Annotated in this window: 43 protein-coding genes; 37 read left to right on the forward strand and 6 right to left on the reverse strand. The window is 73.8% G+C overall.

Features of this window, described 5'->3' with window-relative positions:
• The 5 genes from C5507_RS18425 to C5507_RS18445 form a co-directional block, all read left to right on the forward strand.
• Nucleotides 1–334: alanine racemase (locus C5507_RS18425; protein ID WP_211295534.1), on the forward strand; the 334-nt coding region annotated here is incomplete at its 5' end.
• 25 nt (nucleotides 335–359) lie between these two features.
• Nucleotides 360–1,073, forward strand: a complete 714-nt coding sequence (locus C5507_RS23370; protein WP_104529969.1) for a cell division protein SepF — start codon at nucleotides 360–362, stop codon at nucleotides 1,071–1,073.
• 63 nt (nucleotides 1,074–1,136) lie between these two features.
• Entirely contained in the window at nucleotides 1,137–1,430 is a 294-nt protein-coding gene (locus tag C5507_RS18435) for a YggT family protein (protein WP_104529970.1), read from the forward strand.
• A 97-nt stretch (nucleotides 1,431–1,527) separates the two neighbouring features.
• Nucleotides 1,528–2,259 (forward strand): DivIVA-like cell division protein Wag31, encoded by a 732-nt coding sequence (gene wag31 / locus C5507_RS18440; protein ID WP_104529971.1) that lies wholly within the window; start codon nucleotides 1,528–1,530, stop codon nucleotides 2,257–2,259.
• A 145-nt stretch (nucleotides 2,260–2,404) separates the two neighbouring features.
• On the forward strand, nucleotides 2,405–2,986 hold the full coding sequence (locus C5507_RS18445; protein ID WP_104529972.1) for a hypothetical protein: 582 nt from the start codon (nucleotides 2,405–2,407) through the stop codon (nucleotides 2,984–2,986).
• Here C5507_RS18445 and ileS read toward each other — a convergent pair.
• A complete protein-coding gene (ileS, locus tag C5507_RS18450; RefSeq protein ID WP_165400429.1) occupies nucleotides 2,983–6,159 on the reverse strand; it encodes an isoleucine--tRNA ligase in 3,177 nt (1,058 codons plus the stop codon). The two genes, C5507_RS18445 and ileS, sit on opposite strands and share 4 nt — an antisense overlap.
• Before the next feature lie 87 nt (nucleotides 6,160–6,246).
• Between ileS and C5507_RS18455 the strand changes: the two genes are divergently transcribed.
• From C5507_RS18455 to C5507_RS18510, 12 genes are all read left to right on the forward strand, one after another.
• The gene (locus C5507_RS18455) at nucleotides 6,247–7,758 is read left to right on the forward strand and encodes a potassium/proton antiporter (RefSeq protein WP_104529974.1); all 1,512 of its coding nucleotides are present in this window, start codon (nucleotides 6,247–6,249) and stop codon (nucleotides 7,756–7,758) included.
• Between the two features lie 260 nt (nucleotides 7,759–8,018).
• Nucleotides 8,019–9,248: a DUF4032 domain-containing protein gene (locus tag C5507_RS18460; RefSeq protein ID WP_104529975.1), complete on the forward strand. Its 1,230-nt coding sequence runs from the start codon at nucleotides 8,019–8,021 to the stop codon at nucleotides 9,246–9,248.
• Nucleotides 9,249–9,418: 170 nt separating this feature from the next.
• A complete protein-coding gene (locus tag C5507_RS18465) occupies nucleotides 9,419–10,780 on the forward strand; it encodes an extracellular solute-binding protein (RefSeq protein ID WP_242610989.1) in 1,362 nt (453 codons plus the stop codon).
• Nucleotides 10,777–11,736 (forward strand): carbohydrate ABC transporter permease, encoded by a 960-nt coding sequence (locus tag C5507_RS18470; RefSeq protein ID WP_104529976.1) that lies wholly within the window; start codon nucleotides 10,777–10,779, stop codon nucleotides 11,734–11,736. The genes C5507_RS18465 and C5507_RS18470 overlap by 4 nt, the downstream gene beginning before the upstream one ends.
• Nucleotides 11,737–11,739: 3 nt before the next feature.
• Nucleotides 11,740–12,573, forward strand: a complete 834-nt coding sequence (locus tag C5507_RS18475) for a carbohydrate ABC transporter permease (protein ID WP_104529977.1) — start codon at nucleotides 11,740–11,742, stop codon at nucleotides 12,571–12,573.
• Between the two features lie 55 nt (nucleotides 12,574–12,628).
• Nucleotides 12,629–13,906: an ABC transporter ATP-binding protein gene (locus C5507_RS18480; RefSeq protein ID WP_104529978.1), complete on the forward strand. Its 1,278-nt coding sequence runs from the start codon at nucleotides 12,629–12,631 to the stop codon at nucleotides 13,904–13,906.
• A 103-nt stretch (nucleotides 13,907–14,009) separates the two neighbouring features.
• Nucleotides 14,010–14,579: a signal peptidase II gene (gene lspA / locus C5507_RS18485; RefSeq protein ID WP_104529979.1), complete on the forward strand. Its 570-nt coding sequence runs from the start codon at nucleotides 14,010–14,012 to the stop codon at nucleotides 14,577–14,579.
• Between the two features lie 38 nt (nucleotides 14,580–14,617).
• A complete protein-coding gene (locus C5507_RS18490) occupies nucleotides 14,618–15,565 on the forward strand; it encodes an RluA family pseudouridine synthase (RefSeq protein WP_104529980.1) in 948 nt (315 codons plus the stop codon).
• A gap of 10 nt (nucleotides 15,566–15,575) precedes the next feature.
• A complete protein-coding gene (locus C5507_RS18495) occupies nucleotides 15,576–16,379 on the forward strand; it encodes a CPBP family intramembrane glutamic endopeptidase (protein ID WP_104529981.1) in 804 nt (267 codons plus the stop codon).
• A 26-nt stretch (nucleotides 16,380–16,405) separates the two neighbouring features.
• A complete protein-coding gene (locus tag C5507_RS18500; RefSeq protein WP_104529982.1) occupies nucleotides 16,406–16,837 on the forward strand; it encodes a GNAT family N-acetyltransferase in 432 nt (143 codons plus the stop codon).
• 325 nt (nucleotides 16,838–17,162) lie between these two features.
• Nucleotides 17,163–20,729, forward strand: coding sequence for a DNA polymerase III subunit alpha (dnaE, locus tag C5507_RS18505; protein ID WP_242610990.1), 3,567 nt, complete (start codon nucleotides 17,163–17,165; stop codon nucleotides 20,727–20,729).
• Nucleotides 20,730–20,805: 76 nt separating this feature from the next.
• A complete protein-coding gene (locus C5507_RS18510; RefSeq protein ID WP_104529983.1) occupies nucleotides 20,806–21,390 on the forward strand; it encodes a hypothetical protein in 585 nt (194 codons plus the stop codon).
• Between the two features lie 10 nt (nucleotides 21,391–21,400).
• On the opposite strand, the gene C5507_RS18515 is transcribed toward C5507_RS18510, so the two are convergent.
• Complete coding sequence (locus C5507_RS18515; RefSeq protein WP_104529984.1) at nucleotides 21,401–22,201, reverse strand: LON peptidase substrate-binding domain-containing protein; 801 nt, start codon at nucleotides 22,199–22,201, stop codon at nucleotides 21,401–21,403.
• 129 nt (nucleotides 22,202–22,330) lie between these two features.
• On the opposite strand from C5507_RS18515, the gene hisD reads away from it, so the two are divergent.
• From hisD to C5507_RS18535, 5 genes are read left to right on the forward strand one after another with little or no spacing between them, the layout of a single operon-like run.
• On the forward strand, nucleotides 22,331–23,635 hold the full coding sequence (hisD, locus tag C5507_RS18520; protein ID WP_104529985.1) for a histidinol dehydrogenase: 1,305 nt from the start codon (nucleotides 22,331–22,333) through the stop codon (nucleotides 23,633–23,635).
• Nucleotides 23,632–24,744 (forward strand): histidinol-phosphate transaminase, encoded by a 1,113-nt coding sequence (locus tag C5507_RS18525; protein WP_104529986.1) that lies wholly within the window; start codon nucleotides 23,632–23,634, stop codon nucleotides 24,742–24,744. Before hisD ends, C5507_RS18525 begins: the two co-directional genes overlap by 4 nt.
• Nucleotides 24,745–24,749: 5 nt before the next feature.
• Entirely contained in the window at nucleotides 24,750–25,346 is a 597-nt protein-coding gene (gene hisB / locus C5507_RS18530) for an imidazoleglycerol-phosphate dehydratase HisB (RefSeq protein ID WP_104529987.1), read from the forward strand.
• A gap of 3 nt (nucleotides 25,347–25,349) precedes the next feature.
• Nucleotides 25,350–25,526: a hypothetical protein gene (locus C5507_RS22730; RefSeq protein WP_165400430.1), complete on the forward strand. Its 177-nt coding sequence runs from the start codon at nucleotides 25,350–25,352 to the stop codon at nucleotides 25,524–25,526.
• The gene (locus C5507_RS18535; protein WP_104529988.1) at nucleotides 25,523–26,110 is read left to right on the forward strand and encodes a nucleotidyltransferase family protein; all 588 of its coding nucleotides are present in this window, start codon (nucleotides 25,523–25,525) and stop codon (nucleotides 26,108–26,110) included. Before C5507_RS22730 ends, C5507_RS18535 begins: the two co-directional genes overlap by 4 nt.
• On the opposite strand, the gene C5507_RS18540 is transcribed toward C5507_RS18535, so the two are convergent.
• Nucleotides 26,032–27,378 carry a DUF222 domain-containing protein gene (locus C5507_RS18540; protein WP_346193788.1) on the reverse strand — a complete coding sequence of 449 codons (1,347 nt, stop codon included), beginning with the start codon at nucleotides 27,376–27,378 and terminating at the stop codon, nucleotides 26,032–26,034. The genes C5507_RS18535 and C5507_RS18540 overlap by 79 nt on opposite strands.
• A gap of 203 nt (nucleotides 27,379–27,581) precedes the next feature.
• Here C5507_RS18540 and hisH point away from each other — a divergent pair, with 203 nt between their 5' ends.
• The gene (hisH, locus tag C5507_RS18545) at nucleotides 27,582–28,220 is read left to right on the forward strand and encodes an imidazole glycerol phosphate synthase subunit HisH (protein ID WP_104530004.1); all 639 of its coding nucleotides are present in this window, start codon (nucleotides 27,582–27,584) and stop codon (nucleotides 28,218–28,220) included.
• An 82-nt stretch (nucleotides 28,221–28,302) separates the two neighbouring features.
• Entirely contained in the window at nucleotides 28,303–30,708 is a 2,406-nt protein-coding gene (locus C5507_RS18550) for a M20/M25/M40 family metallo-hydrolase (RefSeq protein WP_242610991.1), read from the forward strand.
• 10 nt (nucleotides 30,709–30,718) lie between these two features.
• Here C5507_RS18550 and C5507_RS18555 read toward each other — a convergent pair whose 3' ends face one another.
• A complete protein-coding gene (locus C5507_RS18555) occupies nucleotides 30,719–31,318 on the reverse strand; it encodes a nitroreductase family protein (RefSeq protein WP_104529989.1) in 600 nt (199 codons plus the stop codon).
• Nucleotides 31,319–31,431: 113 nt separating this feature from the next.
• Here C5507_RS18555 and priA point away from each other — a divergent pair, with 113 nt between their 5' ends.
• From priA to hisF, 3 genes are read left to right on the forward strand one after another with little or no spacing between them, the layout of a single operon-like run.
• Nucleotides 31,432–32,163, forward strand: a complete 732-nt coding sequence (gene priA / locus C5507_RS18560) for a bifunctional 1-(5-phosphoribosyl)-5-((5-phosphoribosylamino)methylideneamino)imidazole-4-carboxamide isomerase/phosphoribosylanthranilate isomerase PriA (protein ID WP_104529990.1) — start codon at nucleotides 31,432–31,434, stop codon at nucleotides 32,161–32,163.
• On the forward strand, nucleotides 32,160–32,552 hold the full coding sequence (locus C5507_RS18565; RefSeq protein ID WP_104529991.1) for a RidA family protein: 393 nt from the start codon (nucleotides 32,160–32,162) through the stop codon (nucleotides 32,550–32,552). Before priA ends, C5507_RS18565 begins: the two co-directional genes overlap by 4 nt.
• Complete coding sequence (gene hisF, locus C5507_RS18570; RefSeq protein ID WP_104529992.1) at nucleotides 32,549–33,343, forward strand: imidazole glycerol phosphate synthase subunit HisF; 795 nt, start codon at nucleotides 32,549–32,551, stop codon at nucleotides 33,341–33,343. Before C5507_RS18565 ends, hisF begins: the two co-directional genes overlap by 4 nt.
• Here the strand turns inward: hisF and C5507_RS18575 are convergent.
• Together C5507_RS18575 and C5507_RS18580 are read right to left on the reverse strand one after the other, a co-directional pair.
• Entirely contained in the window at nucleotides 33,336–33,953 is a 618-nt protein-coding gene (locus C5507_RS18575; RefSeq protein WP_104529993.1) for a TIGR03085 family metal-binding protein, read from the reverse strand. The genes hisF and C5507_RS18575 overlap by 8 nt on opposite strands.
• Before the next feature lie 46 nt (nucleotides 33,954–33,999).
• Nucleotides 34,000–36,348: a hypothetical protein gene (locus tag C5507_RS18580; protein ID WP_130504178.1), complete on the reverse strand. Its 2,349-nt coding sequence runs from the start codon at nucleotides 36,346–36,348 to the stop codon at nucleotides 34,000–34,002.
• Nucleotides 36,349–36,508: 160 nt separating this feature from the next.
• Here C5507_RS18580 and C5507_RS18585 point away from each other — a divergent pair, with 160 nt between their 5' ends.
• The 10 genes from C5507_RS18585 to C5507_RS22475 all read left to right on the forward strand — a co-directional run bounded on the left by C5507_RS18585 (nucleotide 36,509) and on the right by C5507_RS22475 (nucleotide 46,869).
• Nucleotides 36,509–38,287, forward strand: coding sequence for an ABC transporter ATP-binding protein (locus tag C5507_RS18585; RefSeq protein ID WP_207225680.1), 1,779 nt, complete (start codon nucleotides 36,509–36,511; stop codon nucleotides 38,285–38,287).
• Nucleotides 38,284–40,110 carry an ABC transporter ATP-binding protein gene (locus C5507_RS18590; protein ID WP_242610992.1) on the forward strand — a complete coding sequence of 609 codons (1,827 nt, stop codon included), beginning with the start codon at nucleotides 38,284–38,286 and terminating at the stop codon, nucleotides 40,108–40,110. The genes C5507_RS18585 and C5507_RS18590 overlap by 4 nt, the downstream gene beginning before the upstream one ends.
• Before the next feature lie 23 nt (nucleotides 40,111–40,133).
• Nucleotides 40,134–40,547 carry a hypothetical protein gene (locus C5507_RS18595; protein ID WP_130504179.1) on the forward strand — a complete coding sequence of 138 codons (414 nt, stop codon included), beginning with the start codon at nucleotides 40,134–40,136 and terminating at the stop codon, nucleotides 40,545–40,547.
• 76 nt (nucleotides 40,548–40,623) lie between these two features.
• Complete coding sequence (locus C5507_RS18600) at nucleotides 40,624–42,294, forward strand: FAD-binding dehydrogenase (RefSeq protein ID WP_104529996.1); 1,671 nt, start codon at nucleotides 40,624–40,626, stop codon at nucleotides 42,292–42,294.
• Nucleotides 42,291–42,995, forward strand: a complete 705-nt coding sequence (locus C5507_RS18605) for a hypothetical protein (RefSeq protein ID WP_104529997.1) — start codon at nucleotides 42,291–42,293, stop codon at nucleotides 42,993–42,995. Before C5507_RS18600 ends, C5507_RS18605 begins: the two co-directional genes overlap by 4 nt.
• Nucleotides 42,996–43,020: 25 nt before the next feature.
• A complete protein-coding gene (gene hisI, locus C5507_RS18610; protein WP_104529998.1) occupies nucleotides 43,021–43,398 on the forward strand; it encodes a phosphoribosyl-AMP cyclohydrolase in 378 nt (125 codons plus the stop codon).
• Nucleotides 43,395–44,897 (forward strand): anthranilate synthase component I, encoded by a 1,503-nt coding sequence (locus C5507_RS18615; RefSeq protein WP_104529999.1) that lies wholly within the window; start codon nucleotides 43,395–43,397, stop codon nucleotides 44,895–44,897. Before hisI ends, C5507_RS18615 begins: the two co-directional genes overlap by 4 nt.
• Complete coding sequence (locus C5507_RS18620) at nucleotides 44,894–45,523, forward strand: Trp biosynthesis-associated membrane protein (protein ID WP_104530000.1); 630 nt, start codon at nucleotides 44,894–44,896, stop codon at nucleotides 45,521–45,523. The genes C5507_RS18615 and C5507_RS18620 overlap by 4 nt, the downstream gene beginning before the upstream one ends.
• A 158-nt stretch (nucleotides 45,524–45,681) precedes the next feature.
• Nucleotides 45,682–46,491 (forward strand): indole-3-glycerol phosphate synthase TrpC, encoded by an 810-nt coding sequence (trpC, locus tag C5507_RS18625; protein WP_104530001.1) that lies wholly within the window; start codon nucleotides 45,682–45,684, stop codon nucleotides 46,489–46,491.
• 237 nt (nucleotides 46,492–46,728) lie between these two features.
• A complete protein-coding gene (locus C5507_RS22475; protein ID WP_158657644.1) occupies nucleotides 46,729–46,869 on the forward strand; it encodes a hypothetical protein in 141 nt (46 codons plus the stop codon).
• Nucleotides 46,870–47,131: the final 262 nt, after the last annotated feature.

Here is a 47,131-nt window from a genome sequence, read left to right on the forward strand (position 1 = left end):
GGCCGGCCTGCGGCTGCGCGGGCTCATGGCGGTGGCGCCCCGCGACGGTGACCCCGCGCCCGCCTTCGCCCGGCTCGCGGCGCTCGCCGAGCGGGTGCGCGCCGACCACCCGGAGGCCGACGCGCTGTCCGCGGGCATGAGCGGCGACCTCGAGGCGGCCGTCGCCGCCGGCGCCACGCTGGTGCGTGTCGGTACCGCGTTGTTCGGTTCGCGCCCCCTACCCTGCGGTGAGTTCGAGGAACACCAGCCACGCGAGTCACAGCAGTCACACGGGGCGCATCCGAACCGGACCACCGGGGACGATGCGACGACCACGGTGCCGACGCGACGCTGAGGACGCCAGTAGAAGGGGAGGTCCGATGGCTGGAGCCATGCGGAGGATGGGGATCTACCTGGGGCTCGTCGAGGACGACGACACCCGGGCCTACGGCCGGTACGACTCCCGGGCGTCCGACGAGCTCGACGACCGCCGGTACGGCCGGTACGCCGACGAGCGCTACGACGACGCCTACAGCGACCGGCCCTACGCCGACGACGACTACCCTCGCGGCGGCTACGCCGAGGAGGAGCTCGCCCCGGCCGAGCCGGCCGTGCGCGACCCCGAGCCGCTCGCGGTGCGCCGGGTCGCCCCGCGCACCCTGGGACTGGCTCCCAGCGGTGCGTCGTCGGGCCCGGTCGGTGGCCGCGTGGGCAGCCTGAGCAGCGGCCCGGTGGCCGCGGCCGGTCTGGCCATGCGCGAGCCGGTGGCCGAGCCGGAGCCCGCGCCCGCCCCGGCGGCCGCGCCGGCGGCGAAGAACTACCGGATCACCACGCTGAACCCGCGCACCTACAACGAGGCGCGGACCATCGGTGAGCGGTTCCGGGACGGCATGCCGGTCATCATGAACCTGACCGAGATGGACGACGCCGACGCCAAGCGGCTCGTCGACTTCGCCGCCGGTCTGAGCTTCGGCCTGCGCGGTAGTATCGAGCGCGTCACGGCCAAGGTGTTCCTGCTCAGCCCGCAGGACGTCGCCGTCACCGCCGAGGACAAGGCGAAGATCCGCGAGGGCGGGTTCTCCGACAAGTCCTGATCGGTGGCGGAGTCGTGACACCGGTGGAGGCGGCACCCGAGGTGCCCTGAACGAACGAGGACTGTGGCTCTCTTCTGGCAGATCGTCTCGTCGGTGCTGCTCGTCTTCCTCGTGCTGCTCTTCGCGCGGTTCGTCGTGGACTGGGTGATGGTGCTGGCGCGCAGCTGGCGTCCCTCCGGTCTCGTCGCCGCGGGGCTGGAGGTCGTGTACTCCACGACCGACCCGCCGCTCAAGGCGGTGCGCAAGGTCATCCCGCCGCTGAACCTGGGGTCGATCCGTCTGGACCTCGGGTTTATGGTGCTGCTGATCGCCGTGGTGCTCCTCCGGAGCATCACGACATCGCTGGCCGTCGCGTGATCGCTGAATCCCCCGGGACCCAGGACCGCACGACGCGCGGGGTACGGCCCCGCACGTCCGAGTTCCTTGCTCCCGCCGTCCGACCCGAGGTGACCCGATGCCATTGACGCCTGCCGACGTGCACAACGTCGTGTTCAAGAAGCCGCCGATCGGCAAGCGGGGCTACGACGAGGACGAGGTCGACGCCTTCCTCGACGTCGTGGAGGCCGAGCTGGCCCGCTTGATCGAGGAGAACAACGAGCTGCGCGCCGGCGCCGGCCGGGCCGTTGCCCGCGCCGAGGAGCGGCCTGAGCCGCCTGCTCCCGCGCCCGCCCCCGTCGTCGCCGCGCCGCCACCGGTCCAGCAGCCCCGCGAGGACGACAGCGCCCGCGCCTCCCGGATGCTGGCCCTGGCCACCGAGACGGCCGACCGGTACGTCAACGAGGCCAAGACGCAGGCCGAGCAGATGCTCGGCAGCGCCAAGACCAACAGCGAGCGGCTCATGACCGAGGCGCGCGCCAAGAGCGAGCAGATGGTCACCGAGGCCAAGCACCGCGCGGACTCGATGATCGGTGACGCCCGCACCCGGGCCGAGACGGTGGAGCGCGAGGCCCGGGCCAAGGCCGCGGCTCTCGAGCAGGACGCCGAGCGCCGGCACGGCGAGGTCATGGGCACCCTCGAGGAGAAGCGCAACAGCCTCGACCGCAAGATCGAGGAGCTGCGCACCTTCGAGCGGGAGTACCGCACCCGCCTGCGCTCCTACCTGGAGTCGCACCTGCGCGACCTGGACACCCGCGGCTCCGCCGAGCCGGCCGGCGCGGGCCGGCAGAACCAGCACGCGCCGGCCTGACGCCGGTCGGCAGCTGAGCACGGCCCCCGCCGAAGGGGGATCGAGAGGGTCACCGGAGTCCGCTCCGGTGACCCTCTCGTCGTTCCCGCACCTCGCTGCACCGTCCGACGGGCGACTGCGCCGCCTCGCACCCTAAGGTGCAGGCGTGATCCTCGGCGCCGGTCTGCTCGTGCTCGCGGGTCTCGGCCTGTTCGTGGCCGCACTCCTCACCGGCGTCGACGCGCTCTACTGGGCCTGCATCGCCGCCTGCGTGGCGGCCGCTGCCCTGCTGGTCGTCGCCCGCCGGGAGATCGCGGCGCGCGCCACGCCGTCCGGGTCGGCCGCCCGGGGTGCCGGGGGCCGGGACGACGTCGTGGACCCGGCGAGCCAGGGAGCGACGGTCGCCTCCGCCTCCGCCGCCGGTGCGCGGGGTGCCACGAACGCCGCCGCCGCGGACTCCCGCGCCCCCGAGCCCGCCCATGACCGCGCCGGAGCGGTCGTGCAGGACGAGGCCGATCCGGAGGTCGAGGAGGTGGAGGTCACCGACCTGCTGCTGGTCGTCGACCTCACCGACGAGGTGCTCGTCGTCGACGAGCACCCGCGCTACCACGTGGCGGGGTGCACCTGGGTCGGCCGGCGCGAGACGATCCCGATCCCGGTGGACGAGGCCCGAACGGACGGGTTCACGCCGTGCGCGGTCTGCCGGCCCGATCGGACGCTCGCCGACCGGACCCGCTCCCGCCGTTAGGCCTTCGCCACCCAGAACCGGGAGCCCTCGGGCCCTTCGACGCCGTCGCCGGTGCCCGTGGTGCCCGGGTGCACGGCCACGGCCAGCACCTCACCGGCCAGCTGCTCGGCGTGCTCGTCGAGGGCCTGCGCGAGGCGGCCGTCGGCCGTCCAGCGCAGCTCGATCCGGTCGCTGACCTCCAGGCCGGAGTTCTTGCGCGCCTCCTGCACCAGGCGGACGACCTCGCGCACCAACCCGGCGCGCTCGAGTGCCGGGGTGAGCGTCAGGTCCAGCGCCACGGTGAGACCGCCGGTGCTGGCCACCGTCCACCCCTCGCGCGGCGTCTCGGTCACGATCAGTTCCCCGTCCTCCAGTGCGACCGGCGCGCCGTCGACCTCGACGGTCGCCGTCCCGGCCCGGTAGTCGGCAACGAGGGCCGGGGCGTCGGCGGCCGCGACGGCCTGGGCCACCGCCTGGACCTGCTTGCCCAGCCGGCGGCCGACCGCGCGGAAGTCGATCTTCACGCTGACGTCGACCAGCTCGCCGCCCACGGCGGCCAGCTCCAGGACCTCCGCCACGTTCAGCTCGTCGGCCACCTCGGCGACCAGGTCGCGGGGGAGCGCCGACCAGCCCGGCGCGGCGACGACGGCGCTGGCCAGCGGCTGGCGGGTGCGCACCTTGGCGGAGGTGCGGGCCGAGCGGCCCAGCTCCACCAGCCGGCGGACGAGCGTCATCTGCTCGACCAGCGTGTCGTCCAGGGCATCGGCGTCCACCTCGGGCCAGGAGGCGAGGTGGACGGAGTCGACCGCGTCGGCCCGCCCGGGCACGACGGCGCGCACCCACACCTCGTCGGTGACGAACGGTGTGAACGGCGCCATGAGGCGGGTCAGCCCGTCGAGCACCTCGTGCAGCGTGCCCAGGGCGGCGGGGTCGCCGTCCCAGAAGCGGCGGCGGGAGCGGCGGACGTACCAGTTGGAGAGGTCGTCGACGAACGCGGCGAGCAGCCGGCCGGCGCCCTGGGTGTCGAACTCCTCCAGCGCCGCGGTGACGTCCCGGGTGACCGCGGCCAGCTCGGCCAGCGCCCACCGGTCGAGCAGCGGTCGGTCGGCGCGCGCCGGCGCGGGAGCCGAGGCCGGGTCCCAGCCGTTGGTCTCGGCGTACAGGGTGAAGAAGCTCGCGGTGTTCCAGTAGGTGAGCAACACCTTGCGGACCACCTCGGACAGCGTCTCGTGGCCCACCCTGCGGGCCGACCACGGCGAGCCGCCGGCGAGCATGAACCAGCGGACGGCGTCGGCGCCGTGCCGGTCCATCAGCGGGATGGGCTCCAGGATGTTGCCCAGGTGCTTGCTCATCTTGCGGCCGTCCTCGGCCAGGATGTGGCCCAGGCACAGCACGTTCTCGTAGGAGCTCTGCTCGAACACCAGGGTGCCGACGGCCATGAGCGAGTAGAACCAGCCGCGGGTCTGGTCGATCGCCTCGGCGATGAACTGCGCCGGGTAGGCGGCCTCGAACTGCTCCTGGTTGCGGTAGGGCGCGCCCCACTGGGCGAACGGCATCGAGCCGGAGTCGTACCAGGCGTCGATGACCTGCGGCACGCGCCGGTAGGTGCCGTCGGTGCCGGGCAGCGTGAAGGTGATCTCGTCGATGAACGGCCGGTGCGGGTCGAGGTCGGACAGGTCCCGGCCGGTCAGCTGCGAGAGCTCGGCGAGCGAGCCGACGACGACCATCTGCTTCGGGTCGGCGTCGTTGCGCCACACCGGCAGCGGGGTGCCCCAGTACCGGTCGCGCGACAGCGCCCAGTCGACGTTGTTGTCCAGCCAGTCGCCGTAGCGGCCGGTCTTGATGCTCTCGGGGAACCAGTTCGTCTTCTCGTTCTCCGCGAGCAGCTGGTCCTTGATCGCGCTGGTGCGGATGTACCAGGACGGCTGGGCGTAGTACATGAGCGGCGTGTGGCAGCGCCAGCAATGCGGGTAGCTGTGCTCGTACCGGATCTCGCGGAACAGCACGCCGCGCGCCTTCAGGTCCTCGACCAGCCCGGCGTCGGCGGCCTTGAAGAAATGCCCGCCGACCAGCGGCACCTCGGGCAGGAAGTGGCCGGTCGCGTCGATCGGGTTCACGACGGGCAGGCCGTAGCCCCGGCACACGACGAGGTCGTCGGCGCCGAACGCGGGGGACTGGTGCACCAGGCCGGTGCCGTCGTCGGTCGTGACGTACTCGGCCAGGACGACGAAGTGGGCGTCGACCTGCTGACCGTCGGGGCCCGCGGGGAAGTCGACCAGCTCGAAGGGCCGCTGGTAGTGGGTGCGCTCCCAGTCCCGGCCGGGTGCCCGGCCGAGCACCTCGGCCTCCTCGCCGAGGACGGCGGCCAGCAGCGGCTCGGCGACCACGACGGGTACGTCGTCGGAGCCGGCGGCGCGGGCGACGACGTAGGGCACCTCGGGGTGCACGGCGACGGCGGTGTTGCTGGGCAGCGTCCACGGCGTCGTCGTCCAGACCAGCAGGTCGGCCCTGCCCGCCCACTCGCCGTCGACGATCGGCAGGCGCACGTAGACCGAGGGGTCGGTGATCGTCTCGTACCCCTGGGCGACCTCGTGGTCGGAGAGGCCGGTGCCGCAGCGCGGGCAGTAGGGCGCGACGCGGTGGTCCTCGACCAGCAGGCCCTTGCCGTGCACCTGCTTGAGGGACCACCAGACGCTCTCGATGTAGGACGGGTCCATCGTCCAGTAGGCCTGGGAGAAGTCGACCCAGTAGCCCATCCGGCGGGTGAGGTCGGCGAAGTCGGCGACGTGCTTCTCCACCGACTCGCGGCACCGGGCGTTGAACTCCGCGATGCCGTAGCGCTCGATGTCGGGCTTGCCGGCGAAGCCCAGCTGCTGCTCGACGGCGATCTCGACGGGCAGGCCGTGGCAGTCCCAGCCGGCGCGGCGGGGCACGTGCCAGCCCTGCATCGTCTTGAACCGGGGGAAGACGTCCTTGAACGCCCGGGCCTCGATGTGGTGGGTGCCGGGGCGGCCGTTGGCGGTCGGCGGGCCCTCGTAGACGTTCCACTGCGGCCGGCCCTGCGAGGCCTCCAGCGACCGGTCGAAGACCTTCTCGCTCTCCCAGCGCTCCAGGATGCGGTGCTCGAGTTCGGGGAGGTCGACCTGCGGGGGCAGCGCGGCGAAGGGACCGGTGGGGGCGCTCACGCACGCCATTCTCCCCGAACCGGCAAACGGGTTCGCCGGTGCGTCCCCCTCGGCCCGCGAGCCGGTACGGGAGACTCCCCCCATGGAGGGCGGGCGGTGAACACGACGGTCACGGTCGCCCTCGCCATCGGGGCGGGCGTGGTCCTGCTCGCGGCGATCGCGCTGCGGCTGGCGGACAAGCTCGGCCTGCCCAGCCTCCTGCTCTACCTGGCCATCGGGGTGCTCCTGGGGGAGAGCGGCCTGGGTGTGGAGTTCGAGGACTACTGGCTGGCGCAGACGCTCGGTGTCGCCGCGCTCCTGGTGATCCTCGCCGAGGGTGGGCTCACCACCCGCTGGGCCGACGTCCGCCGCGCACTCGGGCCCGGGCTGAGCCTGGCGACCGTCGGCGTCATGGTCAGCATCGGCGTCACCGGGGCGGTGACCGTCTGGCTGCTGGGCTGGACCTGGGGGTTCGCGCTCCTGGTGGCGGCGGTCATCAGCTCGACCGACGCCGCCGCCGTGTTCGCCACCCTCCGCCGGCTGCCGCTGCCCCGGCGCCTGGCCGCCTCCTTGGAGACCGAGAGCGGCCTGAACGACGCCCCGGTCATCCTGCTCGTCGTCGTGCTCTCCGACGTGCTCACCGGTGAGGCCTCGGGGCCGTACTGGCTCGTGCCCGTGGTGGTCGTGGCCGAGCTGGTCGGGGGAGCGGCGCTGGGTCTGGCAGTCGGCTTCGGTGGCGCGGAGCTGCTCCGCCGGGTCGCGCTGCCGCTGTCGGGCTTCTACCCGCTGGCCACCCTGGCGCTGTGCGTGCTGGCCTTCGCCGGCGCCGACCTGCTGCACGCCTCCGGTTTCGTGGCCGTCTACCTGTGCGGGCTGGTGCTCGGCAACGCCACGCTGCCGCACCGCTCGGCCAGCATCGGGTTCGCCGAGGGCATGGCCTCGCTCGCCCAGATCGGTCTGTTCGTGATGCTGGGGCTGCTGGTGTCGCCGTCCCGGCTGCCCGACGCCGTCGGCCCGGCGCTGGTGGTGGGCGGTGCGCTGCTGCTGCTGGCCCGGCCGCTGTCGGTGCTGGCCAGCCTCGTGTGGTTCCGCTTCCCGGCCCGCCAGCAGGCGTTCATCGCCTGGGCCGGGCTGCGCGGCGCCGTCCCGATCGTCGTCGCCACCTTTCCGCTGACCGCCCGGGTCCCCGGTGCCACGACGGTGTTCGACACGGTGTTCGTGCTGGTGCTCGTCTTCACGCTGGTGCAGGGCTGGTCGCTGCCCTGGGTGGCCCGGCGGCTGGGCATCGCCGCGCCGCTGGCCCCGCGGGAGATCCAGGTGGAGGCCGCGCCGCTGGAGGAGCTGGACGCCGAGCTCATGCAGATGACCGTGCCGGCCGGATCACGGCTGCACGGCGTCTACCTCCCCGAGCTGCGGCTGCCCGAGGACGCCGCGGTCGTGCTGATCGTGCGCGACGGCCGGTCCTTCGTGCCCGACGAGACGACGCGGCTCATGCGCGGGGACCAGGCGCTGCTGGTGTCGGCCCGGCGCTCCCGCCCCGAGGCCGAGCGCCGGCTGCGCGCCGTCAGCCGCGCCGGCCGACTGGCCATGTGGCGCGGCGAGACCGGCCGCCCCGACGACGAGGACTAGCTCCCGCGCGACGTGTCCTGGCTGCCCTCGGACTGGTACGGCGATCCGGACTCCGTCCCGTACTGAGACAGGGGGCGGGCGCTGTCCCGGAACCCGACATTCCCCGGTCGCGGCTGTCCGCTGGAGGGGTAACGCCTCCGCCCGCAGGCGGTCGGGCGCCGCGACGACGCGCCCTGCAGGCGGCGGCGCTCGTCCCGTGGCATCGTGACCACACCGGCACCGGGCGGCGGTCGCCGTGCCGGGACCCATGGAGCGACACCATGCGCTACCTCTTCCGGCCACCGGCCGCGGACGCGACGGGCCTTCTGCTGCTGCCGTGGGACCAGCCGCTGGAGGAGTGGGACCACGACCTCTTGCTCGACGTGCCCTCGCGCGGCATCTCCCGGCACGTCGTCCGGTTCGTCGCCGTCGAGGACCGGGTCTACGCGCTCAAGGAGATCGACGAGCGGCTGGCACGGCACGAGTACGCGCTGCTGGCCCAGTTCGAGGGCGAGGGCCTGCCCGCGGTGTCGGTGCTCGGCATCTGCGTCGACCGGCCGGACGAGCAGCCCGCCGTGCTGGTCACCCGCTACCTCGAGTACTCGATGTCCTACCGGTGGCTGTTCTCCCGCCCGCGCGGCGAGCGCTCGGCGGAGCAGTTGCTGGACACGATGGTCGTGCTGCTCGTGCGGCTGCACCTGGCGGGGGTCTTCTGGGGTGACTGCTCGCTGTCCAACACCCTCTTCCGGCTCGACGCCGGCACCTTCGCCGCGTACCTGGTCGACGCCGAGACGGTCGAGCGCCACCCGAGCCTGTCGCCGGGCCAGCGGGCCTACGACGTCGACCTCGCGCGCGAGCGGGTCGGCGCCGAGCTGCTGGACCTGCAGTTCGGCGGTCTGCTGCCCGCCGACATCGACCCGATCGAGGTGGCCGACAGCCTCCCGCCGCGCTACGAGTCGCTGTGGGAGGAGGTCACGCGCGAGGAGGTATTCCGCACCGACGAGCAGCGCTACCGCGTCGCCGAGCGGCTCCAGCGGCTCAACGACCTCGGCTTCGACGTCGGCGAGGTGGAGCTGAAGACCACCGACGGGGGCACCCGGCTGCGGGTGGAGACCCGGGTGGCCGGACCGGGGCACAACCGGCACGAGCTGTTCCGCCTCGCCGGCCTGGAGGTGCAGGAGCGGCAGGCCCAGCGGCTGCTCAACGACGTCCGGGCCTTCCGCGCCTACCTGGAGCAGAAGTCGGGCAGCCCGGTTCCGGAGACGATCGCCGGGCACCGCTGGCTCGCCGAGGTCTACCAGCCCGTCGTCGACGCGATCCCCGAGGACCTGCGCGGCCGGCTGGAGCCGGCCGAGGTGTTCCACGAGGTGCTCGAGCACCGGTGGTTCCTGTCGGAGCAGGCCGGCCGGGACGTCGGGACGACGAAGGCGGCGCGGTCCTACTTCGACACCGTGCTGCCGCGCACGCCGCAGGAGCTGACGACGCCGTCGGTCATCGCCGGCCGCGGCTGAGACCGCATCAGGAAGCCGGCCGGCACCACCCCGGCGCCCGTGGCACGTCTCGGTCCGGACGCGATCCGCGGTCCGGCGCCGGTTCGAATTGACACCCTTTGTGAGCTGCACCACGCTCCGAAGATCACGGCGACCAACCGTCGCCGTCGCGCCAACGGAGGCGATGCACCGTGCCCTACGCGGCTGGCAGACCAGGGCCCGAGAAGCGGGCGACCACGATCCGACCGGCCGCGCGGAGGACACGGGGCAGACCCGTCGCCGCGGCCGCCTCCCTCCTGGTCACGGCCGGGACGCTCGTCGCCTGCGGCGGTGACAGCGGAGGCGCCTCCTCCCTCACCTGGTACATCAACCCCGACGCCGGCGGGCAGGCCGAGATCGCCGCCCGGTGCACCGAGGCGTCCGAGGGCCGCTACACGATCGAGACGGCGCTGCTGCCGCGCGACGCGGCGTCCCAGCGCGAGCAGCTGATCCGGCGCCTCGCGGCCAACGACGACTCCATCGACCTGATGAGCCTGGACCCCCCGTTCATCCCCGAGTTCGCGCAGGCCGGCTTCCTGGCCCCCGTGCCCGAGGACGTCGCCCAGCGGGTCACCGAGGACGTCGTCGAGAGCGCCGTCGAGGGATCGACCTGGGACGACGAGCTCGTCGCGATCCCGTTCTGGGCCAACACCCAGGTGCTCTGGTACCGCAAGTCCGTCGCCGAGGCGGCGGGGCTGGACATGGAGGAGCCGGTGACCTGGGAGCAGATCGTCCAGGCCGCCGAGGAGACCGGCACGCTGGTCGGTGCCCAGGGCGCCCGGGCCGAGTCGCTCACCGTCTGGTTCAACGCCCTCATCGAGTCCGCCGGCGGCTCGATCATCACCGACGCCTCACCGGAGGACCCCGCGCAGATCGAACTGGGACTCGACACCGAGGCGGGCCAGCGGGCCACCGAGGTGATGAAGATGGTGGCCGAGTCCGAGGCGGCCGGGGCGGCGTTCTCCACGTCCAACGAGGACTCCAGCGCCACCGGGCTGGAGAGCGAGAACGGCGGGTTCAACGTCAACTACCCGTTCGTCTACCCCCGTGCGCTGGGCGCCGTCGAGGCCGGGACGATGGATGCCTCCGTTCCCGAGGACTACGCCGCGGCGATCTACCCCCGGGTGGACGAGGACGAGCCGGCCGCACCGCCCTACGGCGGGATCAACCTCGGGGTGGGTGCCTTCAGCGAGAGCCCCGAGCTGGCCTACGAGGCCGCCGAGTGCATCGTCTCCGACGAGAACCAGGCGTACTACTTCGTGACCAACGGCAACCCGGCGTCGGCCACCTCGGTGTACGACGACCCGGAGGTGCTGGAGGCGTTCCCGATGGCCCCGGTCATCCGGGAGTCCCTGGAGCTGGCCGCCCCCCGGCCGCAGACGCCGTACTACAACGAGATCTCGGTCGGCATCCAGCGCAGCTACCACCCGCCGTCGGGCGTGGACCCGGGCCGGACCGGCGAGAGGGCCACCGAGCTGATCAAGGCGGTTCTGGCGAAGGAGGACCTGCTGTGACGACGACGACGCTCCCGCCGGGCAAGAAGACCGAACCGGTCTCCGCGCCCGACAAGGGGATCACCGACCGGGCACGCAGCGAGCGGAAGCTCGGCTGGCTGCTGGCCGGTCCGGCGTTCGCGGTGATGCTGCTGGTCACCGCCTACCCGATCCTGCAGGCCACCTACGAGTCGCTGTTCGACTACCGGCTCACCGACCCGGAGAACCGCTCCTTCGTCGGGCTGACCAACTACTGGGTCATCCTCACCGACTCGCTCTGGTGGGAGTCGATCGGCGTGACGGCGTTCATCACGCTGGTCACCGTCGCGGTCGAGCTGGTCCTCGGCTTCGGCCTCGCGCTGGTGATGGTCAAGGCACTGCGGGCGCTGCGGCCGGTGCTGCGGGCGGCGATCCTCATCCCGTACGCGGTCATCACCGTGGTGTCGGCCTTCGCCTGGCAGTTCGCCTTCGACATCAACTCCGGCTTCGTGAACTCCTGGTTCACCTGGCTGCCCGGCGTCGCCGCCGACACCGACTGGTTCGGTGACCGGTGGACGGCCATCCTGGTCATCTGCCTCGCCGAGATCTGGAAGACCACCCCGTTCATCTCGCTGCTCCTCCTGGCGGGCCTGGCCCAGGTGCCCGAGGTGCTCCAGGAGGCGGCCAAGGTGGACGGCGCCACGCGGTGGCAGCGGATGTGGCGGGTGACCATCCCGAACATGAAGGCGGCGATCATGGTCGCGCTGCTCTTCCGCACCCTGGACGCATTCCGGGTCTTCGACACCATCTTCATCATGACCAACGGGGCCAACGGCACCGAGTCGGTGTCGTTCCTCGCCTACCGGCAGACCATCGCCCGGTTGGAGATCGGGCTGGGGTCGGCGGTGTCGGTGCTGCTCTTCCTGTGCGTGGTCGCGATCGCCTTCTCCTTCATCAAGCTCTTCAAGGTCGACCTGGCCCAGGCCCGGGGGGAGTAGTCCATGTCCACGCGGAAGAAGCTCGTCTGGGGCCTCGGCGGCGCGCTCATCGTCGTCTACTGCCTGTTCCCGATCGCCTGGATCGTCTCGGTGTCGTTCAAGGCGCCCAGCGACCTCGCCAACGGCAGCTTCCTGCCGACCGAGCTCACCTGGCAGAACTACGACCTGATCCTGTTCGGCGGGGCCAGCGACCTGTTCCTCCCGGCGCTGGTGAACTCCTTCGGCATCTGCCTGATCGCCACGGCGATCTCCTGCCTGCTGGCCATGTTCGCCGCCTACGCGATCGCGCGGCTGGACTTCCCCGGCAAGAAGCTGATCCTGTCCACGGCGCTGGCGGTGGCGATCTTCCCGGTCATCTCGATCGTGACGCCGCTGTTCAACCTGTGGCGCAACATCGGCCTGTACGACACCTGGCCGGGGCTGATCATCCCGTACCTGTCGCTGACGCTGCCGATCTCGATCTGGACCATGTCGGCGTTCTTCCGGGAGATCCCCTGGGAGATGGAGCAGGCGGCCCAGGTGGACGGCGCCACCACGTGGCAGGCGTTCCGCAAGGTGATCGTGCCGCTGGCGGCGCCGGGTGTGTTCACCACGGCGATCATCGCCTTCTTCATCGCCTGGAACGACTTCATCTACGGGATCTCGCTGACCTCCACCGAGGCGGCCCGCCCGGTGCCCGCGGCGCTCGGTCTGTTCACCGGCGCCTCGCAGTTCGAGGAGCCCACCGGCGCCATCTCGGCGGCGGCGGTCATCGTGACGATCCCGGTCGTCGTCCTCGTCCTGCTCTTCCAGCGGCGCATCGTCGCCGGTCTCACCAACGGCGCGGTCAAGGGCTGACCGCCATGACCCCGACCTGCCTTCCCTCATCGACCTCCCGAGAGGACGAACACTGATGGCCTCCATCGAGATGAACAACATCGTCAAGAAGTACGGCGACGGGTTCCCGGCGGTCAACGACGTCAGCCTGGACATCGCCGACGGGGAGTTCATGATCCTCGTCGGGCCCTCCGGCTGCGGTAAGTCGACGCTGCTGCGGATGATCGTCGGGCTGGAGGACATCACCAGCGGCGACATGGTCATCGGTGGCAAGCGGGTCAACGACCTGGCGCCCCGCGACCGCAACCTGTCGATGGTCTTCCAGAACTACGCCCTGTACCCGCACATGACGGTGTACGAGAACATCGCCTTCCCGCTGCGGCTGTCCAAGACCCCCGACGACGAGGTCCGCCGCCGCGTCACCGAGGCCTCCGACGTGCTGGAGCTCGAGGAGCACCTGGAGCGCAAGCCGGCCAACCTCTCCGGTGGTCAGCGCCAGCGGGTCGCCATGGGGCGGGCCATCGTCCGGCAGGCCGATGCGTTCCTCTTCGACGAGCCGCTGTCCAACCTGGACGCCAAGCTGCGCGGCCAGATGCGCACCGAGATCTCCCGGCTGCAGCGCCGGCTGGGGATCACCACCGTCTACGTCACCCACGACCAGACCGAGGCCATGACTCTCGGCGACCGGGTCTGCGTGCTGCGGAAGGGCAAGATCCAGCAGGTCGCCTCCCCGCGGGAGCTCTACGAGCAGCCGGTCAACCTCTTCGTCGCCGGTTTCATCGGCTCCCCGCCGATGAACTTCCTCCCGGCGACGCCGGAGGGCAACCGGCTGCGCACACCGTTCGGCGAGATCGAGCTGGACGAGAAGCGGGCGGCCGCGGTGGCCGGCCACGACCTGCTGCTGGTCGGCATCCGCCCCGAGTACTTCGACGACGCCTCGCTCGTCGACGAGGCGAAGCTGCCGCTCGGCTCGACGTTCCGGGCGAAGGTCGACGTGACCGAGTGGCTGGGCGACTCGCAGTACGCCTACATCCCCTACGACGCCCCCGACTCGATCCGCACGCAGCTGCGCGACCTGTCCAAGGAGCTGGACTCCGAGGAGCTGCGCACCCAGGCGATCGTCTCCATCGACGCCACCAGTCGCATCCGGGAGGGGCGCGAGGCGGAGTTCTGGCTGGACAGTCGGAAGATCCACGTGTTCGACCCGCAGTCGGGGGAGAACCTGACCCGGGACGCGGAAGCCGGCGCGGAGCTGACCCGGCTCGCCACGCAGGACCGGATGGAGCAGGCGGAGGAGGCCCGCGGCCGGGACACCGACGCACGCGGGGGCGCGACGGCCGTGGGCGTCGGCTGACCGGTCCCGCGTCCCGGCGCGGCTATCGTCGTCGGTACCGGGGGCCGTCCGCCCCCGGTGCCGACCGATCGAGGAGACCCCGCTGACCGAGCACGCCGAGCCGGTGGACGAGCCGACGGGTGGCGCCTCCGCCGTGGCCGAGCCGCAACGCGGTCGCTTGCGGACGCGGCTGCTGCTCTCGCTGGCCGCGGTCGTGCTGCTGGCCGACCTGATGACCAAGCTCGTCGTGGTCGCCAGGATCGAGCCGGGCGAGGACATCCGTGTCCTCGGCGGCGCCCTCTACCTCACGAACCTGCGCAACACCGGTGCCGCCTTCTCCTTCGCCGAGGGGTTCACCGTGGTGTTCAGCCTGGTCGCGCTGGTGGTCGTCGTCGTCATCGTGCGGACCGCGCGCCGGCTGTTCTCCACCGGCTGGGCCGTGGCCCTGGGTCTCGTGCTCGGTGGCGCGCTCGGCAACCTGGTCGACCGCGTCTTCCGCCACCCCGGCTTCCTGCGCGGCGGCGTCGTCGACTTCCTGTCCGTGTTCGGCCCCGACGGTCGGATCTGGCCGGTGTTCAACGTGGCTGACTCGGCCATCGTCTGCGGCGGCATCCTGGGGGTGTTCCTGGCGCTGCGCGGCATCGAGTTCGACGGCACCCGGAGCAGTGGCGAGGACCGCGCCGACACCGCCTGACCTCCGGCTGCACCCTCCCGTCCGGCCCGACCCGCACAATGGGTGCCGTGACCAGCACTCCCGGCCTGCACCGGGCCCTTCCGGTGCCCGACGGGCTCGAGGGGCAGCGGGTGGACCAGGCGCTGTCCCGGCTCTTCGGGCTGTCCCGCACGACTGCCGCCGAGGTGGCCGACGCCGGCCTGGTGGTGGTCGACGGCCGCGTCCGCGGCAAGGGCGACCGGCTCACCGGTGGCAGCTGGCTGGAGGTGGAGCTGCCGGCCCCGCCCGGCGAGCCGGCCCCGCCCAAGCCCGTCGAGGGCATGACGATCCTGCACGACGACGACGACCTGGTGGTCGTCGACAAGCCCGTCGGGGTCGCCGCCCACCCCAGCCCCGGCTGGGACGGCCCGACCGTGATCGGCGGGCTGGCCGCGGCCGGCTACCGGATCTCCACGTCGGGGGCGGCCGAGCGGCAGGGCGTGGTCCACCGCCTGGACGCCGCCACCACGGGGGTGATGGTGGTGGCCAAGAGCGAGCGGGCCTACACCGCGCTCAAGGCCGCGTTCAAGGAACGCACGGTCGAGAAGGGGTACAACGCCCTGGTCCAGGGCCACCCCGACCCCTCCCGCGGCACCATCGACGCCCCGATCGACCGGCACCCGAAGCACGACTGGCGGTTCGCGGTGGTCCAGGGCGGTCGCCCCTCGGTCACCCACTACGAGGTCATGGAGGCCTTCGCCGCCGCCAGCCTGGTCGACATCCGGCTCGAGACCGGTCGCACCCACCAGATCCGGGTGCACTTCTCCGCGCTGCGCCACCCCTGCGTCGGCGACACGACCTACGGCGCCGACCCCACGCTGGCCGCGCGGCTGGGGGTGTCGCGCCAGTGGCTGCACGCGGTCCGCCTGGGATTCCCGCACCCGGCCGACGGGAGCTGGGCGGAGTTCACCAGCGAGTACCCGCCCGACCTCGCCGGCGCGCTGGCCGTCCTGCGCGCCGAGGCCTGATCCACCCGCGGTGACCGGTCTGCCGGACTCCCTCGCCGACTTCGGGCCCGCCGCCCTGGCGGCGGTCGTGGTCGCGGCCTACCTGGTCGTGGGAGAGCCGGTGGCCGGGCACGTCCTGCACCGGCGGTTCGAGGGGCGGCTGCGCAGCGACGCCGGGGCGCGGCGCTCGTTCTACCGGCGGCTGCTGGTCCTCGAGTGGGGCCTGGCGGTGCTGGCGTTCATCGTCTGGGCGTTCGCGACCGACGTCTCCGCCGGGGCGGTGGGGCTGCGCTGGCCGCAGAGCTGGCCCGGTCCGTTCACCGCGGTCGTCGTGGTCGTGGTGCTGCTGTTCGTCGTCGCCTCCACCCGGCAGCTGCGCGCGGGGGCGCTGCTGGAGATGACCCGACCCGCCCGCCGGCCGGGCGAGGGCCGGCACACCGAGCCGCCGGGGCAGTCGACGTTGGCGCTGCTCCCGCGCACCGACGACGAGCGGCGGCTGTTCACCGTCGTCGGGATCACCGCCGGCGTCTGCGAGGAGTGGCTCTACCGCGGCTTCTTCCTGGCCGTGGTCGCGGCGGTGCTGGGGGGAGCGACGTCGTTCGTGCTCGTCGTCGTCGCCGCGGTCGCCTTCGGGCTGGCGCACGCCTACCAGGGGCGGGCGGGGATCGTCCTCACCGGCGCGCTCGGCGGGGTGATGGCCGCCCTCTACCTGGACACCGGGTCGCTGCTGTGGCCGGTCCTGCTGCACGCCGTCATCGACCTGCGCTTCCTCCTGGTCCCCGCGAGCGCCCTGCCCGCCTCGTCGCGGGGTGCGCAGGAGCCCCCGGAGGACTGAGCGGTGGGCGCGCGGAGAATGTCTCCGTGCCCAGCCCCACCGCCCGTGTCGCCACCTCCACGGACTGGCCGGAGGTCGCCGCGCTCCGCACGCGGGTGTTCGTCGAGGAGCAGGGCGTGCCGGCCGAGATCGAGCAGGACGCCGCCGACGCGACCGCCGTCCATGTGCTCAGCCGCGACGACGCCGGCCGGGTGGTGGCCACCGGCCGGTTGCTGCTCGACGGGACGACGGCGCGGATCGGCCGGATGGCTGCGGACGCCGAGGTCCGTGGACGGGGGCACGGGGCGGCCGTGCTCGCCGAGCTGCACCGCCAGGCGGTCGCCCGTGGCGCCTCGGAGGTCGAGCTGCACGCCCAGCTGCCGGCCCGCCGCTTCTACGAGCGCGAGGGTTACTCCGCCGTCGGCGACGTGTACGAGGAGGCGGGTATCGCGCACGTGACGATGGTGCGGCGTCTCTGACACGGCCCCCTGCAGGGGCCCGCGGCGAGCGTGCGAGTCGTGGGGGGCAGGGGGTCCTTACTGTGAGCAGACACGTCCTGTCAGACCCTCGGCGTAGAACCCAACCAGTGCGAGGATCGGGGCACCCCCGCAGGACCCGCCCGAGGTGCCCGTCACCCGGTGCTCGCACCACCGGTCTTCCCCGCCGGTCGCCAGCCGCGGTCCTCGCCGGCCGGCACGCACGACCAGTTGAGGAGCACGACCGCACCGTGAGCGAGCTTGCGAGCGAACGCATGAGCAGAGCAGCCCAGCGAACGGGATCGACGAGCGCCAGCGAGGAGAGCCCGTGAGCAGCAGTACGCCGTCCGATTCCTTCGTGCACCTGCACGTGCACACCGAGTACTCGATGCTCGACGGCGCGGCCAAGCTGCCCGAGGTCACCAAGGCCGCCGCCGAGCAGGGGATGCCGGCGCTGGCGATGACCGACCACGGCAACGTCTTCGGCGCCTACGACTTCTACAAGCAGGCCAAGAACGCCGGCGTCAAGCCGATCATCGGCATGGAGGGCTACTACACCCCGGGCTCGCGCTTCGACCGTGCGCCGTTCGACTTCGGCGACAACCTCATCGACGAGGAGGGCGACGGCGGCTCCAACCGCGGCAAGGCGGCCTACACGCACATGACGCTGCTGGCCCGCACCACCGAGGGGATGCACAACCTCTTCCGCATCTCCTCGCTGGCCAGCCTCGAGGGCCAGTACCGCAAGCCGCGGTTCGACCGCGACCTGCTGGAGAAGTACGGCAAGGGCCTCATCGCCACCACCGGCTGCCCGTCGGGCGAGGTGAACATGTGGCTGCGCGCCGGCAAGGAGGACAAGGCCCGCCAGGCCGCGGCCGACTTCCAGGACATCTTCGGGCGGGAGAACTTCTACGCCGAGCTGATGGACCACGGGCTCTCGATCGAGAAGAAGACCCGCCCGGCGCTGATGGCCATCGCCAAGGACCTCGGCATCCCGCTGCTGGCCACCAACGACCTGCACTACACGCACAAGGAGGACGCCGACGCCCACGACGCTCTCCTGTGCATCCAGACCGGGTCGCGGCTCAACGAGACCAACCGCTTCCGCTTCAATGGCGACGGCTACTACCTGAAGTCCGCCGCCGAGATGCGGGCGCTGTTCACCGGTGACCTGGCGGTGGCCTGCGACAACACGCTGCTGGTCGCCGAGCAGTGCGCGGTGGAGTTCACCGAGGGCGCGGACCTGATGCCGCGCTTCCCGCTGCCGCCGGGGGAGGACGAGACCTCCTGGTTCATCAAGGAGGTCGAGCGCGGGCTGCACAAGCGGTACCCGAACGGCATCCCCGACCACGTGCGCAAGCAGGCCGACTACGAGACCGGGATCATCTGCCAGATGGGCTTCCCGGGGTACTTCCTCGTGGTCGCCGACTTCATCAACTGGGCCAAGGACAACGGCATCCGCGTCGGTCCGGGCCGTGGCTCGGCCGCCGGCTCGCTGGCCGCCTTCGCCATGGGCATCACCGACCTCGACCCGCTGCAGCACGGCCTGATCTTCGAGCGGTTCCTCAACCCCGAGCGCGTCTCGATGCCCGATGTCGACATCGACTTCGACGACCGCCGCCGCGGCGAGGTCATCCAGTACGTGTCGCAGAAGTACGGCGAGGAGCGGGTCAGCCAGATCGTCACGTACGGCACGATCAAGGCCAAGGCCGCGATCAAGGACGCCGCCCGCGTGCTCGACCGCCCCTACTCGGTGGGCGACGAGCTGACCAAGCTGATGCCGCCGGACGTGATGGGCAAGGGCATCCCGCTGTCCGGGGTGTTCGACCCGGCGCACCCGCGCTACAAGGAGGCCACCGAGTTCCGGGCCCGCTACGAGTCCGACCCGGGCGCGGCGGAGGTCGTCGACCAGGCCCGCAAGCTCGAGGGCCTGAAGCGCCAGTGGGGCGTGCACGCCGCCGGCGTCATCATCGGCCGCTACCCGCTGATCGACTCCATCCCGATCATGCGGCGCGAGGCCGACGGCGCGATCATCACGCAGTTCGACTACCCGACCTGCGAGACGCTCGGGCTGCTCAAGATGGACTTCCTGGGCCTGCGCAACCTCACGGTCATCGACGACGCGCTGCGCAACATCGTGATCAACGGCAAGGAGCCGGTCGACCTCGACGAGATCAGCAAGGACCTCACCGACCCGGCGACCTACGCCTTGCTCTCCCGCGGCGACACCCTGGGCGTGTTCCAGTTCGACGGCGGCCCGATGCGGTCGCTGCTGCGGCTCATGCGGCCGGACAACTTCGAGGACATCTCGGCCGTCGGCGCGCTCTACCGGCCCGGCCCGATGGGTGCCAACTCGCACACCAACTACGCGCTGCGCAAGAACGGCCAGCAGGAGATCACGCCGATCCACCCGGAGCTGGCCGAGCCGCTGGAGGAGATCCTCGGCCAGACCTACGGCCTGATCGTCTACCAGGAGCAGGTCATGGCGATCGCGCAGAAGGTCGCCGGGTACTCGCTCGGCAAGGCCGACCTGCTGCGCCGCGCGATGGGCAAGAAGAAGAAGTCGGTGCTGGACGCCGAGTTCGTCGGCTTCGAGGCCGGCATGAAGGCCAACGGCTTCTCCGCGGCCGCGATCAAGACGCTGTGGGACATCCTCGTCCCGTTCGCCGACTACGCGTTCAACAAGGCACACTCGGCCGCCTACGGGCTGGTGTCATACTGGACCGCCTACCTCAAGGCCAACTACCCGGCCGAGTACATGGCCGGGCTGCTGACCAGCGTCCAGGACGACAAGGACCGCCGGCCGATCTACCTGGCCGAGTGCCGCCGCATGGGCATCAAGGTGCTCCCGCCGGACGTCAACGAGTCCTCCTGGGACTTCACCGCCGTCGGCACCGACATCCGCTTCGGGCTGGCATCGGTGCGCAACGTCGGCACCAACGTCGTGGAGTCGATCGTCAAGGCGCGCGAGGAGAAGGGCGCCTTCAAGGACTTCGCCGACTTCATGCGCAAGATCGACACGGTGGCCTGCAACAAAAAGGTCATCGAGTCCCTCGCCAAGGCCGGCGCGTTCGACTCCCTGGGGCACTCCCGGCAGGGCATCGTCGCCATCCACGCCCAGGCCGTCGACTCCGCGATGGGCCTCAAGCGCAAGGAGGCCGAGGGCCAGTTCGACCTCTTCGGCAGCTTCGGGGGCGAGGCGGCGGCCGACGACCCGTTCGCCGGCGCCCTCGACATCGCCATCCCCACCGCGGACTGGTCGAAGAGCGAGCGGCTGATGTTCGAGCGCGACATGCTCGGGCTCTACGTCTCCGACCACCCGCTGCACGGGGTCGAGCACGTGCTGACCTCGCACGCCGACACCCCGATCGCCGAGATCAACGCCGGAGGGGTCGAGGACGGCGCCAACGTCACGATCGCCGGCATCCTCACGTCGGTCTCCCCGCGCACCAACAAGCAGGGCGCGCCCTGGGCGATCGCCACCGTGGAGGACCTCGAGTCCGGCATCGAGGTGCTGTTCTTCCCCAAGACCTGGATCGAGGTCTCGGAGAAGGTGGTCCGCGACCAGATCGTCGTGGTCAAGGGGCGGATCAGCCGGCGTGACGACCAGCCCTCGCTGTTCGGTTCCGAGGTCACCATCCCCGAGCTCACCGAGGGCCCGCGCGGGCCGGTGCTGGTGTCGATGGCCGCGGCCCGGTGCACCCCTCCGGTGGTCGAGCGGCTGCGCGAGGTGCTGGGCAGCCACCCCGGCACCACCGAGGTACAGCTGAAGCTGGTCAACGGCAGCCGGGAGACGGTGCTGCGACTGGACCAGGGCCTCCGCGTCCGTCCCAGCACCGCGCTCATGGGTGACATCAAGGCGCTGCTCGGTCCGACCAGCGTGGCGCTGCTCTGATGAAGGACCCCCTGCCCCCCGCCACTCGCGAGCTCGCGGCGGGGCCCTGCAGGGGGCCATGGGGTTCACTGGACCGGTGAGCACACCGCCGATCCCGGCTCCACCCCTGGAGGCCCCGCCGGGTCCCGCACCGCACCGGGACGTCCACTGGCGCGGCTGGCCTGAGGTCCGGCAGGACCTGGGCGGCGGGCTCGGGGTGTTCGCCGCGCTGGCCGTCAGCGGCGTCCCGGCCGGTGTGCTGTGGTGGCTGCTGGCCCCGCGGGCCGACTACCGCGTCACCGCTGACGGTCCGGTGGCCGTCGGCCTGCCCGCTGCCGAGGTGCCCGTCGGCGTCGACTCGGTGCTGCTGCTCGTGCTGCTAGGCCTGGGCGTGCTCGCCGGGGGTCTGGCCTGGCTGCGACGTCGCACCCGCGGCGTCGGGATGCTCGTCGTCCTCACCCTGGGCGCGACCCTGGCGGCCGTCGGCGCCTGGCAGGTCGGCGCGCTGCTGGGGCAGCCGCCCACCGAGGCCGAGCTCACGGCCGTCGGGTCGACGGTGACGACGGGTCTGGGCCTGCGCGCCCTGCCGGTGCTCGCCGGCGCCCCGTTCGCCGCGCTGCTGACCTACCTCGCCTGCGTGCTCGTCACCGCCGACGACGGGCTGGGCCGGGAATCCGGCTGAGCCGCGGCGCTCAGTTGACCGTCATGGGCGAGGTGAACTGCTGCAGCGGCGCCGGCACGGCACCCAGCGTCTGCAGCAGCGTCAGCTCGCGCCGCAGCAGCCGGGACTCGACCGCCAGCCGCCGCCGGGTGGCCGACTCCGCCAGCAGCGCCTGGCGGTCCTCGGTGGTCAGCAGGGCCGACGACGCCACCAGCCAGGACAGCGCGCTCGGGTCGTCGGCGGCCGCCGCCAGCCGCACCGCGGCCTCGGCCTCGTCGCCGGTGGCCCCGGCGCCGAGGTCGGCCACCTCCGCCACGTAGCGGGTGAAGAGGTCGCCCACCCCGCGGGCGAGCACGTCCAGCGAGCCCCGGGCCACCTCGGTGGCGAGGTCGTCGACCGATGGCAGTGCGCCGGCCGACCCGTCGGCGACTGACGCGACGTCCCCCGCGGCCTCCTCGGCCGCCTCCTCCTCGGCCAGCCACTCGACCTCGGCCTGCAGGTAGGGCGGCTCCTCACCGACGACGACGTCGAGCAGCCGGAACCGCTCACCGCCCACGGTGACGACCCGGAAACCACCGTCGGGCTGGGCCTGGACGCGGCGCAGCCGGGCGGTGCAGCCGATGTCGTAGAGCGCCGCGGCGGGGGCCACCCGCTCGACCTCCCAGCCCTGCCGGATCGCGACCACGCCGAAGAACCTGCGGTCGCCGTGCTCGGGCAGCGCCATGAGGTCGCGGATCAGCCGGCGGTACCGCGGCTCGAAGATCTGCAGGGGCAGCACCGCCCCGGGGAACAGCGGCCGGCCCAGCGGGAACAGCGGGATCAGCTCACCCATCCCGGCAAGCGTACGGGCCCCTGCGGCCAGGCCCACCCAGGCGCCCCCGGGGTGACCCGCGCCGCTGGCTACGCTGGGAACCCGCCGCACCGCACCGGTGCCCGTCCCGCCCGCCTCCGGAGGTGGCCCGTGCTCGCCCGCATCGACCTGCGCGGAAACGCGTTGCCCGGCGTCCGGGAGTTGACCGGCCTGCTGCCGCGGGCGGCCACCGACATCGACTCGGTGCTGGCCACGGTCCGCCCGCTGTGCGAGGACGTGCGGGTGCGCGGCGCCCAGGCGGTCCGCGAGATCACAGCCCGGCTCGACGGCGTGGACGCCGAGGACTTCGCCGTGCCGCAGGAGGCGCTCGACCGCGCGCTGGCCGAGTGCGACCCGACACTGCGCGCGGCGCTGGAGGAGGCCATCTCCCGGGTGCAGCGCGTGCACGCCGACCAGCGCCGCACCGACGTCACCACGCAGGTGGTCCGCGGGGGCACCGTCACCGAGCGCTGGCTCCCGGTCCGCCGGGTCGGCCTCTACGTGCCCGGCGGCCTCGCCCCGCTGCTGTCCAGCGTCGTGATGAACGTCGTGCCCGCCCAGATCGCCGGCGTGGAGTCCATCGCCGTGGCCTCCCCGCCGCAGCGCGACCACGGCGGCCTGCCCGACCCCGGCGTGCTCGCCGCGTGCGCGCTGCTCGGCGTCACCGAGGTCTACGCCGTCGGCGGGGCCCAGGCGATCGCCGTCTTCGGCTACGGCGCGGGCTCCTGCGAGCCGGTCGACATGGTCACCGGCCCGGGCAACGTCTACGTCACCGCCGCCAAGCGGCTGCTGCGCGGGATGATCGGCATCGACTCCGAGGCCGGCCCCACCGAGGTCGCGATCCTCGCCGACGACACCGCCGACCCGGCGCACGTCGCCGCCGACCTGATCAGCCAGGCCGAGCACGATCCGCTGGCCGGCGCCGTGCTGGTCACCACCAGCGAGGAGCTCGCCGACGCGGTGCTGGCGCTCGTGCCCGGTCAGGTGGCGGCCACCAAGCACTCCGACCGGATCACCACCGCGCTCGACGGCACCCAGTCCGGCGTCGTGCTCGTCGACGACCTGGAGGACGGGCTGCGCGTCGTCGACGCCTACGCCGCCGAGCACCTGGAGATCCAGACGCGCAACCCGCGCGAGATCGCCGACCGGGTGCGCAACGCCGGCGCGATCTTCGTGGGCGCCTGGTCCCCGGTGTCGCTCGGCGACTACGCCGCCGGGTCCAACCACGTGCTGCCCACCGGCGGCTGCGCCCGTCACCAGAGCGGCCTGTCGGTGCAGTCCTTCCTGCGCGGCATCCACGTGGTCGAGTACGACGAGCAGGCGCTGGCCGAGGTCGCCCCGCACATCGACGCCCTCGCGGGTGCGGAGGACCTGCCGGCGCACGCCGCGGCGGTGCGGATCCGGCAGACGCGATGACGTCGCTGGACGACCTCCCGCTGCGGCCGGAGCTGCGGGGCCGCACGCCCTACGGAGCCCCGCAGGTGCCGGCCGCCCACCGGCTCAACACCAACGAGAACCCGCACCCGCTGCCCGACGAGCTGCTCGCCGACCTCGGCGCCGCGCTCGGCTCCGCGGCGCTGGACCTCAACCGCTACCCCGACCGCGATGCCGTCGCGCTGCGCGCCGACCTGGCCACCTACCTGACCCGCACCGGCGGTCAGCCGATCGAGCCGGGCCAGGTGTGGGCGGGCAACGGCTCCAACGAGGTGCTCCAGCAGATCCTGCAGGCGTTCGGCGGAGCGGGCCGGACCGCGCTGGGCTTCACGCCCTCGTACTCGATGCACCCGATCATCGCCGCGGGTACCGGCACCGGCTGGGTCGACGGCCACCGTGCCGCCGACTTCACCATCGACCCGGGAGCGGCTGTCGCCCAGCTGCGCGAGGCCGCGCCCGACGTCGTCTTCGTGACCAGCCCGAACAACCCGACCGGCACCGCCGTCGACCTGGACACGGTCGCCGCCCTGTACGAGGCGACCCCCGGGGTGCTGGTGGTCGACGAGGCCTACGCCGAATTCGCCCGGACCGGCACCCCCTCGGCGCTCACCCTGCTGCCGGGCCGTCCGCGGCTGGTCGTCAGCCGCACCATGAGCAAGGCGTTCGGCATGGCCGGCCTGCGGCTGGGCTACCTGGCCGCCGACCCGGCCGTCGTGGACGCGATCCAGCTGGTGCGGCTGCCGTACCACCTCGGCTCGCTCACCCAGGCCGCCGCGCGAGCCGCCCTGGCGCACACCGATGCGCTGCTGGCTACCGTCGACGCCGTCAAGGCGCAGCGCGACCGCATCGTCGACGCGCTGCCGTCGATGGGCCTGACCAGCGTGCCGAGCGACGCGAACTTCGTGCTCTTCGGCCACGTCGCCGACGCCTCCGCCGCGTGGCGGGCGCTGCTCGACCGCGGTGTGCTCGTCCGCGACGTCGGGCTGCCCGGCTGGCTCCGGGTGACCGCCGGGACACCGGCGGAGACCGACGCGTTCCTCACCGCGCTGGGTGAGATCGCGCCGGACCACCGCACGACTCTGGGAGACTGACGCACATGACCCGCACCGCACGCGTCGAGCGACAGACCAACGAGACCAAGCTCGTGGTCGAGCTCGACCTCGACGGCACCGGCACCAGCTCGATCAGCACGGGCGTGGGGTTCTACGACCACATGCTCACCGCGCTGAGCAAGCACAGCGGGATCGACCTCACCGTGCAGGCCGACGGTGACCTGCACATCGATGCCCACCACACCGTCGAGGACGTCGCGATCGCGCTCGGGCAGGCCTTCGCCGAGGCGCTGGGTGACAAGCGGGGGATCACCCGCTACGGCGACGCCACCATCCCGATGGACGAGGTGCTCGCGCAGGCCGCCGTCGACCTCTCCGGCCGGCCCTACTTCGTGCACGCCGAGCCCGAGAGCATGACGCCGATGATCGGGCCGGACTACCCGACGAGCCTCACCAAGCACGTGCTGGAGTCCTTCGCGTTCAACGCCCGGATCAGCCTGCACGTGCGGGTGCTGTACGCCGGCCGCGACGCCCACCACATCGTCGAGGGCCAGTTCAAGGCGCTGGCGCGTGCGCTGCGCCAGGCGGTGGCCATCGACCCACGGGTCACCGACGTGCCCTCCACCAAGGGCGCGCTGTAGCCGGTGGACTTCGGTCTGGTCCTGCTCCTGCTGGGCGGTTTCCTCCTCGGCGGCGCCTGGAGCATCTGGCGTGCGGACTCCGACACCGAGGGGCGCACCGGCCCGCAGGTGGTCTTCGCGGTCATCCTGCTGACGGCGGCTCTGCTGGCCAGCGTGTCGGGCATCCTCTACCTCGTGTGAGCGCGGCGGAGGAGGAGCGCTTCCTCGCCCTGGTCACCACCGATCCGACCGTCCGGGCGGTGCTCGAACGGGCACCGGCCCTCGGGCTGCCAGACTCGTGGCTCACCGCCGGGGTGCTCTTCCAGACCGTGTGGAACGAGCTCACCGGTCAACCGGCGGGCACCGGCATCCGCGACGCCGACTTCTTCTACTTCGACGCCGACACCTCCTGGGCGGCGGAGGACGCGGTCATCCGGGCCGGGGCGGTGCTGTTCGCCGACCTGCCGGTGCCGGTGGAGATCCGCAACGAGGCCCGCGTGCACCTCTGGTACGAGCAGCGGTTCGGGGTCCCGGCCGCGCCGTTCCGCGACTGCGCCGACGCCATCGACCATTTCGCCGCAGTCTGCTGCTGCTACGGCGTCCGCGTGGACACCGCCGGCGCGGTCGAGGTCTACGCACCGCACGGCTACGACGACCTGTTCGGGCTCGTGGTGCGTCCCAACCGGCGCCTGGCACCCCGGCACGTCTACGAGGCCAAGACCGCGCGCTGGCAGCAGCAGTGGCCCGAGCTCACCGTCGTGCCGTGGGACGGGCCGACCGACTGAAAGTGCGAGTCAGCCTGCTCGTGACCTCGTGGTCCGGTCGGGGATGCGGGGCAGGACCAGGATCTCGGTGCCGTCGGGGCGCCAGGTGCGCCACCGGCCGTCGGTTTGTCGTTCCACCCGGAAGCCGTGGTGCACCAACGTGCGAGTGGCGTTCGCACAACAGGGCGGAGTTCTCGAGGTTGGTCTGGCCGCCGTCGATCCAGTGCAGGAGGTGGTGGACGTCGCACCAGTGGGCGGGGGCGTCGCAGCCGGTGCTCTGCACACTCAACTACGCCGCAGCCGCGGTCGCGGTAGTCGATGGCGCGGCGCAGCTGGGGCGGGGAGACCCGCTGGCGGCGGCCGTAGTCCAGGATCTGGCCGTCGGGGCCGATGACGATGCGGTTGATGCCGCCGTCGCAGGCCAGCCAGCGGGCCCGGGCGGCGGAGATCAGGGTGCCGAAGCCGGTCTGGGCGGCGCCGGGTCCGGTGGCGGGGTCGACCAGGTCTTGCAGGTCCACGCGGACCACGACGTGGGGTTTCTGGGTGCGCAGGATCGGCAGGTTGCCGGCGGCGAGTGCGTTGTCGCACAGCTGGACGAGGGCGTCGGCGGACTGCTGGGCGCGGGTGCGGGTGTCCCCGGCGGGGCGGGAGGCCTGCAGGATGGATTCCAGCGCGGCCTGGAACTTCTCCCCGCCGACGGCGTCGAGCTCGCCGCGGAAGGACAGGCTGCCGTCGGCGTGCTTGGCCATGGTCAGCGACCGCTGTTCGGTGGGGTCGGGTTCGGGGCCGTCGGGGTCCAGGCGGGTGAGGTAGTGGTTCACGACCTGCCGGAGTTCGGCGTGCGGGCGGGTGGCCGCGACCTCGGCGAGGGTCGCATCGACGCCGGGCAGGTCGACGCCCTGGGCGTGGGCGGCGGCCAGGTTCTCCGGCGCCACGACCGGCGCGATCGCCGACACCGCCTCCGGGCTCACGTCTCCGCGGGCCGCCGCCGAGGCCACGGCCGGCAGCTGGGCGAGGGTGCGGCCGTTGCGGACCAGCTGGTTGGCCGCGGCCGCCGACAGCCGGCCGTGCCCGCGCAGCCAGGAGGCCATCGAGGCCTTGCCGTCGTGCTCGGTGGAGCCGGCCAGCTCGCACTGCCGCACCGTGCGCGCCAGCTCGGCGGCCAGCCGGTTCTGCATCGCCAGCAGCGGGGCCAGGCGTTCCAGCAGCGCCGGGCCGAACAGGCCCTCGATCCGCTCGGCGGCGAGCACGTCGAGTGCTACGTCCAGCTGCTCCACGACACCTCCCACCGGTTCGATCATACGTTCGAATACTACCGCCCGTCGAGCCGTCCGGCAGCACGAAAGCCCAGCTCCAGCTGCCTGTCCACAGATTCGACGGAGGCGTTGACGCCGTCGGCGACGGCCGCTCGAGGGCTGGCGCGGGAGCGACGTCGAGAGGCGGGACGGGAACACAACCGGGCCTTCCCGTGCTGGTCGGTACCGTGGCAGGCGTGAAGAAGGTGGCGGTTCTCGACTACGGGTCGGGCAACCTGCGGTCGGCCGAGCGGGCGCTGTCCCGCGTCGGCGCGGACGTGACGGTGACCTCCGACATGGACGTGGCCCTGGCGGCCGACGGGCTCGTCGTCCCGGGCGTCGGCGCGTTCGCCGCCTGCATGACCGGCCTGGACGCCGTCCAGGGACGGCGCATCATCGGCCGCCGCCTCGCCGGCGGGCGCCCGGTGCTCGGCATCTGCGTCGGCATGCAGATCCTGTTCGAGCGGGGCGTGGAGCACGGCGTGGACGCCGAGGGCTGCGGCGAGTGGCCCGGCGTCGTCGAGCAGCTGAAGGCCCCCGTCCTGCCGCACATGGGGTGGAACACCGTGCAGGCGGCTCCCGGCAGCACGCTGTTCGCCGGGCTCGAGGACCAGCGCTTCTACTTCGTGCACTCCTACGGGGTCCGCGAGTTCCCGCTGGGCTCCGACGGCGGCAGGTCGCCCCTGGCGCCTCCGAAGGTCACCTGGGCCGAGCACGGCGACCGGTTCGTGGCCGGCGTGGAGAACGGCGCGCTGTCGGCCACCCAGTTCCACCCGGAGAAGAGCGGCGACGCCGGCGCGCAGCTGCTCACCAACTGGCTCGGCACTCTCCGCTGACGTCCGGGCCAGCCTGCCCGGCATCGGGATGATGCTCACCTAGGGTCACCGGAACCTGTCCCGGTGTCCCCAGGAGGTCGGTGTGCCCGCCGAGCGTTCCCGCCGGAGCAGCCAGGCCACCCGGACCGGGCAGGCCACCCAGAGCAGTCGGAGCGACCGCACCGACCTGACCGGCCGGCCCGGTCGGCTCGCCGGTCTCGTCGTCGCGGTGCTGCTGCTGGGCCTGGCCGCCTGGACCGTGGTGGGTCTGCAGCCCCCGGACCCGCGCCCCGCTGACGCGCCCGCCGGCGAGTTCAGCGCCGCCCGGGCGTTCGCCCACGTCCAGCGCATCGCGGCCGACGTCCACGTGACCGGCAGCCCCGAGAACGACCGGGTGGTCGAGGATCTGGTCGCCACGCTGACCGGGCTGGGCCTGGACACCCGCGTGCAGAACGCCGTCGGCGTGCGCGAGGGCGGTGCGGGCGAGATCCGCATGGCCCGGGTGCGCAACGTCGTCGGCGTCCTCCCCGGGGCCGACCCCACCGGCCGGCTCTACCTGATGGCGCACCACGACTCCGCCGATGCCGGGCCCGGCGCCGCGGACGACGCCGCCGGCGTCGCCGCGCTCCTGGAGTCGGTGCGGGCCCTGACGGCCGGGCCGCGGCTGAGCAACGACGTCGTCGTCGTCCTCACCGACGCCGAGGAGGCGTGCCTGTGCGGCGCCGAGGCGTTCGCCGCCTCGCACCCGCTGGCCGGCGGGGGAGTGGTGCTGAACTTCGAGGCCCGCGGCACCAGCGGCCCGCCCATCATGTTCGAGACGTCGCCGCGCAACGCCGACCTGGCGGCCGTCTTCGCCGAGGCGGCGCCGCACCCGGTGGCGAGCAGCTTCGCCGTCGAGGTCTACCGGGCGCTGCCGAACGACACCGACTTCAGCGTGCTGCTCGACGACGGCGACTTCGCCGGCATGAACACCGCCTTCATCGACGGCGCCGCCGGCTACCACTCACCGCAGGACACCCCCGAGCGGCTCGACCGGCGCACCCTGCAGGCCCTCGGCGACAACGCCCTCGCCCTGGCCCGGGAGCTGGGCGACCGGGACCTGGCGGCGCTGGCCCGGCCGGCCGCCGAGGACGCCACGTACTTCCCGCTGCCCGGGTCGCTGGTGCGCTATCCCGGCACCGCCGTGTGGCCGCTGGCCGCAGCCGCGCTCGTCGCCGTCGCCGGCCTGGCGCTCACCCTGCGCGCCCGAGGGACCAGCTCGCTGCGCCGGACCGGCGGGGCGGCGCTGCTGGCACTGGTCCCGCTCGCGCTGGCCCCGCTGGCCGCCCAGGGGATGTGGGCGGCGCTCGTCGCGGTGCGCCCCGGGTACGCCGGCATGCTCGACCCGTGGCGCCCGGGCTGGTTCCGGCTGGCCGCCGTCGCGGTCGTGCTCGCCGTCGTCCTGGTCTGGTACGCGCTGCTGCGCCGCCGGGTGGGCCCGGCGCCGCTCGCGGCCGGCGCGCTGGTCTGGCTCGCCGTGCTCGCGGTGGTCCTGGCCGCCGTCGCACCCGGCGGCTCCTACCTGGCGGCGTGGCCGGCGCTGGTCGGGGCGCTCACCGGCATCCTCGCCGCGCTGGCCCGGTCCCGGGCGGTGCAGGTCCTCGCCGCGCTGCTCACCGGCGCCGCGGCGGTGCTCGTCCTCGCGCCCACGGCGGCACTGTTCTTCCCGGCGTTGGGGCTCTCGCAGGCCGCGGCGCCCTCGGTCGTCGTCGTCCTGGCGGCGCTGGCGCTGCTGCCGGCGGCCGAGCTGCTGTTCCCCGACCCCGAGGCGGACCCGTCGCGGCGGACCGCGCCGGCCGCGGTCGCGGTCCCCGCGACGGCGGTCGTCCTGGCCGCGGCCTGCGCGTTCGCCGGGCTGACGGTCGACCGGTTCGACGCCGCCCACCCGGTCCCGTCCCGGCTGGCCTACCTGCTCGACGCCGACCGGGGCGAGGCGCGGTGGGTGAGCACCGAGACGACGCCGGGGGAGTGGACCGGCCGCTTCGTCGACGGGCCCGGGACGCTCGGGTCCGACTACCCGTACCTGGCCGGGCGGGACGTGCTCACCGGACCGGCGGAGGCGGCCGCCCTGCCGGCACCGGAGGTCACCGTGCTCTCCGACGAGGAGCTGGGTGGACGGCGGGAGCTCAGCCTGCGCGTGCGGCCCCGGCGCGAGGACGTCCGGCTGGTCGACCTGACCGTCACCGTCGACGCCGGCACCGTGATGCGCGGCCGCATCGGCGGGCGGGCGCTGCCCGACACGGCCGTGGGCGGCGGCTCGCTGCGGGTCACCTTCCACGCGCCCCCGGCGGACGGGCTGCAGGTGGCCCTGTCGGTGGAGGGCGACGGGCCGGTGCGGCTGCGCGTGACCGATGCCGTCGACGGGCTCACGGGGCTGCCCGGCCACGAGCCGCGCCCCGAGGGCGTCGACGTGGCCGGCGCGCACGGCTCGGACCTGGTGCTGGTCACCGCCACCACCGACCTGGGCTGAGCGCCGCGACTCACCACCGGCCGTGGTGCACGACCTCCTCGACCCCGCGCCGGCCACGGCGCAGCGACGGCGACCGGCGGTCCTCGCCACCCGGGTAGCCGACCGACACGCAGCCCACGGGCCGGTACTCCTCGGGCACGCCGAACGCGGCGCGGAAGGCGGTCACCCGCTCGGCGGGGACGCCGAAGAAGCAGGCGCCCAGCCCCTCGTCGACCGCGGTGAGCAGCACCAGCAGGCTGGCCATGCCCGCGTCGACGTCCCAGTAGGGCACCGGCCAGCGCGCCTCGTCCCGGTCGGTCCAGCCCTTGTCCGGCTCGGCGTAGCGGTCGAGGTAGGCGGACTTGTTGGCCAGCGGCACGACCAGCAGAGGTGCGCGGCGCATGCGGGTCAGCCAGCCGTCGGGGGCGCCGTCGGAGGTCGTGGCCGACCAGAAGCGGTCGCGCTCCTCCGGCGTCTCCAGGACGAGGAACGCCCAGCCCTGGCTGAACCCCGCCGACGGCGCCCGGATGGCGTGCTCCAGCAGGCGCTCGCGCACCTCCGGGGGCACCGGGCGGACGGGGTCGTAGTCGCGCACCATGCGGCGACGGCGGACGACGTCGGCGAACTCCACGCCGCCAGCCTGTCACCCCGCGGGCGGGGTCAGGCGGCCCGGCCCAGCCGGGCCAGCGCACGCGACGGGAGCTGACGCCGGGCACCGCGGAGCCGGTCCCTAGGCTGGACCCCGTGCCGAAGCTGCAGCTGCTCCCCGCCGTCGACGTCGCCGACGGCCAGGCCGTCCGTCTGGTGCAGGGGGAGGCCGGGAGCGAGACCTCCTACGGTGACCCCCTCGAGGCCGCGATGCAGTGGCAGCGCGACGGCGCCGAGTGGGTGCACCTGGTCGACCTCGACGCCGCGTTCGGCCGTGGGACCAACCGCGAGCTGCTGGCCCGCGTCGTCGGTGAGCTGGACGTCGACGTCGAGCTGTCCGGCGGGATCCGGGACGACGAGTCGCTGGCCGCAGCCCTGGCCACCGGCTGCCGCCGGGTGAACCTGGGCACCGCGGCCCTGGAGTCGCCGGAGTGGTGCGCCCGCGCCATCGCCGAGCACGGCGACCGGATCGCCGTCGGGCTGGACGTGCGCGGCACCCGGCTGGCCGCGCGCGGGTGGACCAAGGAGGGCGGGGAGCTCTACGAGACCCTCGCCCGTCTCGACGCCGAGGGCTGCGCCCGCTACGTGGTCACCGACATCACCAAGGACGGCACGCTCCGCGGCCCGAACCTGGATCTGCTGCGCGAGGTCTGCGCCGCCACGCCGCGACCCGTCGTCGCCTCCGGCGGCGTGAGCTCGCTGGACGACATCCGCGCGCTCGCCGGGCTCACCGCCATCGGCGTCGAGGGGGCCATCGTCGGCAAGGCGCTCTACGCCGGTGCCTTCACGCTCCCGGAGGCGCTGAGGATCACGGAGGAGCTCGCATGAGCGTCATCCGGCTGGGCTCGGGGGCCCCGTGGGAGGCGACCGTCGGCTACAGCCGGGTCGTCGTCCGCGGGGAGACCGCCTGGGTCAGCGGGACGACGGCCGTCGTCGACGGAACGGTCGCGCACCCGGGTGACGCCGCCGCCCAGACGCGGCACATCCTGGCGACGATCGAGCGCTCCCTCGAGCGCGCGGGCTTCACCCTGAACGACGTCGTCCGGACCCGGATGTTCGTCACCGACATCTCCCGGTGGGAGGAGGTCGGCCGGGCGCACGGCGAGGTGTTCGGCGACATCCGGCCGGCCACCACGATGGTGCAGGTGTCCGCGCTGATCGACCCGGCGATGCTGGTGGAGATCGAGGCCGACGCGGTCCGCGGGGTGCCGGCGTGAGTCTGGCGGTCCGCGTCATCCCGTGCCTGGACGTCGACGCCGGCCGGGTCGTGAAGGGCGTGAACTTCGTCGACCTGCGCGACGCCGGCGACCCGGTGGAGATGGCCCGGGTCTACGACGCCGAGGGTGCCGACGAGCTGACCTTCCTGGACATCACCGCCAGCTCCGGGAACCGGGAGACGACCTACGACGTCGTCCGCCGCACCGCCGAGAGCGTGTTCATCCCGCTCACCGTCGGCGGGGGCGTGCGCAGCGTCGAGGACGTCGACCGCCTGCTGCGCGCCGGCGCCGACAAGGTCGCGGTCAACACCGCCGCCGTGGCCCGGCCCGAGCTGATCGCCGAGATCGCGCACCGCTTCGGCAACCAGGTGCTGGTGCTGTCGCTGGACGCCCGGCACGTGCGCGCCGGCGCCGTCACCGACTCCGGCTACGAGATCACCACGCACGGCGGCCGCCGGGGCACCGGCCGCGATGCCGTCGAGTGGTGCGTACGGGCCGCCGAGCTCGGGGTCGGGGAGATCCTGCTCAACTCCATGGACGCCGACGGCACCCGCGCCGGCTTCGACACCGACCTCATCCGGATGGCGCGCCGCGCGGTCGACGTGCCGCTGATCGCCAGCGGGGGAGCGGGGGCGGTCGAGCACTTCCCGCCCGCCGTCGAGGCCGGGGCCGACGCCGTGCTGGCCGCCAGCGTCTTCCACTTCGGCCAGCTGCGCGTCGGCGACGTGAAGGCCGGGCTCGCCGCCGCCGGCGTCCCGGTCCGCCACGAGGCGGACACCCCGCTCAGCTGACCGCGACCTCCACGCGGGCGACGTCCCGGCGGCCGGAGACCCACAGCATGAGCTCCAGCGGCTCACCGGTCACCGTGCGACCACCGGCACCCAGGCGCCGCTCGACACCGGCCACGTCGCTGCGGCGCAGCGCGAGGCCACGTCTGCCGGCGGCGCGGCGGGCGTGGAGCGCCATGCCCGACCACAGCTGGTCCTGCTCCTCCCGCGACAGCCGCCGCGGCTCCCAGCCCGGCTGGGCACGGCGGACGTCCTCGTGGTGGATGGCGAACTCGGCCACGTTGAACGCCTTCGCCGCGGCCGGCAGGGCCATCGGGGACCACGACGGCGGCCCCGTGCGCACCTGCCGCACCACCTCGGCGTAGGGGGTGGAGGTGCGCAGCCGGTCCTCCAGGCGGTGCGACCACCCGGCCAGCCGCTGGCCCCCGGGGAGCATCTCCAGCCCGTAGCCGGGCAGGGCGTCGGGCCGGCGGTCCCGGACGGCGAGGTGCGCGGCGAGGTGGGCGGTGGTCCACCCCGCGCAGCACGTGGGTGCGTCGGGCCCCAGCTCGTCCAGCAGGTCGGCCAGCGCCGATCGTTCGCGATCGGGCAGGGACGGCGGCGTGGCGTTCATCGGGCGAAGTTACCGAGGAGCACCACCCGCCGCACCCGGCCGCCGGTCAGCGCCCCGCCGAACCCCCCTGAACGGTGTAGGTGTGCTCGCCGGCCACGACCGGCAGCACGAGCCCGGTGCGGTCCACGATCGCCTCCACCGGGCGGCCGTCGCGCAGCACCCGGGTGCCGTCGGGGAAGTGCCCGGCCAGCCGCACGGTGCCGTCCCGGTCCGCGGTGGTGACGACGGTCAGCTCCCGCTCCGGGTCGAGCCGGGCCCGCGCGAGGTCGATCGACGCGCTCCCGACGTTGGTCAGCCGCAGGTCCAGCCGGTTGGCCACCGGCCTCTCCGGCTCGGGGCCCCACGAGCGGTTGACCTCGGTGTAGGGCAGCGCACCGCCGACGACGCCGGCGCCGGTGCCCGGGGTGCTGGGGGCGTCCCCCCGGCCGAAGCCGTGGCTGAACGCGTCCACCAGCGCCTTGGCCGGCAGGGAGCCGCCGGTCCCGGCACCGGGCGCGGTGGACCCGGGCCGGACCCCGGACACCCAGTAGGCGTGGTCGTGGACCAGGCCGAGCGCGGCGTCGTCGGCGGCCGGCACGTAGCCGAACGAGACGTGGTGCGGATTCCGGTCGACCCTTGACTCGCCGAGGAACTGCGTCGCGATCGGGATGTCGTAGCCGCGCACGGCGAGGGTGAAGTGCTCGGCGGCCGGCACGACGACGAAGCGGTACCGGTAGCCCAGCTGCTCGAAACCGCCCACCCCCACCTCCGGGGCGCCGAGGTTCTGCGCCCGCGGCCCGACGATCGGCACGAGCTCGTCCGCACCCGCCGCCACGTTGAGGTAGGGCAGGTTGCGGGCGTTCTCCAGCCACAGGTTGGACAGCGTCTCGACGCCCCCGGTGGGCGCCGCCGGCGGCACCCAGATCCCGTCACCGGGCGGGCCGACGGCGGTGAACGCGCGGCCGAACAGGTCGGGGTAGAGCGTGCCGAGCCGGTAGGTGGCGTACCCGCCCATGGAGTAGCCGCTGATCGCCGTCCGGTCCCGATCGAGGGAGAAGTGCCGCGCGACGTCGTTCCACATCTCGAAGACGTCGTACTCGGCCTCGTGCTGGTACCAGCCGTCCGGCCCGCGGGACAGCGAGGTGGCCACGATGTCCTGGCGCGCCTCGCCGATCTGCTGGATGCCCGTCGAGCCGTTGTACTGCCAGTGCTGCTGGCCGAGCGAGTGCAGGGCGAGGGTGAAGCCGGCCGGCTGCCCGGGCCGGTAGCCCGACGGCACGTAGAGGCTGTAGGGCTGCAGCTGGCCGTGGTACTGCGGGAAGCCGCCGTCCAGGTCCCGGCCCTCGCCCAGCTGCAGCCGGCTCGGGAAGATCCGGATCGTCGTGCCGGTCGCCGGCACCGTGGTGCGGTCCCGCCGGGCGGCGAGCGCGGCGAAGTCGATGTCCCGGGCGTGGCGCGTGGGCTCGTCCCGGGTCAGTGCCGGGGCCTGCGCGGTGTCCGGCGGGGTGTTCGCCCCGGTCACGGGCTCGTCGAAGCGGAAGCCGAGGTTGAAGATCCCGTTGGGGGCGGGGGCCAGCGGTCCGGCGCCACCGGGGGTGTCGGCCGTGGCCGCGGGCTGCGGACGCAGCCAGCCGCCGGTCGCCCGGTCGTGGAGCCCCGTCGCCAGCGTCGCGCGCCAGGTGCCGGACGGGTCGCTGACGTCGCGCGGCACCGTGACCGTGAGCTGGTTGGCCTCGAGGTCGGTGCGGACCTCCACGGCGCGGGTGGCCCGCAGCGTGCCGTCGGACGCGAAGGAGCTGTGCTCGGCGCCGCTGCCCCAGACCGTGAGCACCTCGTCGGTGCCGGGGAACGGTGCCCCGGGGTCGCGGGGCAGCGTGGCGGTGCCGGTGACGGCGTCCCGGTCGGTGTCGAAGGCGACGGTGAGGATCGTCGAGTCCGCCTGCAGCAGGGTGTTCAGCGTGAACCGGTAGGACACCCGGTCGCGCTCCGGTGCGATCCGGAACTCCACCAGGTCGGCGGCGTTGCCCCCGTAGCGGCCGGCGTCGGTCGGGTAGGTGATGTCACCGGCCCGCTCGGACAGCGAGCTGCCGCCCTGGCCGTCCGTGTCGGCGCCGTAGTCGTCGTAGAGGTGGTCCTGGTAGACGTACTCGCCACCCACGTAGGCCTCGTGCCCGGACACCAGCAACGGCGCGGCACGGAACCGCGGGTCGCGGTTCTCCAGCTGCGGCGCGCGGGGCGGCGGGGCGTACAGGACGTCGGGTCCCGGGCGGGCGCCGCTGGTCACCGACGGCAGCGATGCCGACCCGGCACCCTGCCGCGGCTTCCCGTCGCCGGTCGCGGCCGCGGGCTGGCCGAGCGCGATGGTGGACAGGGCGACCATCGTGGCGCACGCGACGGGGAGTGGCGCTCTGCTCATGTCCCGGTAACGAGCGGACCGGCCGTCGGTTGCGACCTGCGTCACGTCGCCGCGCCCGGGCCAGGAAGAAGACGGCGCCGGGCGGTGTTGGTCCGCAGGCCCGCTCAGCGGTCTGACGACCGACGGTCATGCTGGACGGGCCCCGACCCCGAGGAGTTCCGTGTCCCGCCGCCGAGACGCCGTCGTGCGACGCGGGCTCCGCCACATCGGCCGGGCCGTGCGCGAGCAGCCGGGCATGTTCACTCTCGCCCTGGTGGCCAGCAGCCTCTACGGCGCCATGACCGTCGCCAGCGCCTGGGTCATCGGCGAGATCACCGACCGGGTGCTGCTGCCGTCCTTCGAGGACGGCGTCACGACCGCAGCCGCGCTCACCCTCGCCGCACTGGCCATCCTCGGCGTCGCCGTCCTCAAGATCGTCGGCATCGTCGGACGGCGGTTGTTCGCCGGCGTCATGAGCTTCCGGCTGCAGGCGGAGTACCGCCGCCGCGTCACCGGCCAGTACCTGCGGCTGCCGCTGTCGTGGCACCAGCGGCACCCGACCGGCCAGCTGTTGTCCAACGCGAACTCCGACGTCGAGGCGTCCTGGTTCTTCGTCGCGCCGCTGCCCTTCGCCTGCGGGGCGCTGGTCATGATCGTCATCACCAGCGTCGCGCTGGTGCTCACCGACCCGCTGCTGGCCCTGGTCGGGCTGGTCGTCTTCCCGCTCGTCTTCGTGGCCAACGTCGTGTACTCGCAGGTCATGAGCCCGCGCATGCAGCGGGCCCAGCAGCTGCGCGCCGAGGTCAGCGAGATCGCCCACGAGAGCTTCGACGCCGGGCTGGTGGTGAAGACCCTCGGCCGCGAGGACAGCGAGACCACCCGCTTCGGCGCCCGCGCCGAGGAGCTGCGCGACGGCCTGGTCGCCGTCGGCCGCGTGCGTGGGCTGTTCGACCCGATGATGGAGGCGCTGCCCAACCTGGGCACCCTCGCCGTGCTGCTGATCGGCGCCGGCCGGGTCGCCGACGGCACCACCGACGCCGGCAGCCTCGTCTCCATCGCCTACCTGTTCACCCTGCTCGCGCTGCCCATCCGGGCCATCGGCTGGGTGCTGGCCGACCTGCCCCGGGCGCTGGCCGGTTTCGACCGGGTCACCCCGGTGCTGGAGGCCACCGGCGAGACGCCGCACGGCGCCGACGCCGCGACCGCGCACGCCGGCGGGGCCGGCGTCGCGCTGCGCGAGGTGGGGTTCGCCTTCGACGGCACCGACCGCCCGACCCTGCAGGGGGTCACCTTCGACGTGGCCGCCGGGCGCACCGTCGCGGTCGTCGGCCCGACCGGCTCGGGGAAGTCGACGCTCGCCGGGCTGCTCGTGCGCCTGGTCGACCCGACCGACGGCGAGGTGCTGCTCGACGGCGTCGACGTCCGCCGCCTGCGCGAGGGCGAGGTCAGCGGCCAGGCCGCCTTCGTCGCCCAGAGCGCCTTCCTCTTCGACGACACCGTGCGTGACAACGTCACCCTGGGCGGCCCCTACACCGACGACGAGGTCTGGGCGGCGCTGCGCGTGGCGGCTGCCGACGAGTTCGTCGCCGCCCTGCCCGAGGGGCTGGACACCCAGGTGGGGGAGCGCGGCGCCTCGCTCTCCGGTGGGCAGCGGCAGCGGCTGGCGCTCGCGCGGGCCGTCGTCCGCAAGCCCCGGCTGCTGGTCCTCGACGACGCCACCAGCGCCGTCGACCCCTCGGTCGAGGCCCGCATCCTCGACGCGCTGCGCGGCAGCGAGACGCCGACGACGGTCGTCGTGGTCGCCTACCGCCAGGCGACGATCGCCCTGGCCGACGAGGTGGTGTGGCTGGCCGACGGCCGGGCCGTCGCCCGGGGCAGTCACGACGAGCTGCTCGCCCAGGTGCCCGGGTACACCGCCCTGGTCCGCGCCTACTCACAGGTCGAGGAGGTGCCGGCGTGAGCCTCGCGGCGACCGGGGAGCGCACCGAGGGCAGCATGGCCACGCTGCGCCGCGGGCTGCGCATGATGCCGGAGTTCCGCCGCGGCCTGCCCGCCACCTTCGCCCTCGCCCTGGCCGCCACGGCCGGCCGGGTCGTCGTGCCGATCGCCGTCCAGCAGGTCATCGACCGCGGACTGAGCGACGGCGGCGCCGACCTCGACCTCGTCCGCAACCTCGTCCTGGTCTGCGCGCTCGTCGTCGTGCTCACCGCCGTCGCCGTCTACCGCATGAACGTCCGGCTCTTCCGGACGACGGAGACCGCGCTCGCCGGCCTGCGGGTGCGCGCCTTCCGCCACGTCCACGACCTGTCGGTGCTCCACCAGCAGGGCGAGCGGCGCGGGTCGCTGGTCTCGCGCGTGACCAGCGACGTCGACCAGCTGTCTGTGTTCATGCAGTGGGGCGGCGTGCTCGGCCTGGTGAGCGTCGGTCAGCTCGTCGTCGCCACCGTGGTCATGAGCGTCTACTCCTGGCAGCTGACCCTGCTGGTCCTGGTCTGCTTCGTGCCGCTGGCGATCGCGATCCGGGCCTTCGCGCGGCGGCTGGTCCGCGTCTACGGCGTGGTCCGGGCCCGGGTCGGCGACGTGCTGGCCGCCGTCGCCGAGTCGGTCGTCGGTGCCCCGACGGTGCGCGCCTACGGCGTGCGGGCCCGCACCGCCGCCCGGATCGACGCGGCGATCGACCGGCACTACCGGGCGCAGGTCGACGCGCAGAAGGTCACCGCGGCGATCTTCGTCAGCGGGGAGTTCGTCGCGGCGCTGGCCAACGCCGCCGTGGTCGTGGTCGGCGTCCTGCTCGGTCTGGCCGGCGACATCACCCCGGGCACGCTGGTCGCGTTCCTCTTCCTCGTCACGCTGTTCGTCGCGCCGGTGCAGACCGCCAGCGAGGTGCTCAACGAGGCGCAGAACGCCGTGGCCGGGTTCCGGCGGGTGCTGGACGTGCTGGACACCGAGCCCGACGTCCGCGACCCGGCCGTGGCCACCCCGGGGCGTGCCCGGCAGCTGCCGGACGGTCCGCTGGGCGTCCGGTTCGAGTCGGTCGCCTTCCGCTACGCGCCCGGGGCGCGACCGGCGCTCGACGGCGTCGACCTGACCATCGAGCCGCGCAGCCGGGTGGCGATCGTGGGCGAGACCGGCTCGGGCAAGACGACCCTCGCCAAGCTGGTCACCCGGCTGATGGACCCGGTGGAGGGCCGGGTGCTGCTCGGCTCGGACGCCGCCGGCTGGGTCCCGCTGGCCGACGTCGCCTTCTCGTCGCTGCGGTCGCGGGTGGTCATGGTCCCGCAGGACGGCTTCCTCTTCGACGCCTCGGTGGCCGAGAACGTGCGCTACGGGCGGCCCGGCATGACCGACGCCGAGGTGTCCACCGCGTTCGACGAGCTCGGGCTCACCGACTGGGTGCAGGGCCTGGCGGCCGGGGTGTCGACGCCGGTCGGCCAGCGGGGCGAGTCGCTGTCGGCGGGGGAGCGGCAGCTGGTCGCCGTCGCGCGTGCCTACGTCGCCGACCCCCACCTGCTGGTGCTCGACGAGGCGACCAGCGCGGTCGACCCGGCCACCGAGCAGCGCCTCACCCGCGCGCTGGACACCCTGACCGCCGGCCGGACGACGCTCACCATCGCCCACCGGCTGTCCACCGCCGAGCGGGCCGACGAGGTGCTGGTCGTCGACGCCGGCCACGTGGTGCAGCGGGGCACGCACGCCGAGCTGGTGGACGCCGACGGCCCCTACGCGCGGCTGCACGCCTCGTGGCGCCGGTCCTCAGCGGGCGAGCCGGAGCCGGTGGCCTGACGGCGCGGCCCTACGCTGCGCCCGTGCATCCCACCGAGACGACCCGCCGGACGCCGCCCGGAGCGGCGGTCGCCGCCACCGTGCTGGGGCTGCTCAGCGCCGCGCTGCCCGCGCTCATCGCGCTGCTCGCCCTCGCGTTCTCCGGCGGCCGGTTCGAGGGTGGGGGCTGGGCGGTCGTCCTCGTGCCGGTGGTCCTCGTGGTGGGGCTGGTGGTCGGGGCGGTGCTGCTGCTGATCGGCCGCTCCTGGCTGGTGCTCGCGCTGTTCTCCGGCGTGCTGGCCGCGCTGGCGGGCGTCGGCTACGTCTCGGGTGGCTGGGGCGGTGGCGGCCTCCTCGAGCTGGCGCTCGTGCTGCCGTTGCTCACCCTCGTGCTGGCGGTCCTGCCGGGGGTGCGCCGGTGGGTGGCCGCGCGGCGCGCGGCGCGCGCCGGCCGCTGAGCGCCCGGGTGCCGCCGGGCAACTCGCCCGGCAGGGGGGACGCGCGCCACCCGCCGTGCCCGCTAGCGTCCCTGGTGTGAGCGCGCACCCCGACAGCTTCGAGGCCGACGTCGTCGTGGTGGGGGCCGGCCTGGCAGGCCTGGCCGCCACCGCCGAGCTCGCCGACGCCGGCAAGCGGGTGATCCTGGTCGACCAGGAACCCGAGCAGTCCCTCGGCGGGCAGGCCTGGTGGTCCTTCGGCGGGCTGTTCCTCGTCGACTCCCCGGAGCAGCGCCGGCTGCGGGTGCACGACTCCCTCGAGCTCGCCCGGCAGGACTGGTTCGGCACCGCCGGCTTCGACCGGGACAGCGACCACTGGCCCCGGCAGTGGGCCGAGGCCTACCTGCAGTTCGCCGCAGGGGAGAAGCGTTCCTGGCTCAAGGAGCAGGGCATCGGCTTCTTCCCGATCGTCGGCTGGGCCGAGCGCGGTGGCTACACCGCCACCGGCCACGGCAACTCGGTGCCCCGCTTCCACATCGTCTGGGGCACCGGCCCCGCCATCGTCGCGCCGTTCGAGCGCCGGGTGCGCGCCGCCGCGGAGGCCGGCCTCGTGCAGCTGCGCTTCCGCCACCGGGTCTCCGACCTCGTCGTCAGCGGGGGCGCGGTCACCGGCGTGCGGGGCTCGGTCCTGGAGCCCAGCGAGGTCGCCCGCGGCGAGGCCAGCTCGCGCACCGGGGTCGGCGAGTTCGAGATCGCCGCGCAGGCCGTCGTCGTCACCTCCGGCGGCATCGGCGGCAACCACGAGCTGGTCCGGCAGAACTGGCCCGCCCGCCTGGGCCCTGCACCGCAGCGGATGCTCTCCGGCGTGCCCGCGCACGTCGACGGCCACATGCAGCAGGCCACCGTGGCGGCCGGCGCGAGCATGGTGAACAGCGACCGGATGTGGCACTACACCGAGGGCATCGCCAACCACTCGCCGGTCTGGGCCCAGCACGGCATCCGGATCCTGCCGGGCCCCTCGTCGATGTGGTTCGACGCGACCGGCAACCGCCTCCCGGTGCCGCTGTTCCCCGGGTTCGACACGCTCGGCACCCTCGCCCACATCGGGACCACGGGCCACGAGCACACCTGGTTCATCGCGACCCAGAAGATCGTCGAGAAGGAGTTCGGCCTCTCCGGCTCCGAGCAGAACCCCGACCTCACCGGCAAGGACGTCCGGCTGCTCGCCACCCGGGTCAAGGCCGGCATGGCAGCGCCGGTGAAGGCCTTCCTCGACAAGGGCGAGGACTTCGTCGTCGCCCGCACCCTGCCCGAGCTGGTCGCCGGGATGAACCGGATCACCGGCGGCACCCCGGAGCTGGACCTGGCCCGGATCGAGCGGGAGATCGTCGCCCGCGACCGCGAGATCGCGCACGAGTTCGGCAAGGACATGCAGATCAACGCGATGCGTGCGGCGCGGAACTACCTCGGCGACAAGCTGATCCGGGTGGCGCAGCCGCACCGGATCCTGGACCCGGAGGCCGGGCCGCTCATCGCGGTGCGGCTCACCATCATCACCCGCAAGACCCTCGGCGGTCTGGAGACCGACCTCTCCGGCCGGGTGCTGCGCCCCGGCGGCGAGGTCTTCCCCGGCCTGTACGCGGCCGGCGAGGTGGCCGGCTTCGGCGGTGGCGGCGTGCACGGCTACCGGTCGCTGGAGGGCACCTTCCTCGGCGGCTGCCTGTTCAGCGGACGGACGGCCGGCCGGGCACTCGCGGCGGCCCTGTGAGCGCACCCCGCGATCCCTGGGCCGATCCGTCGACCCAGGCCGAGCCCGGGTACGCCGGGCCGCCGCCCACCGCGCCCCCGCCCGGCTACGGCCCGTCGTACGGCTGGGCCCCGCCCGCGCCGTACGGAGCGCCCGCCCCCTACGGCGTCCCCCACGGCCCGCCCTACGGACCTCCGCCGCCCTACCCGCCCTACGGGCCGCCGGCGTGGGCCACCCGCCCGCGCGGACCGCAGCGTCCCGGGCAGGTGGTCGGCGCCGCGGTGCTCAGCTTCGTGCAGGGCGCCCTGGTGACCATCGCGTCGCTGTACGTCTGGTTCTTCGCGTCGATCGCCGGCCTGGCGGTCGAGCAGAACCCCGGCGCCGCCCCGGCCATGGCCCACGAGTTCACCCGGCTGGGTTCCACCCTCTCGATCATCCAGCTCGGCACGGTCGTGCTGCTCGTCGTCGGCGGCATCCTGGCGTTGACCCGGCGCTCCCGGGTCGCCTTCCTCACCGTGATCGCGGCGCACGCCATCCAGGTGGGCCTCGCGCTGTACTGGCTGATGCGGCTGGGCGACCTCCTCGGTCCGGCCGCGGCGGCCGAGGGGATCGGCGGGGTGCTCGGCGTGTTCGCGCTGTTCTTCTCCGCGCTCCCGCTGGTGGCGCTGGGACTGCTGCTGATCGGCACCGGACGGCGCTGGTTCACCGCCCCGCAGGGCTGAGCGGCCCGCACGGCACACTGGCGGCATGTCCGCCGTTCCGCCCCCCGAACCCGCGCTCGACCCGCAGGTCGCCGAACTGCTCTCCCGGGACCCGGCCGGTCTCGTCGCCGCGGTCGTCCAGCAGCACGACACCCGCGAGGTGCTCATGGTCGCCTGGATGGACGACGAGGCGCTGCGGCGCACGCTCACGACCGGCCGGGCCACGTACTGGTCGCGCAGCCGCGGCGAGTACTGGGTGAAGGGCGAGACCTCCGGCAACCGCCAGTGGGTGCGCGAGGTGCGCGTGGACTGCGACGGCGACGCCCTGCTCGTGGTCGTCGACCAGGAGGGCGCCGCCTGCCACACCGGCGAGCGCAGCTGCTTCTTCCGGGCCCTGCCCGCGGTGGCGGGGGAGCGGTCATGAGGTTCGGGACCACCAGCCCGGGCCGCGAGGAGTTCGCGGCCGCCGAGGGACCGGTCGTCCCGGTGACCCGCCGGCTCCTGGCCGACGGGCAGACCGCCGTCGGCATCTACCGGGCGCTGGCCGGCAACCGGCCGGGGACCGTGCTGCTGGAGTCTGCCGAGCAGGGCAAGCGCTGGGCCCGGTACAGCTTCGTCGGCGTGCGCAGCGCGGGCGTCCTGACCGAGCGCGACGGCCGCACCCAGTGGCTGGGCGAGTCCGTGCCCGGCCTCACCGACGACCTGCCGACCGATCCGCTGGACGCCGTCCGCGTGCTGGCCCGCCGCTTGCGCAGCCCGCGCCGGGAGGGGCTCCCGCCGCTCACCGGCGGCCTGGTGGGCTACCTCGGCTACGACGTCGTCCGGCGGCTGGAGCGGCTGCCGGAGACCAGCGCCGACGACCTGGGCATGCCCGAGCTGGCGATGATGCTGGTGACCGACCTCGTCGTCCTGGACCACAGCGACGGCTCGGTCCTGCTGATCGCCAACGTGCTCGGCGGCGCGAGCGAGCAGGGGTACGACGACGCCGTCGCCCGGCTCGACGAGATGACGGCTGCCCTCACCGCGGCCGGCGCGCCCGGGGTCGCGGTGTTCGAGCGGGCCGACGCCCCGGAGGTGCGCAGCAACCTCGCCCCGGGGGAGTACGAGGCCGGCGTCGAGCGGGTGCGCGAGCACATCCGCGCCGGTGACGCGTTCCAGGTGGTGCTCGCGCAGCGGTTCGAGCTGGAGACCGACGTCGAGGCGCTGGACCTCTACCGGGTGCTGCGCGCGACCAACCCCTCGCCGTACATGTACCTGCTGCGGTTCGCCGGCCGGGAGACGCCGTTCGACGTGGTCGGCTCCTCGCCGGAGGCGCTGGTCACCGTGACCGGCTCCTCCGCCGTCGTGCACCCGCCGGCCGGCACGCGCCCCCGGGGTGCGACCGAGGAGGAGGACCTGCGGCTGGCCGAGGGCCTGCTGGCCGACCCCAAGGAGCGCGCCGAGCACGTGATGCTGGTCGACCTGGCGCGCAACGACCTGGGACGCGTCTGCGTGCCGGGCAGCGTCGAGGTGCCCGACTTCATGCGGGTCGAGCTCTACAGCCACGTGATGCACCTGGTGTCGACCGTCGCCGGCGAGGTCAGCCCCGGCTGCGACGCGCTCGACGTCTTCGACGCCACCTTCCCCGCCGGCACCGTCTCGGGCGCGCCCAAGCCGAGCGCGATGACCATCATCGAGTCCCTGGAGCCGACCCGGCGGGCGCTCTACGCGGGCACCGTCGGCTACGTCGACGCCAGCGGCGACATGGACATGGCGATCGCCATCCGCACCGCCGTGCTGCACGAGGGGCGGGCGTACGTCCAGGCCGGCGCGGGCGTCGTGGCCGACAGCGACGCGGCGACGGAGGAGGCTGAGACCCGGCACAAGGCCCGGGCCGTGCTGTCGGCCATCGCGACGGCGGAGAGCCTGCGGGAGCTGCCGTGAGCGACGGTGCCCGGCGGGAGCTGACGGGCGCGGTGCTGGGTTGCCTGGTGGCCGGGGCGCTCGTGCTCTCGGCCTCGGGCCAGCGCTGGGCCGACGTCACCGCCGAGCGCCGTTCCCCCCTGCCGCCGGTGTCCGCCGCGCTGTCCGGTGGCGACGTCGCACCGCTGGCGACGGCGGCGGGGCTCGTCCTGCTGGCGGCGGCCGTGGCGCTGCTCGCCGTCCGCGGCGCCGGTCGCGCCGCCGTCGGGCTGGTGACGGCGGCTGCCGGTGGCGCGCTGGTGTGGTCCGGCGTCCGCGTGCTCGCCGGGGGAGTGGCCGACGCCGCGGCCGACCTGCCGGGCCTGACCGGCAGCAGCGTCGTCTCGACGGCCGTCGACGTCTCGCCGGTCTGGCCGGCGCTGTCGCTGCTGGCGGGCCTGCTCGCGCTCGTCGTCGGCCTGCTGACCGCCGTGCGGGGACGGACCTGGCCGGCCATGGGACGCCGGTACGAGCGGACGGCGACGACGGCGACGCCGGCGCGTCCGCGCACCGACGAGGACCGCGCCCAGGACGCCTGGAAGGCCCTCGACCGCGGCGAGGACCCGACCGAGCCGCCCCCGCCTGCCCGCAGCGGTGACCCCCTATAGCGGAACGGCGTTGGATCGGCACTTCCGGCCCCCGGGCCGGGGGCCGGAAGTGGCCCTTCTAGAGTGGGTCGACGAGCCGCCCCGGAGGGGACCGACGTGCGAGAGGGAGTGGTGCCGATGAGCGACCACCGGACCTCACTCGAGAGTGGGACCGCGTCGTGAACGTGCTCGACGAGATCGTCGCCGGTGTCCGCGCCGACCTGGCCGCCCGTGAGGGCGTCACACCGTTCGACGAGGTGAAGGCCGCCGCGCAGGCGGCCCGCCCGGCGCTCGACGCCCTCGCCGCGCTGCGTGCCCCCGGCGTCGGCGTGATCGCCGAGGTGAAGCGCCGGAGCCCCAGCAAGGGCGACCTGGCCGACATCGCCGACCCCGCCGAGCTGGCCCGCCAGTACGCCGCCGGCGGCGCGCGGGTCATCTCCGTGCTCACCGAGCGCCGCCGCTTCGGCGGCTCGCACGCGGACCTCACGGCCGTGAAGGCGGTCGTCGACGTCCCGGTGCTGTGCAAGGACTTCATCGTCAGCAGCTACCAGGTCCACGAGGCCCGGGCGCACGGCGCCGACGTCGTCCTGCTGATCGTGGCGGCGCTGGAGCAGAACGTGCTCGTCGGGCTGCTGGAGCGGGTGGAGTCCCTCGGGATGACCGCGCTGGTCGAGGTGCACACCGAGGCCGAGGCCGACCGGGCCATGGCAGCGGGTGCGTCGGTCATCGGGGTCAACGCCCGCGACCTCACCACGCTCGAGGTCGACCGGTCGAGCTTCGAGAAGATCGCCCCGGGGCTCCCGTCGGAGGTCGTGAAGGTCGCCGAGTCCGGCGTCCGCGGCCCGCACGACCTGATCAGCTACGCCGCGGCCGGGGCCGACGCCGTCCTGGTCGGCGAGGGTCTCGTCACCGCCCGGGACGCCCGCCAGGCCGTGGCCGACCTGGTCACCGCCGGCGCGCACCCGGCCACCCCGCGCACCACCCGCTGACGGCCGCCGCGACGCGCGGCACACTGCGGCGGTGCGCGCGGAGGAGGCGGCGGAGCCGCTGCCGGGACTGACGCTGATGCCCGAGTACGGCGTCGAGGTGCCGGTCTGGCACGGTCCCGACAGCCAGCACTCCGGGAACGTGGGGGCCGAGGAGCTGCTGGCCATGGGCGTGTCCAGCGGGCTCGCCGAGAGGTTGCGCGCGTGGCAAGAGGGCTGGGAGCACGACCCTTCGCGCGGATGGGTCCTCCGAGGGAGCTCCGGCCGGGCAGCCCGATGCCGGTGCGGCTGGCGAGGCACCTGCAGGCGGAGCTGAGCGGGTACCGGATCTTCCTGGCCGTCGTAGCGGAGCCCCGCCCCCTGGACGACATGCGCGGATGACCGGCCGTGGCCGGAGGTCGGGAGGGCGAGGGTCGCCTCGTTCCGGGAACTGTCGTACCCCCTCCCTAGCCTGCGGGTATGTCGTCGGGTGGCGGGTTCGCGGTCGGGGTGACCGTGCTGCCGGTGGACCCGGTGGCCCTCGCCGTGGGAGCTGATGGATCCGGATCCGTCGCCGTGTATCGAGCCGTTGAGCGCCTGGTTGCCGGCCCGGCGCAGCGCGTCGGAGGCGGCGGCGCTGCTGGAGCAGATCGTGGCGGCGGAG

Origin of the sequence: Blastococcus saxobsidens, assembly GCF_002938435.1 — a bacterium.
In the GTDB taxonomy this organism is placed as follows: Bacteria; Actinomycetota; Actinomycetes; order Mycobacteriales; family Geodermatophilaceae; genus Blastococcus; species Blastococcus saxobsidens.

What these genes read in the sequence shown, in the direction of transcription:
- C5507_RS23370 (WP_104529969.1), top strand. Translation starts at nt 360, where the DNA reads ATGGCTGGAGCCATGCGGAGGATGGGGATCTACCTGGGGCTCGTCGAG.
- wag31 (WP_104529971.1), top strand. Translation starts at nt 1,528, where the DNA reads ATGCCATTGACGCCTGCCGACGTGCACAACGTCGTGTTCAAGAAGCCG.
- ileS (WP_165400429.1), bottom strand. Translation starts at nt 6,159, where the DNA reads ATGGCGTGCGTGAGCGCCCCCACCGGTCCCTTCGCCGCGCTGCCCCCG.
- C5507_RS18460 (WP_104529975.1), top strand. Translation starts at nt 8,019, where the DNA reads ATGCGCTACCTCTTCCGGCCACCGGCCGCGGACGCGACGGGCCTTCTG.
- C5507_RS18475 (WP_104529977.1), top strand. Translation starts at nt 11,740, where the DNA reads ATGTCCACGCGGAAGAAGCTCGTCTGGGGCCTCGGCGGCGCGCTCATC.
- C5507_RS18480 (WP_104529978.1), top strand. Translation starts at nt 12,629, where the DNA reads ATGGCCTCCATCGAGATGAACAACATCGTCAAGAAGTACGGCGACGGG.
- C5507_RS18490 (WP_104529980.1), top strand. Translation starts at nt 14,618, where the DNA reads ATGGGTGCCGTGACCAGCACTCCCGGCCTGCACCGGGCCCTTCCGGTG.
- C5507_RS18515 (WP_104529984.1), bottom strand. Translation starts at nt 22,201, where the DNA reads ATGGGTGAGCTGATCCCGCTGTTCCCGCTGGGCCGGCCGCTGTTCCCC.
- C5507_RS18525 (WP_104529986.1), top strand. Translation starts at nt 23,632, where the DNA reads ATGACGTCGCTGGACGACCTCCCGCTGCGGCCGGAGCTGCGGGGCCGC.
- hisB (WP_104529987.1), top strand. Translation starts at nt 24,750, where the DNA reads ATGACCCGCACCGCACGCGTCGAGCGACAGACCAACGAGACCAAGCTC.
- C5507_RS18565 (WP_104529991.1), top strand. Translation starts at nt 32,160, where the DNA reads ATGAGCGTCATCCGGCTGGGCTCGGGGGCCCCGTGGGAGGCGACCGTC.
- C5507_RS18575 (WP_104529993.1), bottom strand. Translation starts at nt 33,953, where the DNA reads ATGAACGCCACGCCGCCGTCCCTGCCCGATCGCGAACGATCGGCGCTG.
- C5507_RS18580 (WP_130504178.1), bottom strand. Translation starts at nt 36,348, where the DNA reads ATGAGCAGAGCGCCACTCCCCGTCGCGTGCGCCACGATGGTCGCCCTG.
- hisI (WP_104529998.1), top strand. Translation starts at nt 43,021, where the DNA reads ATGTCCGCCGTTCCGCCCCCCGAACCCGCGCTCGACCCGCAGGTCGCC.
- C5507_RS18615 (WP_104529999.1), top strand. Translation starts at nt 43,395, where the DNA reads ATGAGGTTCGGGACCACCAGCCCGGGCCGCGAGGAGTTCGCGGCCGCC.
- C5507_RS22475 (WP_158657644.1), top strand. Translation starts at nt 46,729, where the DNA reads ATGGGTCCTCCGAGGGAGCTCCGGCCGGGCAGCCCGATGCCGGTGCGG.